Raw genomic sequence first — 44,493 nt, 5'->3', positions numbered from 1 at the left:
CCCGACGTCCAGACCGCCCAAGCCCACCCCGTCCAGCAAGCCGACCAAAGTGGTGTCGCCCAACCCGACGCCGTCCAGCAGCCCGGGCAACGTGATGTGCCCCAGCCCGGCGCCACCGAGCAGGGCGGGCAGCGTGAGGTCACCCAGCCCGACGCCTTCCAACAAGCCGACCAGCGTCAGGTCTCCCAGTCCCAGGTCTTCCATCAGCCCGGCCAGCCCAGCACCGCCCAGGCCCACATCTGCCAGCAGCTCCGACAGTGGCGTGTCACCCACTCCGACATCGTTCAAGAGTTCGGCCAACGTGGTGTCGCCCAGGCCCACGCCACCCAGCAGCCCCGTCAACGTCATATCCCCCATGCCGACGTCGGCCAGCAGGTCGCCCAACATCACGCCGTTCAGGCCCACGCCGCCCAGCAGGCCGCCCAGCGTCAGGCCGCCCAATCCCAGGTCGCCCAGCACGTCGGGCAGCGTCACGTCCCCCAACCCGAAGGTCCCCAGCACCTGATCGAGACCCAGGCCGCCCATTCCGACACCGTCGAGCAGGCCGCCCAGGGTCATGCTGCCGAGCCCGAGGTCACCCAGCAGCCCCGGTAGCGGTGTGGTCAGCACGTGGTCGAGCACTCCGCCCAGGTCGATGTCGTCGCCGCCCAAGGCGTTGAGCACCGTGCCCAGGCCGCCGAGCAGTCCATCGAGCTGGGTCAGCAGTTCTCCGACGGGCAGCTGAGTGTCGAGGGTCTGCGTGGGAACCAGCAACCCGTTGAACGCCGGGATGCTCACGCCCAGCACATCGAGGTTGTCCGAGCCGTTGAGGTAGGCGTTCAGCAAGTGGGCCGGGGCGGTCAGCAGCGCGGTGAGGACGTCCTGCGGATCGGTGGCCGCCTGGATGGTGCCGATGATTCCGTTCAGCTCGTTGAGGGTGGCCACCGTCGGCCCGAGACCGGCGATCAACATGGCCAGCGGCACCGAGAGGTCCACCGATATCGGCGCCGGCAGCGGCAGGATCTGGGCACCGATCACCGGGAGCAGGGTCGCCAGAAGGCTGCTCACCTGCTGCACATTGTTGGAGATGTTCTCCAGCACGCCACCGATCGACTGCGGATCGGCGCTGAGCTGCTCCAGATAGCCCGTCCAGTTGGTGACGATCTGTTGCAGTACCGGAAACGGCTGGGCAAGCCACTGCTGGTTCATGGCCTGCACGTTGGCCAGGGTGTTGGCGTAGAGGTCCTGGTAGGGCCCGATGATGTCTGCCGTGTCCCCGGCCAGCGTCACGGGCCGCGTCTGGACGTCAGATGGCAGCGGCGTGATCGGTGCGACGGTGATGACGCTGGCGCCGAAGAGCACGGCCCCGGTCGTGATGTACGGACGAAGGGCCTGTCGCATGATCCGCTCCTGACGTCGGGGCCGGCCTGGTCGGCGACTCGGATTTCGGCAGCGTATGGCACAGCCGATTCTTAGGTTGATGCTGAATTAGCCATTGTTACTTCTCCGTGATTGATTCGTTATCATTCCGTGATTTTTGCATGAGGCCGGTGTCCAGTCTCTTTACATCGCCAACTCGGCGGGTCACAGAATGCGTGAATTGTAAATTTGGTGGATCATCGGCGCCTTTTGAGACCAGCCGCCGTCTCAACGGCCCCCAGTGCAGGGCCACCAAACCCTGCCTTTTCCAGCGGACATGGCCCGACTTCCCGCGCTGAAGCGGTGGCAACCCCCGCCATGTCGGACAATTGCAATTAGTTCGGTCGTGAATGCAGACAGGCCCGCGTCTGGGCCGAAATTTTTGGCGCCCGAACTGCCGTTGCGCCAATTCAGGCGGGCGATAAGACACTTATCTCCGGGGCCAGGACGAAGGCCGGCGGGCCCGACACTCCCCACCGCGCAACTCGGCTTCGGCACCTTGACACCGTCAGAGACCGGCAGTTTCCACGGCTTTTACACAGATAATTCACACGTGTGGACGGATGGCGGCGCTGCTGGCGGCTTAACCCGGCAGTACCGGGACCGCGCCGCCGACCATGAACGGCCCGATCGGCGACCAGCTCTGCTCGTCCTCGGCCGCTGCCGACGACAGCGCCAGCACGCCACGCGGATCGGCCACATACACCGTCGAGGGATCGGCGACGATGGTGCTCACCGGGGGCTGCAGATTGCCGCTGGGCGCATCGGAGTTCACCCCGTCGATGTTGACGTAGGACACCGGATGTTTGGGATCCGACCGGCTCACCACGATGTCGTCACCGGTGCGCCAGCTCAGCGATACCGCCGAGGAGCCGAGCCCGAAACCCAGTCGACGGGGGTAGTGCAGGGTGAACTGGCCGCCAGGCATCTGCTCCACGCCGGCCAGGATCACCTGGCCGCCGATCACCATGGCCGCCCGGGTGCCGTCCCGGGACAGCTGCAGCTCGCTGATCGGGCCGGGGAATCGCGCCGAAACCGCCCCGGAGTCGACCGGAATCCGGGCCGGCCGGCCGGTTGCCACCTCCTGGATGGCCCGCAGCACGTTGTTGCCGTCGACCACCACCCAGACCGCCTCGTCCAGCGACCAACTCGGCCGCGACAGGGTGTGGCCCTCCGCTGCCTGCACGGCCTCGCCGCCGAGGTCGCCGATCCACAACGTGGACTCCGGATCACCGGGGTGAACCACCACCGATGCGACCTGGCGCCCGTTGCGCGACAGCGCGGACGACTCCTGATCGGGCTCCCGCCCGAACGCCCCGGGCACGCGGTTGGCCTGCTGGCCGTCGAGGACCAGCAGCGATCCGCCCACCAGTGCGTGAATCCCGGCGCCGGCACCGTCGGAGGCACCCGGGTCGGTGGTGGCCACGTCCGAGGTCGTCCACCCGTTGGGAAACCTGTCGTCGAGCGCCGCACCGTCGGCGTCGATCACATAGGGCCCCTTGATGTCGGCCCGGTTGAGCGTCCAGATCAGTTGCGCGGCAAGCAATTTTCTGGTGTTGGGGTCGGTGGTCGACAAGCTGTCCAGGTCGATCTTGGCCCCGCCATAGCCTCGACCCACCCCGCTCTTGCCGCCATCGGCGCGGGTCACCGGCCCGCGTAGCCGAACCGGCGCCGACAACAAGTTGCGCACCCCGGCCATCTCCGGTCGCGGGCCGGCGATCAGCTTGGACACCAGCTCGGTCGCGAGCTGGTCGGGGTCGGAAACCGCGACGTAGCGCGGGTCGGGAACCACGGTCTTACCCGTCGGGTCGACGAAGTAGAGCGTATTGCGCTTGTAGGTGGCCTGGAACTGCTGCCAGTCCAGGAAGACTCCGTTGGGCAGCCGGTCGATGCGCCACCCGTCGGAAGTCTTGAGCAGTTCGATCGGCTCGGGGGTGGGCAGCGCCCCCTCGGCGGTCTCGAACACCCCCATGTCCGACAGGGACCCCAGGATGTCGGCGCGCATGCTGACCGCCACCCGTCCGGCGCTGCGCGTCTCGACGAACACCACGTTGTCGATCAGCAGGGCGCTGCCGGCGTCGTCCCAGGAGTCGGACGCCTCCTGCGTGAGGAACTGCCGCGCCGCGCGGTGCCGGTTGGCCGGATCGGCAGTCGCCTTGAGAAATTCCCTCAGCAGAACGTCGGGATCCATACCCGGGGTGGGTTTGGGCAACACCGACGGCGGCGGCGATTCGACCGTGCCGACAGCCTGCGGCGCCGAATTGCTGGGCACCCCGGCGCACCCCGCGAGCGCGAGGACCACCGCGTTCACGGCCAGCATCAGCACCGCCGTACGGATGCGGCGCATCATCCGATCCTCTCCGCGTGCTCGCGGGCGCGCTGACGGCGCTCACGCCGCTCAGCGGGGCTCACCGGTTTCATCGGCAGCGGGCTGGTGGTCACCTTGTGTCCGCGCACCAGCGGCAGGGTGAGGCGGAAACAGGCCCCCTTGCCCGGTTCGCCCCAGGCCTCCAGTCGGCCCTGATGCAGCCGGGCGTCTTCCACGCTGATCGCCAGTCCCAGCCCGGTCCCGCCGGAGCGCCGCACCCGAGAGGGGTCGGCGCGCCAGAATCGGCTGAACACCAGCTTCTCCTCACCCGGCCGCAACCCCACTCCGTGGTCGCGCACCGTCACCGCCACCGTATCGACGTCGGCGGCCATTCGGATCACCACGGGCTTGCGTTCGGCGTGGTCGACGGCGTTGGCGATCAGGTTGCGCAGGATGCGTTCGACCCGGCGCGGGTCGACCTCAGCGATCACCGGCTCCGCAGGCATGTCCACCTTGAGCGCAACGTCGGCGTCGGCGGCCAGATGCCCCACGTTCTCCAGTGCGCTGTTGACCGTCGACCGCAGGTCCACCGACTCCACGGACAGCTCTGCCACGCCGGCGTCGTGGCGGGAGATCTCGAGCAGATCGTTGAGCAGCGACTCGAAACGGTCCAGCTCGCTGACCAGCAACTCGGTCGAACGCCGCAGCGAGGGTTCGAGATCGTCACTGTGGTCGTGGATCAGGTCGGCGGCCATCCGCACCGTGGTAAGCGGGGTACGCAATTCGTGACTGACGTCGGAGGTGAACCGGCGCTGCAGATTGCCGAACTCCTCAAGCTGGGTGATCTCGCGAGACAGGCTCTCGGCCATGTCGTTGAACGACACCGCCAGCCGGGCCATGTCGTCTTCGCCGCGCACCGGCATCCGCTCAGACAGGTGTCCCTCGGCGAACCGCTCGGCGATCCGGGAGGCGGACCGCACCGGCAGCACCACCTGTCGCGACACCAGCAGGGCGACACCGGCCAGCAGTACCAGCAGCACCAGGCCACCGGTGGCGATGGTGCCGCGCACCATGCTGATCGTGTTGCGTTCGGTGCCCAGCGGATAGATCAGGTACAGCTCCAGGTTGGTGATCCGCGACGTCGTCGGGGTCCCGATCACCAGGGCCGGACCGGAGAAGCCCTCGACGTGGACGGTGGCGTACTGGTAGCTGACCTGGCCGGCCTTGACGAATTCGCGCAGCGCGGGCGGGACCTGGTCCACCGGGCCCGCGGAGGTCGCCGCACGCGGGCCCTCGCCGGGCACCACCAGTACCGCGTCGAATGCGCCGGCGGTTCCGCTGCCGGCAGCCGGGTCGGTCTTGGACATCAGCGTGTTGCGTGCCAGCTGCAGACTCGAGCTCAGCGAGCGGGCCTCCTCACCCCCGACTATCTCGCCGGCGGTGACCCGCGCCCGCCCGATCTGTTCGGTGGCTGCCCGGACCTTGACGTCGAGCACGCGATCGGTGATCTGGCTGGTCAGCACAAAGCCCAGGCCCAAGATCACCACGGCCGACAGCCCGAGCGTCAGCACCACCACCCGCAGCTGCAGGGAACGACGCCAGGCGGCCTGCACCGCGCGGCGCACGGTATTCACACCGAGCAGCAGCGGTCCCGGCCGTCGGGGGCGTCGTCTGGAACTGAAGATCACGTGCGTTTCTCTCCCCCGCAGACGGGAGGTACCCCCACAGCATCACCGGCGCGGCGCCCCGTCGGAGAAGCGAGGATCACCTGCGCTTCTCCCCGGCGGGGATCACGGAGGTCCGGCCTTGTAACCCACTCCTCGGACGGTCAACACCACAGTCGGGTTCTCCGGATCTTGCTCCACCTTCGCCCGCAGGCGCTGGACGTGCACGTTCACCAGTCGGGTGTCCGCCGGATGGCGGTATCCCCAGACCTGTTCGAGAAGCACCTCACGAGTAAACACCTGCCGCGGCTTGCGTGCCAGCGCCACCAGCAGGTCGAACTCCAGGGGGGTCAGCGAGATCTGTTCGCCGGCCCGGCTCACCTTGTGCGCCGGCACGTCAATGTCGATGTCGGCGATCGAGAGCAGCTCCGCCGGCTCGTCGTCGTTGCGGCGCAGCCGGGCGCGGACCCGGGCCACCAACTCCTTGGGCTTGAAGGGCTTCATGATGTAGTCGTCAGCACCCGATTCCAGCCCGAGCACCACGTCAACGGTGTCGGTCTTGGCGGTGAGCATCACGATCGGCACACCAGAGTCCTTACGCAACACCCGGCAGACGTCGATGCCGTTCATTCCGGGCAGCATCAGGTCCAACAACACCAGGTCGGGCCGAAGCTCGTGCACCGCGGTCAGCGCCTGAGTGCCATCACCGACGACCGCGGTGTCGAAACCCTCCCCACGCAACACAATGGTGAGCATCTCGGCCAGCGACGCGTCGTCGTCGACGACAAGGATCCTTTGCCTCATGCCGTACATGGTGTCACCAGATTGAGACAAAACGCGGCTATCACACGGGCGTTTCGCAGAGTTACCCGTGCCTTTCCGCCGTCACAGCAGCCGCCAGAGCGGCCGGATCGACCGTCGGGCCGACTACCTGCCAGCGTCCGCCGAACCCCGCCCCTGCCAAACCGCGGTATACCTCTCCGGTGCGCCGCTGCAGGCCGTCGTCACGCTCGTAGCTGTCCCGGGCGCGTGCGGCGTCGCGATCCTCGCGGTGCCGGGCGCGCTGCGCGGCCAACTCCGCCGGGACGTCGAGGAGCACCTGACAGTCCGGTGTGGGTAGGCCGAGCCGGCCGAACTCCAGCTCTCGCACCCACGCCACCACCTCGCCGGTGGCGTCCTGATGCAGGCGCGCCGCACTGTAGGCGGCGCTGGAGGCGACGTAACGGTCGAGGATCACCACGTCGTTGGCGGCGCGCAGGGACGCAATCCGCTCCTTGGCTCCGGCACGGTCTAAGGCGAAGAGCATCGCCATGGCGTAGACGGAGTCGGCCAGGTCGCCGTGACCGCCCCGCAGCGCCTCGGCGGCCACATCCGCGGTCACCGAGTCGCCGTAGCGCGGGAAGGACAAGGTGGCCACCGTCTGACCGGCGTGTTCGAAGGCTGCGCGCAGCCCCTGCGACAAGGTGTTCTTGCCGGCGCCGTCCACGCCCTCTATCGCGATCAGCACGCGCCGAGCCTAATCCGACGAGCAGACGCAGAATCGCACGCATGGATAACCCATGGTGCGATTCTGCGTCTGCTCGCGCGGAAAGGGATCAGTAACGGTAGTGGTCCGGCTTGTACGGGCCTTCGACGTCGACGCCGATGTACTCGGCCTGCTCCTTGGTGAGCTTGGTCAACGTGCCGCCCAGGGCCTCGACGTGGATGCGGGCCACCTTCTCGTCGAGGTGCTTGGGCAGCCGGTAGACCTCGTTGTCGTACTCGTCGCCCTTGGTCCACAGCTCGATCTGAGCGATCACCTGGTTGGAGAAGCTGTTGCTCATCACGAACGACGGGTGCCCGGTGGCGTTGCCCAGGTTCAGCAGCCGGCCCTCGGACAGCACGATGATCGATTTACCGGTGTCGGGGAAGGTCCACTGGTCGACCTGCGGCTTGATGTTGAGCTTGTGGGCACCCGACTTCTCCAGCGCGGCCATCTGGATCTCGTTGTCGAAGTGGCCGATGTTGCCCAGGATGGCCTGGTCTTTCATCGACTTCATGTGCTCGAGGGTGATGATGTCCTTGTTGCCGGTGGTGGTGACCACGATGTCGGCCTCGGCGATGGCCTGTTCGACCGTCTTGACGTCGAATCCGTCCATCAGGGCCTGCAGTGCGTTGATCGGGTCGATCTCGGTGACGGTCACCCGCGCGCCCTGGCCGGCCAGCGACTCCGCGCTGCCCTTGCCGACGTCGCCGTAGCCGCAGACCAACGCCTTCTTGCCGCCGATGAGCACGTCGGTGCCCCGGTTGATGCCGTCGATCAGCGAGTGCCGGCAGCCGTACTTGTTGTCGAACTTGCTCTTGGTGACCGAGTCGTTGACGTTGATCGCCGGGAACACCAGCTCACCCGCGGCAGCCAGCTGGTACAGGCGCAGCACGCCGGTGGTGGTCTCCTCGGTGACACCCTTGACCGACGCGGCGATCGTGGTCCACTTGTTCTTGTCGTTCTCGTAGCCCTCCCGCAGCCGGTCCAGGAAGACCTTCCACTCTGCGGAGTCGTCCTCCTCTGCGGGCGGGACCACGCCGGCCTTCTCGTACTGGGCGCCGCGCAGCACCATCATGGTGGCGTCACCACCGTCGTCAAGGATCATGTTGGCCGGCTCGCCCTCCCAGGTCAGGGCCTGCTCAGCGCACCACCAGTACTCCTCGAGCGTCTCGCCCTTCCAGGCGAAGACCGGGGTGCCCTTGGGCTCCTCAACGGTGCCGTGCGGCCCGACGACGACCGCGGCGGCGGCGTGGTCCTGGGTGGAGAAGATGTTGCAGGAGGCCCACCGGACCTCGGCACCGAGGTCGACCAGGGTCTCGATGAGCACCGCGGTCTGGATGGTCATGTGCAACGAGCCGGTGACGCGGGCGCCCTTGAGCGGGTTGACCCCGTGGTACTCCTGCCGCAGGGCCATCAGGCCCGGCATCTCGTGCTCGGCCAGACGGATCTCCTTGCGGCCGAACTCGGCCAGCGACAGGTCGGCGACCTTGAAGTCGATTCCGTTACGGCTGTCCGCGGTCAAACTCATCAGTACGCCCCCGTTAAGGATTCGGTGAAATTGGCTCCGCTACAAGCTACCGGCGCAGGCCGCAGACCGCTCGGGCGGGTCATTCGGTGTCGATAACACCGTAAGTCTCGACCGCGGGGGTGAACAATCGGGCCAGGTCAGCAGCGACATCGTGGTCGGCTTCCGGGGGCATCGAGACATAGCTGATGGCCAGCCGCACCACGGCCCGGGACAGAATCCCGGCGTCTTCCTCGGTGGCCTTGACCCAGCTGTGCATGAACGACGACGTGAGACGCTGCGAGCAACGGGTGATGATCGGGCCGCTGTCGGTCGTGATGATCTGCAGCAGATCGGGCTTGGCGACGCCAGTCAGCAGCGAGATCACCAACGGGTCGACGGCCGACTCGGTGAAGAAGGTCCGGAACGCCTCCAACAGCGCCGCGTGCACATCGCCGACATTGCGATAGATGGCGTCCTCGACGGCGTCGACGAGCCGATCGGCCAGCCTGAGCGCGTAGCCCTGCGCCAAGCCCTGGCGGGAACCGAATTCGTTGTAGATGGTCTGGCGACTGACACCGGCCGCCTGCGCCACCGCGGCCAGCGTGATCGACGACCAGTCCCGGCTGGTCAGCAGGTCCCGCATCGCGTCGAGCACCGAGTCGCGCAGCAGCGCCCGGGATGCCTCGGCGTAGGGGATTCGTTTCACGACCGCGAGATTAGCTGGCATCACACCGACGCTGCCGCTCATCGCGCCATCCTGCTCGCCAACGCGCTGCGCGGCGCCGCCGAACCACGCGCGTTCAACACCGTTTCGTGCGGACATCTTCGACTCCCAACGCTCTTGTCCCGCCACATCTCCGCGGATTGGGCGTCCCCTCACACCCACTCCTGTGAGCTGAATCACTGTCAAGGCTGGACACTACAGATGGAAACGTCTGTTGTCTAGACATTCAACATCATTTTGTATATCCCAGGCGGCACGTCACGTTCCGCGGCATCCGTATACCTTGAGAGCACAACGCACTCAGGGATGGGCTCCACCGCGATGACGACTGCAGGTTCGAGCGCAGGCGCGCGGCCACGTACCCCCGTGCGGGTCCGCGACTACGCGGCCGGGCTGGCCTTCGCACACCTGCTCACCAGCGCCGAGGCGATCGCCGTGGTGGTGTCGCTCAACGGGGAGACCCCACTGACCGACTCCACCCTGCTGTCGTGGCCGAATGTGGTGACGGTGGTGGCGCTGGTCTCCCTGGGCACCCTCTCGGTGATCGCTCTGGGAAGCGCAAGCATCGCGCCGTCGGTGCGTTGGTACAGCGCCGGGGTCCAGCCGGATCGCGAACAACGGCGCTTCGCCGGCAACCTCCTGCACCGGCAGTCGGCGATCGTCCTGGGCACCTGGCTGATCGGTGGAATCGTCGGCTTGGCGGCAAGCCGCTCGCAGAATGCGGGGCTGCTCGCTCTGCTGGCCACCATCATCGTGTTCGGCGGCGCCGCGTCGGTGAGCACCAGCATGCTGTTCACCCAGCGGACACTGCGGCCGATCGTGGCCGCCGCCTGGCACGGCTCTCACGTGCGCGCGACCGCCCCCGGCGTGCTGGCCCGACTGGTGACCATGTGGTTCATCACCTGCGCGCTGCCGTCGGCGGCGATCATCGCACTGATCGTCTGCCGGCGGATGGGCTGGATCATCGACCCGGAGTCGTCGGTGGAGATACCCGTACTGGTGCTGTGCGTCGTGGCGGTGCTGCTGGGTGTGCGCGCGATGATTCTGGTGTCGCGCTCGATCTCCGATCCGGTCGGAGAGGTCGTCAACGCGATGGCCCGCGTCGAGCACGGCGAGATGACCACCTCGGTCGGTGTCTACGAGCAGTCCGAGATCGGCCGGTTGCAGACCGGTTTCAATCGCATGGTCGCCGGGCTCGCCGAACGCGACCGGCTCCAGGACCTGTTCGGCCGGCACGTGGGCTCCGATGTCGCCCGGCTTGCGGTGGAACAAGAGCTCGCGCTGTCCGGTTGCGTGCAGGAGGCGGCGATTCTGTTCATCGATCTGGTGGGCTCCACCGAACTGGCCGCCACCCATCCCCCGGACGAGGTCGCCGAGGTGCTGAATGACTTTTTCCGCATCGTGGTGGACGCGGTCGACGCCCAGCGCGGCTCGATCAACAAGTTTCAGGGTGACGCGGCCCTGGCGGTGTTCGGCGCGCCCGTCCCGTCTGACGGGGCGGCCGGGGCCGCGCTTGCCACCGCCCGCACCCTGATCGCCAGGCTTCGCCGGCTGCCACTGGTGGACTTCGGGATCGGCGTCTCGGCGGGGCCGGTGTTCGCCGGAAACATCGGCAGCGAGAACCGTTACGAGTACACCGTGGTCGGCGATGCCGTCAACGAGGCCGCCCGGCTGGCCGACCGCGCCAAGGCCGTCGCGGCCCGGGTGTTGTGCTCGGCGACCGCGCTCGAGCGAGCCGACGAAGCCGAACGTGCGCGCTGGACACACCACGGCTCGGCGACGTTGCGCGGCCGTACGCAGCCCACCGAAATGTCGACACCGGTCCCCGAGCCTGCGGCCGGGGGTGAACGGGCGGGCACGCGCGTGTCAGACTCCGAGGATGGCTTATGAGATCGCCCGTCCTCAGATGGAGGGCAACATCGCCGTCGGAGAGGACCGGCAGCTCGGATTCGCCGAGTTCGGCGCACCGCAGGGCCGGGCAATGTTCTGGCTCCACGGCACGCCCGGCGCCCGGCGGCAGATTCCCGTCGAGGCCCGGCTGTATGCCACCGAAGCCAACATCCGCCTGATCGGAGTGGACCGGCCCGGCATCGGCTCCTCCACTCCCTTCCAGTACGAGACGGTGTCTGAGTTCGCCGATGATCTGCGGACCGTGGCCGACACCCTCGGGATCGACAAGATGGCGATCATCGGCCTGTCCGGGGGCGGGCCCTACACGCTGGCGTGCGCGGCGGCCATGCCCAACCGGGTGGTGGCGGCCGGCATTCTGGGCGGCGTTGCCCCGGCGGTGGGCCCTGAGGCCATCGACAGCAACCTGATGCGGCTGGCCCGGCTCGCCGAACCGGTACTCGACCGCGCCGGACGCCCGATCAGCATGCTGGCCGCCAGCCTGATCCGCATGGTCCGCCCGGTCGCCTCTCCGGCGCTGGAGCTCTACGCCCGGCTGTCCCCCGCCGGTGACCGCGAGATGCTGTCCCGCCCGGAGTTCAAGGCGATGTTCCTCGACGACCTGCTCAACGGTTCCCGCAAGCAACTCGCCGCCCCGATCGCCGACGCCGTCCTGTTCGCCCGCCCGTGGGGCTTTCGCCTCAGCGACGTGCACGTGCCGGTGCACTGGTGGCACGGCGACGCCGACCACATCGTGCCGTTCTCGCACGGCAAACATGCGGTGGCGCTGCTTCCCGATGCGCGGCTCTACCCGATCCCCGGCGAGAGTCATCTGGCCGGACTGGGCCGCGCCGAAGAGATACTGTGCACCCTGCTGCAGGCCTGGGACACCGCGGTCGAACCGACGTGACCGCACCCCAATCGCTCCGGGAGTTGTTCGATCAGCTCGGTCTGCACGAGGTGCCGTCGGCCGACGGCACCCTGACTCTGCAGATGCCGGTCGACGAGCGGGTGGTCAACACCGCAGGCGGCCTACAGGGCGGTTTGATCGCCACCATGGCGGATGTGGCGGCCGGTCAGCTGGCCGCGCGCAGCACCCGGTTCGGCAACGGTATTGCCACCACGGATCTGTTCGTCCGGTACCTGCGACCGATCACGATCGGTCCCGCCCGCGCGGTGGCAACCATCCTGCGCACGGGGCGGCGTTCCGTGGTGGTCCAGGTCGACATCTACCGGGGCAACGACGACCAGCTTGCCGCCACGGCGACGGTGAATTTCGCGGCCATCGAACTGCCCGGCTGAGCACCGGGCGTGGCGACTGCGCCCCGGCCCGGCTTATGCCCTATCGGGCTGCGCCGGCGCGCCGAGCTTCGATGAATTGCGGTAACCGCAACCTGCGCGGCGCATTCACCGCGGCGTCGTCCTGCGGCGCTCCGCCGCTCTGGGCGGCGGCGTAGGCGGCCGCGTCGCCGGTGACGCTCAGCACCTGGCCGTGCCAGGTGATGTCGGCTTCCCGATATGCCTCGAGCAGAGCCCGCTCGAGCAGCATGTCGGCCTCGGCGATCGAGGGCGCCTCCAACTCGACGAACTCGCCGTCGCGCGCGTCGAGTCGCAGCGTGGTGGGGCCCGCCTCCACCAGATCGCAGTTGGCCCGGATGCTCAGTTCGGCGTTGGCGCGTGTCAGCCCGGCCAGCACATAGGCGGCCAACAGCACCCGGCACGCCTCGTCCCCGGCCGGACCGCAGTCGAATCGCAGTTGCCGCAGTGCGGCGAAGCTGAGCACCTGGGTGCGGATGATCCGGCTGCAGCACACGCCGGTGTCGGCCAGGGCACGGGAATCCGCCGGTGCCCCGTCGACGAGCACTCCGATGATCTCGCCGGACAGCACCCCCCGGAAACGGCTCTGCCCCGTGCCGAGAGTGGAGTCGATCGCGCCGAAGGCCAGGCTGCCGGGACTCAACCGCAGCAGGGTACGGGCATTGTCGAGGGTGCTCTCGCGGGCCGCCCGGTAGGCCGGGTGTGTGATCGCAGGCTTGCCGTCGATCGATCCGGCGAGAAAATGCCCGTCGAAAATGCGTTGCGGCAGTTCGAGATCGGTGTACACCAGCCGACCGCCCTCGTAGCTGACCTGGGTGCGCGGCACCCGGCTCAATGTCGGATGCTGGTCGCGAATGCCCTGCAGGATCGCGGCCTCGACGCGCTGCACCTGGCTGTGGTTGTCGTCGATGAGCACCGTCGCCGTCGGCGACCCGTCGATCAATCGGGTCGCAACGGCTGACGCCGAGCGCCCCGAGCCGCGAGCCGGGCGGATCGCGGCGTGACTGCCCCCGGCCGGTGCCAGCTCGGTGGACACGCTCAGGGTGCTCCCCCCGCCGGCCTGGCAGGCGGCGGCGAGCTGCTGGTAGGACAGTTTGGACACGGCGATCAACCTTTCTGCTGCACCGAGTCTGGCACAGGGGTTCGGTCCAGATCGGGCTCGAGATAGATGACCAGCGCCGCCGGGACGGCCGCGCGGATGTTGGCTTCGGCGGCGTCGATGGTGGCCGCCACCCCCGCCAGGTCGAGTTGGGGAACCACCGCGATCTTGGCACCCACCAGCATCTCGTCCGGCCCCAGATACTGGGTGCGGATGTGGATCAGACGGGTGACGTTCTCGGTGTTCTCCAGCGCCGCCCGAATGGCCCGGTCCTCGGCAATGGTGGCGCCCTCGCCGATCAGCAGACTGTGCATCTCGACCATCAGGAACACGGCGACCACGCCGAGCAGCACACCGATCCCGAGGGTTCCCACGCTGTCCCACACCGGGTTGCCGGTCAGCACCGACAGTCCCACGCCGGCCAGCGCGAGCACCAGCCCGATCAGCGCGGCGGTGTCCTCCAGCAGCACCACCGGAAGCTCGGGATTGCGCGAGGCGCGAAGGAAACGCCACCAACTTCCCCGGCCCTTCAGCGGGCGCGACTCGACCACAGCGGTGCGAAAGCTGTAGGACTCCATGCCGATCGCCAACACCAGGATCACGATGGCCACCATCGGCGAACTCAACTCGACCGGGTGGCGCAGCTTCTCGTACCCCTCGAACAGCGCGAACATCGAGCCCAGACTGAACAGCACCAGCGCAACCACGAACGACCAGAAGTACCGGCTGCGGCCATGCCCGAACGGGTGCAGCGCATCCGGCGCCCTGGTGGCGACACGCTGACCCAACAGCAGCAGCGCCTGGTTGGAGGTGTCGGCCACCGAATGCACCGCCTCGGCGAGCATGGCGGCGCTACCGGTGATCAGGTACCCGGTGAATTTCGCCACCGCGATACCGGCGTTGGCCGCAAGGGCCGCGACGATGGCCTTGGTACTGCCCGACGACGACACGCTAGAGGCCTATCGTCGCCCGGAACAGGGCGGCTGGTTGCTGGGCCAGCAGTCGGATCGGCCCGTCATCGCAAGGCACCCAGGCAGACTCGCCGCGGCGCAACGTCAACGTCTTCGATTTGGCGTGCACCGTGATGGAGCCTTCGGTGCACAGCAGGATCTGGGGGCCGTCATGGCGCGCCGGCGCATCCACCTCGTGGCCCAGGTGCGGGCCGTCGAGCGTCAGGCGCGACACCGCGAATTCCTCGGCGGGGGTCTGGTATACCACCTCCAGTCCATCGGTGTAGGTGGCCGGCCGCAGGGCCTCCTCGGTGGTCGGAGTGAAATCCAGTACCCGCAGCAACTCGGGAACGTCGACGTGCTTGGGGGTCAACCCGCCGCGCAACACGTTGTCGGAGTTGGCCATCACCTCAAGACCCACCCCGTGCAGGTAGGTGTGCAGATTTCCGGCCGATACGAAGATGGCCTCTCCCGGCGCCAGGCTGACCCGGTTGAGCAGCAGCGAGGCCAGCACCCCGGCATCCCCGGGATACCGTTCGCCGAGCTCGAGCACCGTCTTGGCCTCCGCGGCGAATTCGCCGGCATCGGAGCTGAGGTAGTGGATGGCCCCTTCGAGCACCGCCGGCACCAGGACATCCAGGTCGGGCTGGGGCGCGGTGATCCACGTGGTGAACAGCGCCCGCAGACCGTCGGCATCGGACTGCACAGCGGCAGGGGCGCTGCCGGGCGGGCCGCCGAGCAGGTCGATGAACGGGTCCAGGTCCGACACCGCCAGCGCCCGCAGCAACTCGATGGTGCGCGCCACCGGCCGGAAACCGGCCAGCGCCTCGAACGGCTGCAACGCCACCAGCAGTTCCGGCTTATGGCTGGTATCGCGGTAGTTGCGAATGGGCGAGGACACCGGCACCCCCAGCCGCTCCTCGCGTTCGTAACCCTCGATCGCCTGCTTGGCACTGGGGTGAGCCTGCAGGGACAGCGGCTCGTCAGCGGCCAGCACCTTGACCAGGAACGGCAACCGGTCACCGAAGCGGGCTTGGGCCAACGGGCCCAGCTGACCCTCCGGGTCGCGGGTCAAGACGCTGAGCAGCGACACCTCGCCGGTGTCGGTCTCCAGGCAGGCCGGATCCCCCGGGTGCGCGCCCAGCCACAGCTCGGCCTCGGGATGCGCCGCCGGAACCGGCCGACCGGTGAACTCGGCGATAGCGGTCCTCGAGCCCCAGGCGTAGGTCCGTATCGCGCCGCGTAGCTGTTCCACTGTTCCCGTCAACCCCGCAAAAGTCGCACGTAGGCGGCCGTCATCTCCAACCGCACGGCCAACACCGCAAGCTCTTGTTCGGCCCGCCCGCTGTGCGACAGGGCCCCCGTCCCCACCGCCGCCTCCTCCACGGCGCCCGGCGCCAGCGGTACGTCCTCGGCCGCCACCAGATCCACATCATGCATGCCGTTGATCCGGGCAGCCACCACCGTACGCTCGGCAGCCAGTGTCAGGGCCAGCACCCGCAGCCGGTCGCCGGCCGGACCGTCGATCTGCTCGTCGTGAAAGATGTCGGCCGCACCGTGGCCGCCGGCGGACCGGGCCCGCACCGCGTTCATGGCATCGGCCAGCCCGGCTGCGGCCACCGTGGTCCGGCCGATCCCCAGCATCGCGGCACTGCCGTGGCGGGCCAGCGCCAGGGTGGCCGCGCAGTCACCGGCCAGCGCAACATCGCGGCCGACGATGCGGTCCGCCAGAATCTTGGCCGGGTTGGTGAACAGCTCGCGCGCCGCACTGTTGCGCAGCGCCTCGGCGTCGAGTTCGTCGGCCAGGGCGGTTCCGGCACGGGCGTCCGCGCCCTCCAGGGCGTCGAGGATGGCCAGCCCGGCGGCCAGGTAGCGCGGGAGGCCGAACTCCGCCGGCACCGCGATCCGCGGCTCCAGCACCGCGACGCGCCCCGCGGTGGCGTCGCGCAACGGGCCCTCGTAGGGCGCGACCACCACCACCTGTACCCCGCGTCGCACCCCGGCCGCGGCAGCGGCGACCAGCGCCGGATCCCCCGGGTCATCGCCGGCGACCACCAGCACATCCAGCGCCCCGATCCAGGCCGGGGTCTCGGCGGCCAGGACCAGCGGTGCGCGGGCCGAGTCGCCCCGGGCTGCGGCCAGCAGGCTGCCGGCGGTTGCGGCGGTGCCGCGGGTGGACAGCCAGATAATCGTGCGGGGCGGATAACTGCGGCTCTGCTCGCGCAGCCCGTCCAGAACGCCCTCGTCGACCGCAGCGGCGGTAGCACGCACCTGGGCCCCGGCCATCGACGCGGCCCAGAGCGCACCGTCGCGGTCAGCGGCCAACAGGGCCTCGGTGTCATCGAGGTCGACGGTGGAGAATGAGCCGGAAAAAGCGGTCACGGCCCCGACTTCTCCGCGGCGGTGACAGCCTCGATCTGCGCGGCGACCTGGGCCACCACTGCGTCCACTGCGGCGGCATCGGGCGCCTCGACGTTGAGCCGCAACAACGGCTCGGTGTTGGAGCTGCGCACGTTGAACCAGCGGCCCCCGCCCAGATCGACGGTCACACCGTCGAGGTGGTCGACAGCGACCTGGTCTCCGAACGAGGAGACCACGGCGTCCACCAGAACGGACGCCTCGACTCCATCAGTAAGGGTGAAGTTGATCTCGCCCGAGGCCGCATAACGCTGGTAGTCGGCCGTCAGCTCCGACAGCGGTCGTTGCTGTTCACCGAGGGCAGCCAGCACGTGCAGAGCGGCCAGCATGCCCGAGTCGGCTCCCCAGAAGTCCCGGAAATAGTAGTGCGCCGAGTGCTCCCCGCCGAAGATGGCCCCGGTCTCGGCCATCAGCGCCTTGATGAAGGAGTGCCCGACCCGCGACCGCAGCGGCGTGCCGCCGCGCTCGGCCACCAGTTCCGGCACGGCACGCGAGGTGATCAGGTTGTGGATCACCGTGGCGCCGGGCTCGCGGGCCAGCTCGCGAGCGGCCACCAGACCGGTCACCGCTGACGGCGACACCGGCTCGCCACGCTCGTCGACCACGAAACACCGGTCGGCGTCGCCGTCGAACGCCAGGCCTATATCAGCGCCGCTTTCGCGCACGAACGCCTGCAGATCGGTGAGGTTGGCCGGGTCCAGCGGATTGGCCTCGTGGTTGGGAAAGTTGCCGTCGAGTTCGAAATACAGCGGCAGCAGCGTGATCGCCCCGACCGATCCGAATACCGCCGGCGCGGTGTGGCCGGCCATGCCGTTGCCGGCGTCGACGGCCACTTTGAGCGGACGCAGACCGGAGATGTCGACCAGGGAGTGCAGGAATGCCGCGTAGTCGGCCAGCACGTCGCGTTCGGTGACGGTGCCGCGCGGCACGGTGCCGTCACCGGCCGTGTCGACACCGGCGATCAGCTCGTCGCGGATCCGGCCCAGACCGGTGTCGGCGCCCACCGGCTTGGCGCCCGCCCGACACAGCTTGATGCCGTTGTAGGCAGCGGGGTTATGACTGGCGGTGAACATCGCCCCCGGACAGTCCAGCGCCCCCGAGGCGAAGTAGAGCTGGTCGGTGGAGGCCAGGCCGATCCGGACCACGTCCAGGCCGCGGGCCAGCACGCCCTCGGCGAAGGCCGCCGACAACGACGGCGAACTGTCCCGCATGTCGTGGCCTATCACCACCTGCCGGGCGCCTTCCTCGGCCATCAGCCGGGCAAAAGAGGACCCGACCTCGGTGACGAGGGTTTCATCGATCTCCGAACCGACCAGGCCACGTACGTCGTACGCCTTGATCACACGGTGGACAGCCGCAGCGGGCCGAGACATGGACAGGGCTCCTGACGAAGTGGACTCTTGACACTCAAGCCTAGCCCGGAACCTTCGATCAGTCCGACGGGTCTGGCAACACGCGCAGGTGGCCGCGGCGACGGCCGTTGGTCTTGCCGGGCGGACCCGGCGGCGCCAGCACGCCGCCCCCAGGCTCCGGGCTGGACGCTCCCCCCGCCGGGGAGTCGCCCGGATTGCTGTGGGGGTACCAACCGCTGGCGGGGGCAGAGCGCCCGGACTCGCGCTCGCGCACCGCCTCGGCGAGCGCGATCAGGTCGTCCTCTTCGGGAGAGACCCAGGGGCCGGGGTGGCGCACCAGCTCCCAGCCGCGCGGCGCCGTGATCCGGCCTGCGTGGCTGAAGCACAGGTCCCAGGAATGCGGCTCGGCGGCAGTCGCCAGCGGGCCGACCACGGCGGTGGAGTCCGAGTAGACGAACGTCAGCGTCGCCACCGCATAGTGCGGACACCCTGGCCGGCAGCAACGGCGGGGAACGTTCACGCCCGTGAGGCTATCGTGGCCGCCCGCCGCCGCGGCGCCGGACACGCGCAAGGGCCCGGCAGCCTATGCACAACCGTTACCATCGTCTGCGTGATCGCCACGCGCCGCCGACGCCGCGGCCGCGAGCCCCGCGGGCCGCTGCTGCCGCCGACCGTGCCGGGCTGGCGCACCCGGGCGGAGCGGTTCGACATGGCCGTGCTGGAGGCCTACGAGCCGATCGAGCAGCGCTGGAAGCAACGGTTGAGCTCCCTGGATGTCGCAGTCGACGAGATCCCGCGGATAGCGCCCAGAGATCCCGACAGCGTGCAGTGGCCGCCCGAAGTCGTCGCCGACGGACCGGTGCCGCTGGCCCGTTTGATCCCCGCCGGGGTGGATGTTCGCGGAAACCCGACACGCGCTCGAGTTCTGTTGTTCCGCAGGCCAATCGAGCAACGGGCTAACGACAGCACCGAACTCGGCGATTTACTGCACGAGATTCTGGTGGCGCTTGTCGCCACCTACTTGGATGTCGAACCCTCGGTCATCGACCCGACGATCGACGACTGACCAGCGCTTGCGCCGCTGCGGGTTCAGATGATGCCGCGCTTGAGGCGCCGGCGCTCCCGCTCGGACAGCCCGCCCCAGATGCCGAACCGCTCGTCGTGCGCCAGGGCGTACTCCAGGCACTCGCTGCGAACCGCGCACCGCTGGCAGATCTTCTTGGCCTCCCGAGTCGAGCCGCCCTTCTCCGGGAAGAACGCCTCGGGGTCGGTCTGCGAGCACAGGGCACGGTCCTGCCACTGCTCGTTGGTGGCCGTTTCGGGGTCGAACGGGTCGAACTCGTCGTAGTCCTCAGGCTCGGGAACCAGACTCAGATGGGGCCGACTGGGCAACGCGTCGAGCCCGGTCGGCAAAGCCATCTCGGCACTGGCTTGCGACGCCACCCCCATCACGCCCCAAAGGTGCTCATAGGACATGCTCCGCCTCCTCACCTGTAGCGCGATCCTGCTTATGTCGGCCGAATATCGAGATATTCACCATGCCATTCGAACATGTGATCGAATCTCGGTCTGCGACACCGAAATCGGCTGGCCAACCGGGAAAATGACACTAGTGTGATTAGACACGGGTTGATCAGCGGGGTCAAGCCGCTCGGCCAAATTCCTTACCATCTCGTGACCGATTTCCCACGTGTCCGAGACCGGCGAGTCCTTGTCATCTACCCCACACCGGACCCTCGGCGTGTCTTACCGCGGGCCCGCCGAAGCCGTGCGATGGCAGTCCGCCGCGGCGGGTGCCGGCCCGCCAACGGTACTGTCGTGCGCTGTGAAGGTCACCGTTCTGGTCGGGGGGGTCGGCGGCGCCCGTTTCCTGCTCGGCGTCCAGAAACTGCTGGGTTTGGGCCAATTCGCCGGAGCCTCAGCCGACAACGGGACCGCTGCGCACGAGTTGACCGCGGTCGTCAACGTCGGTGACGACGCCTGGATGCACGGGGTGCGCATCTGCCCCGACCTGGACACCTGCATGTACACCCTCGGCGGCGGCGTGGACCCCGAACGCGGCTGGGGGCACCGGGACGAAACCTGGCACGCCATGGAGGAGTTGGCGCGCTACGGAATGCAGCCGGACTGGTTCAGCCTCGGCGACCGGGACCTGGCCACCCACCTCGTCCGCACCCAGGCGCTGCGGGCCGGTTATCCGCTCACAGATGTGACGTCTGCGCTGTGTGAGCGCTGGCAACCGGGCGCACGTCTGCTGCCGGTCACCAATGACAGCTGCGAAACCCACGTCGTCATCACCGATCCCGCCGACGGCGACCAGCGGGCGATCCACTTCCAGGAGTGGTGGGTGCGCTACCGCGCCCAGGTTCCCACCCACGGGTTCGGCTTCGTGGGCGCAGAGAAGGCCGCCGCCACACCGGAAGCCGTCGAAGCCATCACCGGCGCCGACATCGTGCTGGTGGCCCCGTCCAACCCGGTGGTGAGCATCGGCGCCATCCTGGCCGTACCGGGGGTCCGCTCGGCGCTGCGCTCCACCGCGGCACCGATCGTCGGCTACTCCCCGATCATCAGCGGAAAGCCCTTACGCGGCATGGCCGATACCTGCTTGAGCGTGATCGGCCTGGAGTCCACCTCGCGGGCGGTCGGCGAACACTACGGCGCACGCAGCTCGACCGGGATTCTGGACTACTGGCTGGTGCACGAGGGCGAGTCCGACGACGCCGACATCCCCGGCATGACTGTTCGCGCCGCCCCCCTGTTGATGACCGACCCGGCGGCGACCGCCGAGATGGTGCGCACCGGAATGGACCTGGCGGGCGTGCGATGAGCGAGCACGGCAGCGCCGCCGCAGTCGAGATTCTGCCGGTCACCGGTCTGGGCGAGTTCCGGCCGGGCGACGATCTGGCTGCCGCCCTGGCCGCCGCCGCCCCGTGGCTGGCCGACGGCGACATCGTCGTCGTCACCAGCAAGGTGGTGTCCAAAAGCGAAGGCCGGATAGTCCCGGCACCGCACGACGCCGAAGCACGCGACGCGCTGCGCCGCCAGCTGGTCGAGGCCGAGGCGGTGCGAGTGCTGGCCCGCAAGGGCCGCACCTGGATCACCGAGAATCGGATCGGCCTGGTGCAGGCCGCCGCCGGCGTGGACGGGTCGAATGTGGGCTCCGACGAACTGGCGCTGCTGCCGGTGGATCCCGACGCCAGCGCGGCGGCGTTGCGCGCGGGACTGGCCGAGCGGCTCGGCGTCGCGGTGGCGGTGCTGATCACCGACACCATGGGCCGGGCCTGGCGCAACGGACAGATCGACGTCGCGATCGGGGCATCCGGTATGACCGTGCTCAACGGCTACGCCGGTGCCGTCGACCGGCACGGCAACGAGCTGGTGGTCACCGAAGTCGCGGTCGCCGACGAACTCGCCGCCGCCGCCGACCTGGTCAAGGGCAAGCTCACCGATGTGCCGGTGGCCGTAGTGCGCGGGGTTTCCAGTCCCGACGACGGCTCCACCGCGGCGGCCCTGGTGCGTTCCGGTTCCGACGACCTGTTCTGGCTGGGCACCGCCGAGGCCATCGAAATGGGACGAACCCAGGCGCAGTTGCTGCGCCGATCGGTGCGCACATTCTCTACCGAATCTGTTCCGGCGCAGCTGATCACCGACGCCATCGCCGAGGCCCTGACGGCCCCGGCGCCACATCACACCCGCCCGGTGCGGTTCGTCTGGCTGCAGACACCCGGGGTGCGCACCCGCCTGCTGGACGCCATGGCGCAGCGCTGGCGAGCCGACCTGACGGCCGATGGAAAAGCTCCCGAAGCCGTCGAGGCGCGCGTGGCGCGCGGCCAAATCCTTTACCAGGCACCCGAAGTCATCATTCCGATGATGGTGCCCGACGGCGCCCACCACTATCCCGATGAACACCGCACCGCCGCTGAGCACACCATGTTCACGGTCGCCGTGGGCGCCGCCGTCCAAGGCCTGCTGGTGGCACTGGCGGTACGCGGCGTCGGCAGCTGCTGGATCGGCTCCACCATCTTCACCCCGGATCTGGTCCGCACCGAACTGGATCTGCCGTCCACCTGGGAACCCCTGGGCGCCATAGCCATCGGATACCCGACCGAGCCGCTTGCGCCCCGCTCCCCGGCCGCCGTCGACGACCTACTGGTGCGTCGATGACGCTGCACGAATCCGCCGTCGCGACCCTGAGCTCTTGGGCCGCACCCGATTCCGCGCAGGACGCTCTGCGGCACTCGGTGCTGGCGTTTCTGGCTGCCCGCCCCGATGCGTGCCGGCGCGAATGCGCTGCCGGCCACATCACCGCGTCCGCGCTGGTGGTGGACCACACCGGCGAGAACACCCTGCTGACGCTGCACCCGCGGGTGGGCCGTTGGCTGCAACTGGGTGGGCACTGCGAGGACTCCGACGACGACATCACCACGGCCGCCCTGCGCGAGGCCACCGAGGAATCCGGGATCGTCGGCCTGCGGCTGGATCCGCGGTTGGCGGCGGTGCACGTGCATCCCGTGACGTGTTCGCTGGGCGTGCCGACCCGGCATCTGGATCTGCAGTTCGTGGCGCACGCGCCGGCAGACGCCCAGATCGGGATCAGCGACGAGTCACTGGCACTGCGCTGGTGGCCGGTGGCGGCGCTGCCACCGGATGCCGACGACGCCTTGGCCTACCTGGTGCGGCGGGCCGTCGCGACCCATCGCGCCTGAGCCCGGCGGCTCACGGGGAGTCCGTCACCCGCGTCCAGGGCTGGCAGTTCTGCGACTCGAAGGCCTTGACCGTGGCGGGAATGCTCGCATACATCGGCCCGACAGAGGTGTTCGCGGCGACCACATGGTCCTTGGCGGCTTCGGGAGTGCTGTAGGTGAACCACGAACACATCGACTCCGGCGTCGGCACGTTGTTGATCCACACACCGAAGGCCGACCCGGAGCCGCCGGTGCGGTAGAGGCCGGGCTCGATATCGGTGCCGACCTGAAAGACCCCGTTACCCGGAATCGGGTCGAGCGGATCTGCGGCGGCCGGCGTCGCCATGGCGACTGCGGCGAGGCAGGTGATGAGGACCCTGGTGAACATGGCTATGACTATCCACCGTTGACACTGCGGCTACGCCGGAAAAATCCGAGAAGGGTGCGCGGTGAGCGCAGAGTCAGCGGGAAAGCCGGCTCAGACGTCGCTGGAGTAACGGATTCCGCAGTCCGGGATCGACACCCCGGGCCACACCCGCGCCCCGCGCAGCAGCTCGCAACGCGCCCCGATGTCGGCGCCGTCACCGATCACCCCGTCGCGGATCAGGGCCCGGGGCCCGATCCGGGCGCCGAACCCGATGATCGAGCGTTCGATCACGCTGCCCGCCTCGACCTTCACGCCGTCGAAGATCACCGCGCCGTCGAGCCGCGCACCCGGGCCGATCTCGGCGCCCCGGCCCACCGCCGTACCACCGATCAGCACCGCTCCCGGGGCCACCGATGCGCCGTCGTGCACCAGCGCCTCGCCGCGCCGGCCGCCCAGCGCCGGTGAGGACGCGATGCCGCGCACCAAATCGGCCGACCCGCGCACGAAGTCCTCGGGTGTGCCCATGTCGCGCCAGTAGCTGGTGTCGACGTAGCCGCAGACCTTGACGCCGTCGGACAGCAGCGCGGGAAACACCTCGCGCTCCACCGAGACGGGGCGCCCCTGCGGGATACGGTCGATGACCTCCCGCGACAGCACGTAGCAACCGGCGTTGATCTGGTCGGTCGGCGGATCTTCGGTCTTCTCCAGGAATGCCGTGACCCGCCCGTCGCTGGTGGGCACGCAGCCGAAGGCGCGCGGATCGCCGACCCGCACCAGATGCAGGGTGGCGTCGGCCTCCTGCTCGCGGTGATAGTCGTGCAAATCGGTCAGGTCCGCCCCCGACAGCACGTCGCCGTTGAACACCATTGCGGTGTCATGGCGCAGCTTGGACGCGACGTTGGCGATTCCGCCGCCGGTGCCCAGCGGCTCCTCCTCGGTCACGTAGTCGATCTGCAGGCCCAGTGTGGCGCCGTCGCCGAACTCCTCGGAGAACACCTCCGGCTTGTAGGACGTGCTCAGGATCACATGCTCGATCCCCGCGGCGGCGATTCGAGACAGGAGATGAGTCAGGAACGGCACGCCCGCGGTGGGCAGCATCGGCTTGGGTGCCGAGAGGGTGAGCGGCCGAAGCCGCGTGCCCTTGCCCCCGACCAGGACGACCGCGTCGACTTGGCTCAGTGTCACGGAAGTCCCTTCGTCATGGTGCGGCGGGCATTGCGCACCGCCAGGTGTGAGCGCACCGCCAGTGCGCCCCGCATGCTCCAGCGCAGCGGGGCCCGCCACCAGCCAGTGTGCCGGTCGGCCAGGTAGGTGTAGGTGCTGCGGTGGTGCGCGGCCAGATTGCGGGCGGGGTCCTTGCCGGTGGCGTGGCCCTTCTGGTGCAGCACCTCGGCGGACGGGACGTAGACGTTGAGCCAGCCGGCCTTGGCCAGCCGGTCGCCCAGGTCGACGTCCTCCATGTAGAGGAAATAGCGTTCGTCGAAGCCGCCGACCGCCTCGAACGCGGCGCGGCGCACCAGCAGGCAGGCCCCGGACAGCCAGCCGACCGGCCGCTCGCTGGGTTCCAGGAGCTCCTGCCGGTAGGCGCGGGTCCAGGGGTTGCCGGGCCACAGCGGACCGACCACGGCGTGCATGCCGCCGCGGATCAGGCTGGGCAGGTGCCGCGCCGAGGGGTATACCGAGCCGTCCGGCTCGCGGATCAGCGGACCCAGGGTCGCCGCCTGAGGCCACCGATCTGCCGCCTCCAACAGCGCCTCGATGCTGCCCGGGCCCCACTGCACGTCCGGGTTGGCCACGATGAGAAATTCGCTGCGCTCGCCGCCCTCGGCGTCCAGCAGTGCCACGGCGGCGTTGACCGCTCCCCCGTAACCCAGGTTGGCCCCGGTATGCAGCAACTCCGCGTTCGGGTACCGCTGCGCGGCTTCCTCGGGAGCACCGTCGGTGGATCCGTTGTCGGCCATCACAACCCGTACCGGACGCTCGGTCGCCAACGACAGCGACGCCAGGAAGCGGTCAAGATGCCAGCCCGGCGAATACGTCACCGTCACCACCGGTAGCGCCTCACTCACGGCGTAGAGGTTATCTGGCCAAGGCGGCGGACAATGCATCGCGCCACCGGCGCAGCGGCGGCAGGCCGGCCCGCGCCGACTCAGCCCCCGACAGCGCGGAGTAGGCGGGCCGGGCCGCCGGACGGGGATGAGCCGCGCTGCCGACCGGACGCACCAGGTCCGGATCGGCGCCGACCGCGGCGTACACCGCACGGGCCTGTTCGTAGCGACTCGCAGCCCCAGCGTTGGCGGCGTGCAGCACCCGCGTGCTCGGCGGCGAGGCGGCCAGGGACAGCAGCGCCTCGACGAGGTCCCCGACGTAGGTCGGGGACCCGGTCTGGTCGTCGACCACCTCCACGCGCGCACCGCTCGACGCCCGTTCCCGCATCACCGCGACGAAGTCCGAACCGCCCGCGGCGCCGGTGTAGACCCAGGCGGTGCGCACCACCAGCGCATCAGCGGATGCCGCGAGCACCGCGTTCTCACCGGCCAGCTTGGTCCGCCCGTAGACCGACAGCGGCCGGGTCGGGTCGCCCGGCTCGTACGGGCGCGGCGCGGCGCCGCCGAAGTCGCCGTCGAAGACGTAGTCGGTGGAGATGTGGATGAGCAGCGCACCGGCGCGCGCACAGGCCTCGGCCAGGTGCCCCGGCCCGGCGGCGTTGACGGCATGCGCACGCTCCGGGTCCGCCTCTGCGGCGTCGACCTGCGTATATGCCGCACAGTTGACCAGCACGTCGCCCGGTCGCAGGCCGATGCCCGCCACGGCGGCGGGATCGGTGATGTCGCACTGCGCCGAGGTCAGGGCCAGCACCTCATGCCCCGCCTGGGCGGCACGGGCCGCCAGGAACGTACCGACCTGGCCGCCGGCGCCGGTGATCACGATCCGCTGGCTCGTCATAGCTGCCGAGCATATTCGGCGGTCCCAGCTTCACCTCTCCTCCGTCGAGCCTCGCTGAACCGCCGGGCTTATGCGGCGGTCCCGCCGGGTCTGGCACGCCGAACTCAGCTACCGCCGTTACAGCCGTGACACAAGTAATCTGAAGTGATGCCTGCGCAACGTGTGATTCGGGTGATCGCCACGGTGGCGGCCGTCACCGTCGTCCTGGGCACCGGTGTGGCCTGGAGCCGCGTCCGGTCCTTCGAGGACGGCATCTTCCACGTGTCCTCGATGGCGCTGGGCAAGGGCGGCTCCGATGGCGCCGTCGACATCCTGCTGGTCGGCATGGACAGCCGCACCGACGCGCACGGCAATCCGCTGACCCCCGAGGAACTCGCGGCGCTGCGCGTGGGCGACGACGACGCCACCAACACCGACACGATCATCTTGGTCCGGATCCCCAACAACGGGAAGTCGGCCACCGCCATCTCGATCCCCCGCGACTCCTACGTCTCGGCGCCCGGACTGGACAAGACCAAGATCAACGGCGTCTACGGAGCCACCCGGCTGGAAACCGCCGACGCACTCGTGGCCACCGGGATGGATCCGGTCCAGGCGCAGGCGCGCGGCACCGAGGCGGGGCGCGAGGCGCTGATCAAGACGGTGGCCGACCTGACCGGGGTCACCGTCGACCACTACGCCGAGGTGGGACTGCTCGGCTTCGCCCTGATCACCGACGCCCTCGGCGGCGTCGACGTCTGCCTCAAGGAGCCGGTGTATGAGGAGCTCTCCGGCGCGGACTTCCCGGCCGGCTGGCAGCGACTCGGGGGCGGCGAGGCGCTGAGCTTCGTGCGGCAGCGCCATGGACTGCCGCACGGCGACCTGGACCGGGTCCGCCGCCAGCAGGCGGTGATGGCCGCGCTGGCGCACAAGGTCATCTCCGGCAAGACGCTGTCCAGTCCTGGCACGCTGTCGCGGCTACAGGCGGCGGTACAGCGTTCGGTGGTGCTCTCCGACGGCTGGGACGTACTGGACTTCATCACCAAGCTGCAGGATCTGGCCGCGGGCAAGGTGGCGTTCGCCACCATCCCGGTGCTGGAGGAGGCCGGCTGGAGCGATGACGGCATGCAGAGCGTGGTGCGCGTCGATCCCGGCCAGGTGGCCGACTGGGTGGACTCACTGCTGCACGAGCAGGACCAGGGCAAGACCGAGCTGTTGGCCTACAACCCGGAGGAGACCACCGCCAGCGTGCTCAACGACACCGACATCAACGGCTTGGCCGCCGCGGTCTCCGAGGTGCTCGGCGCCCGGGGCTATGGGACGGGAACTGTGGGCAACAACGAGGCCGCGCACGTGAGCACCAGCCAGGTGCAGGCCGCCTCGGCCGACGACCCCGGTGCGCAGGCGGTGGCCCGGGACCTGGGCGGGCTACCGGTGGTGTCCAACGACGCCGTCCCGCCCGGCGCGGTGCGCGTTGTGCTGGCCAACGACTACACCGGGCCCGGGTCGGGGCTGGGCACCGGCGACCGGGCCGAGGTGGCCGCCATCGCCCGCGCCGCGGACGAGCAGGCACCCCAGATTCCCGCCGCCGCACCCATTCTGACCGCGGGCGCAGGCGACCCGCAGTGCGTCAACTAACGTCGCCTGACGTGACCAACCTCAGTTCGGCGATCCTTGATCCGATCATGCGCGCCGACCCGGTGGGCCCGCGGATCACCTACTACGACGACGCCATTCACAGCACCGCCACCCCCGAGCGCATCGAGCTGTCCGCGGCGACGCTGGCGAACTGGGCCGCCAAGACCGGCAATCTGCTGCGCGACGAACTCGGTGCCGGAGCGGGCAGCCGTATCGCGGTGTTGCTGCCCGCCCACTGGCAGACGGCTGCGGTGCTGTTCGGCACCTGGTGGATCGGGGCGGAGGTGCTGCTCGGCGCCTCGGGCGACGACGCCGATGTCGCGCTGTGCACCGCCGACCGGCTTGCGCAGGCCGACGGCGCGGTTGCCGCTACGGGCGGCGAGGTAGCGGTGCTGTCGCTGGACCCGTTCGGGCGGCCCGCGCCCGAGGTGCCGGTCGGCGTCACCGACTATGCGACCGCGGTGCGGGTGCACGGCGACCAGATCGCCGCCGAAACCGTCCCCGGCCCGGCCCTGGCCGGCATGTCTGCCGACGCGGTGCTGGCGGCATGCGCCACCAGCGCGGCCACCCGGGGCCTGACCGCGGCGGACCGGGTGTGGTCGGCCCACGACTGGGACACCCCGGGCGCCCTGATCGACAACATGCTGTCGGTGTTCGCCGTGGGCGCGTCGCTGGTGCAGGTCGCCCGGCCCGATCCCGATCTGCAGGAGCGCCGGCGGGCCGGCGAGAAGGTCACCCGGATCCTGAGCTGAGCGGCCCGGCCCTTCCGGCCACCCGGACGATTCATGCATAAATGCTTATATGCTGATACTCTGGCCCGCAGAAACCCAGACACGAGGAGATGACTCATGGCGGTGCAGGGATTGCTGGCAAAAGCGGCGTCGACGGTGTTCACCGGGCTGGTCGGCGTGAGCGCCTACGAGGTGGCACGCCGGGCACTGAACAAGGCCCCGCTGCACCAGGCTGCGGTCACCGCCACCGAATGGGGCCTGCGCGGAACGCGGCGGGCCGAGGAGGTCGCGGAGTCGGCGCGGCTGAAGGTGGCCGATGTGGTCGCCGAGGCCCGCGAACGCATCGGCGAGGAGGCCACCCCGCCGGCGGCAGCCGTCGCGCACGACCACGACCACTGACCGTCCGGACCCGACGATGGGGAGCGCAGCGATGACAGGCAGCGGCGCTGCACGGATCACGCCCGCGGAGTTGACCGTCGTTTCCGACGCCGCGGGCCGCATGCGGGTGCAGGTCCCGTGGGTGCGCGGCGATTCGCGCCGCGCGGTGGCCGCCGAGGAGGCCGCGGGCAGGGTAAACGGGGTGCGGACCGCGCATGCCTATCCGCGCACGGGCGCCGTGGTGGTCTGGTACTCCCCCCAGCGCAGCGACCCCGCGGAGATACTCGCCGCGATCGCGTCGGCGGCCACTGTCGCCGCGGAGCTGATCCCCACCCGCACTCCGCGCTCGGCCGACATCCGCAACACCGATGTGCTGCGCATGGTGATCGGCGGCGCGGCGCTGGCACTGCTGGGGATGCGCCGCTACGTCTTCGCGCGACCGCCCCTGCTGGGCCCCAGCGGCCAGCTCGTCGCTACCGGCGCCACCGTCTTCATGGGTTATCCCTTCCTGCGGGGAGCGCTGCGCTCGATCCGGTCCGGCCGGGCCGGCACCGACGCACTGGTCACCGCCGCGACCGTTGCCAGCCTGGTCCTTCGGGAGAACGTCGTCGCGCTCACCGTGCTGTGGCTGCTCAACATCGGTGAGTACCTGCAGGATCTGACACTGCGCCGCACCCGGCGCGCCATCTCCGATCTGCTACGCGGCAATCAGGACACCGCCTGGATGCGTTTGGGCCAAGGCCCCGACGAATACACCGAGGTTCAGGTGCCGATCGACTCGCTGCAGATCGGCGACGAAATCGTCATCCACGACCACGTGGCGATCCCGGTCGACGGCGAGGTCGTCGACGGCGACGCCATCGTCGACCAGTCCGCGATCACCGGGGAGACCCTGCCGGTCAGCGTGATCACCGGCGCAACCGTGCATGCCGGTTCGGTGGTGGTGCGCGGCCGGCTGGTGGTCCGCGCCACCGCGGTGGGCAGCCAGACCGTGATCGGCCGCATCATCAGCCGGGTCGAGGAAGCGCAGCATGACCGGGCGCCGATCCAGACCGTGGGCGAGAACTTCTCCCGACGCTTCGTTCCGGCCTCGTTCATCCTCTCGGCGGCCACCCTGGTGTTCACCGGTGATGTCCGCCGGGCCATGACCATGCTGCTGATCGCCTGCCCCTGCGCGGTGGGCCTGTCCACGCCGACCGCGATCAGCGCGGCGATCGGCAACGGCGCGCGGCGCGGCATCCTGATCAAGGGCGGTTCTCATCTCGAGCAGGCCGGCCGGGTGGACGCGATCGTGTTCGACAAAACCGGAACCCTGACGGTGGGCCGGCCGGTGGTGACCAATATCGTTGCGATTCACCCCGATTGGCAGCCCGAACAAGTACTCGCCTACGCCGCCAGCTCGGAACTGCACTCCCGGCATCCGTTGGCCGAAGCGGTGATCCGCTCCACCGAGGAACGCCGCATCAGAATCCCGCCGCATGAGGAGTGCGAGGTTCTGGTGGGCCTGGGCATCCGCACGTGGGCCGACGGTCGCACACTGCTGCTGGGCAGTCCCAACCTGCTGCGCGCGGAGAAGGTCCGCATCTCCAAGAAGGCGGCGGCCTGGGTCACCAAACTGCGCGCCCAGGCCGAGACCCCGCTGCTGCTCGCGGTCGACGGCGTGCTGGTCGGGTTGATCAGCTTGCGTGACGAGGTACGCCCCGAGGCCCGCGAGGTGCTCGAAGCGCTGCGCGCCAAAGGTATTCGTCGCATCATCATGCTCACCGGCGACCACCCGGAGACCGCTGCGGCAGTGGCGGACGAACTCGGCATCACCGAATGGCGAGCCGAGGTGCTGCCCGAGGACAAGCTGCAGGTGGTCCGCGAGCTCCAGGACGAGGGTTACGTGGTGAGCATGATCGGCGACGGCGTCAACGACGCACCGGCACTGGCCGCGGCCGACATGGGGATCGCGATGGGCCTGGCCGGCACCGACGTCGCCGTCGAGACCGCCGACGTCGCCCTGGCCAATGACGACCTGCGCCGGCTGCTCGACGTGCGGGACCTGGGCGCACGGGCCGTCGACGTGATCCGGCAGAACTACGGCATGTCGATCGCGGTCAACGCCGCCGGACTGTTGATCGGCGCCGGCGGCGCATTGTCCCCGGTCCTGGCGGCACTGCTGCACAACGCGTCATCGGTGGCCGTCGTCGCCAACAGTTCGCGGTTGATCCGCTACCGGCTGGGCCCGAGCCCGTTGGCATCAGCCCCCGCGGTGCCGTAATCTGTCCGGGTCCCGACTGTTCCTGTCGAGCACCACCACCAGCTCCAGGGCAGTCGGGACTTCACGTTTTCACAGGGCGCAGCTCTCGCGCGTCGCCGTCTCGGCAGCGCTCAGCAGCCACCCCCCTCGCCGCGCCAGGAGCGGAAGCCCTGCCACACCGAAACGCCGGCCACCCCCAGACCGATCAACGGGTCCAGCCACCAGGCCCCGGCCCACTGCGCGGTGAGGGTCAGCCCCACCAGAACCGCGGCCGCCTGGACCGCGCACAGGTAGTTCTGCACTCCCTCACCGACCGTTGCCGCCGAGCCCAGCCGGACGCCGAGCCGTCGCTGGGCACGGCCCAGAATCGGCATCACCAGCGCGGCGGCAGCGGTGATCGCGATACCGATGACACTGCCTTCACTGCGCTGATCACCGAAGAAGTGGTGCACGGATTCGGCGGCGATGTAGGGCGCGTTGATCCAGAACGAGATCGCCACACCGATCTGGGCGCGGCGCTCAGCGGTGTCGGACAGCGTGCGCGCGCCGGTGAAGCGCCAGATCACCACGGCCCCGGCCAGCGCCTCGGGAATGGCGCCCAGCGCCCAGCCCGTCAGGGCGATCGAACCCGCCGCCAGGCCCTGCCACAGGCCCAGCACGCCTTCCACCCCCACCAGGATCAGGCTTACCCAGGCCAGTCGGCGGGCCCAGATCGCAGCGCGGCGCCAACCCGCGTCGTGAACGACGCGAACGCGGTGCTGGTGCCCCGCGTGATCGTGATCGTGGTGCTCAAGGGTCGCCGCCGGAGCGTCGGTCACCGGGTAAGTGATGCCCGCTTCGGGGCCCACGACGCTACCGTCCACGCAAAAAATGCTACCTGGCGGTCCGGTGAGGCAGCCGTCACAGAGACAGTCCGCACGAGCCTCAACGGCCGGCGACCGCCTTGACAACCCTGTCGTTGCCGCGGTCGGCGACATAGACGTGGCCGTGCCGGTCGACGGCGACATCCAGTGGCGCGTTGAGCCCGGTGAAAGGCAGCACCTCGGGGATAGCCGCACCGGCCGCCAGTTTCACCACCCGGTTGCGGTTGTGTTCGGTGACGTAGATGTCGCCGGCATCGTCGACCGCGATGCCCCACGGCGCGACGATCCCGGCGAACGGCAACACCACCTGTTCGTTGGTGCCGGCCGACAGCTTGAGCACCCGATCATTACCGGTGTCAGTCACATAGACGTTGCCGGCGGAGTCCCCCGCCACCCCGCCGGGTCCGTTGAGGCCGACGAACGGCAGCGCGGTCTGAGCGTTGTTGTCGGCGTCGAGTCGCAGAACCACATCACTGCCGCGGTCGGCGACATAGACGTTGCCGGCAGAGTCCACCGCCACCCCGTCGGGATCGTCGAGGCCGACGAACGGCAGCACCGTGTGGGTGTCGGACCCGGCGTCCACTTTGACCACCCGACTGTTGGCATCGGAGAAGTACACGTTGCCGGAGCCGTCGACCACCACGCCGCGCGGTTGGTACAGGTCACTGGAAGGCACCACCGTCGGCGCATGCGAATCCGCGGCCAGGCGCACCACCCGCCCCTGCATGCCGTCACTGGCGACGTAGACGTTGCCGTCACCGTCGAGCGCCACCCCGCCCGGTGCGAGCCGGAAGTCGAGTCCGGTGAAGGGCAGCACATCCTGCGGGGGCGCAGCCACCGGTGTCGCCGACGAGGGCCGGAACAGCAGCTGCCCGACGCCGCCGACCACCATGACCGCGGCAATCGCCGCAGCCGCCAGCAGCACCGGCTTGCGCGGCGGCTGCCAGCGCCGCGACGGGGTGGGTATCACCGGGGCCTGGTCGCTGTGCAGCAGTTGCGCCAGCGGGAACGGTACCGGGGCCGGAGCGCCCAGGCCGGCCTCAACGGCACCACCGAACCCGAGGTCCGGCGGCGTCCCCGGCGCCCGGACCGGTTCGGTGCGGCTGAACCGGGGCTCGGGCTCAAGGCCTGCGGGCAGGTGCAGCGCGGGCTCACCACGCCGCAGGATCCGGGCGACCTGGTGGCGTTCCGGCTCGGTCAGGGCCTGGTAGGCAGCAGCGGCGAACTCCCCGGCGCTGCTGTAGCGCTCCTCGGGTCTGCGGGCCAGCCCGCGCGCCAGCACCGCATCAATGGCCGCCGGAATGCGACCGGGACGCAACATGCTCGGTCGCGGAGGCTCGGCGGTGCGGCGTTCTTCGATCGCTTCGTCAAACGCGCCGGCCGAGAACGGACACGTCCCGGTCAGGGCCTGCGCCAACACCACGGCCAGCGAGTAGATATCGGCCAGGTGGGTGACCGGCTCGCCGGCCAGGCGCTCCGGTGCCATGTAGGTGATGGCGCCGGACGCCGCCTCAGCCCGCACACCCGGTTCGGCGATGGCCGCGGCGACACCGAAGTTCGTCAGAAACGCCAGGTCGTCGGGGGTGAGCAGAATGTTCTCAGGCTTGACGTCACGGTGCACGACGTAGGCATCGTGTGCCGCGTCGAGCGCCGCGGCGATCTGGCGCACCACGGCCACCGCTCGCGGCGCGCTCAGCGGGCCGCCCTCGGCCAAGACGGTGGCCAGGTCGGTGCCGTCGATCAGGCCGGTTTCCAGGTAGAGCACGCCCTCGATCTCGCCGTAGGCGCGGATCGGCACGACATGCGGCTCGGTCAGCTGAGCGGCGGCCTCGGCCTCGTCCTCGAGCCGGCCGCGGAAGGCCGCGTCGGCGGAGAGCGAGTCGCAGATCAACGTGAGCGCCACGGCTTCCTGGTTGCGGGTGTCTTCGGCCCGGTAGACCTCACCCACGACACCGTGGCCCAGCAGCCGGTCCAATTGGTACGGGCCGAATCGCGATCCGCTCCGCGAACCCGGCTCGGGGTTGTTCACCGACGGCGCTCCCTTCGAGCACAGTGCCGCGCACGGCGGCGAAAGATTGGCTACCAGACTAACCGGCACCGGCGCCGCAAACGCCTACGAGATCGCGTTCACCGCCGTCACCAGCCGGGATTTGAGGGGTTCTGGCACGGGAACGAAGCCGTACTGGTCCAGACCCTCCTGTCCAGGACCGATCGCGGCCTGCAGGAACGCCTTGACGGCCATACCGGTGGCGGCGTCAGGGTATTTCGAGCACACGATCTGGTAGATCGCCGACACGATCGGATAGGCGCCGTGGTCAGCGGGCTTGTACAGCGATGCCGACTCGAGCACCAGGTCGTTGTGCGGGTTCGCCTCGGCGACCGATCGTGCCCCGGCGACGGCCTTGGCGACCGACTCGGCTGAAACCGCCACCGGCGCCGCGCCCGCAGAGCTGAGCTGCGCCATCGGCAGCTGCTTGCCGACCGCGAACGACCATTCGCTGTAGGTGATGGAACCGTCGGTGGCCTGCAGCGCCGCCGCGGCGCCGTTGTTGCCGACGACTGCCTCACCGATGCCGCCGTTGAACGTCTCGCCGGCGCCGATCCACCCGCCGTCCGAGGCGACCTCGAGATACCTCTGGAAGGCGGCGGTGCTCGGCGACCGGTCGCCGCGGTACACCACGTGGATGGGCAGCGTAGGCAGCGCCGCACCGGGGTTGAGCGCCTTGATCGCGGGGTTGTCCCAACTGGCGATCGTGCCGCCGAAGATCTTCGCCAGGGTGGGCCCGTCCAGGATCAGGCTGGTGACGCCGGGGATCTGATAGGTGACGGCGATCGGTTCGAACACCAGCGGAAGGTGCCGGGCCGGCGATCCGCACCGCTCCGCGGCCCGCTCCGGCTGCCCCTTGGCGGGATCAAGGGCCGCCTCGGAGCCGGCCAGATCGATGTCGTTGTCGATGAAGTCGTCGACCGCCGCGGATGCGCCGCTGGCGCGGTAATTGAGCGTCCGGCCCGGGCACGCCGCGGTGTAGGCGTAGACGAACTGCTGGATCGCCTTCGCCTGAGCGCTCGGGCCGCCGGCGCGCAGCTCCTGCTTGCCTGCGCAGTCCACGACCGCCGCCGGGGCCTCGGCCGACACCGGCTCGCCCCGGTCTGCACCGCCGCAGGACGAAACCGCCAGTGCGGCAACAGCCAGCAGCGCACTCAGCGATGCCGATCGGCCCCATTTCACAGGACGGAACTGTACCGCGATCCGCCGCGGGCGGGTCCGATACCGCCGGAGCGCCCCTGCCACCACGCCCATCGGACGGGTGCTCAGACGAACTGCCAGGCCGCTCGCGCGATCGCCAGCTCCTCATTGGTGGGGACCACCAGGACGGCGGTGGGCGATCCCGGCGCGGAGATGGTTCGGGCGCCCTTGCCTGCGCGGTTGCGTTCGGGGTCCACCGCGATGCCCAGCCCGTCCAGACCGGCCAACGCGTCTTCGCGCACGCTCGCCGCGTTCTCCCCCACCCCGCCGGTGAAGGCGATGGCGTCGACCCGCCCGAGCACCGCCAGGTACGCGCCGACGTACTTGCGAAGGCGGTGAACATAGACGTCGTAGGCCAGCCCGGCGGCCGCGCCCGCCTCGCCGCCGGCCGCACGCTGCTCCAGCAGTGCCCGGAAGTCGTTGACCCCGCACAGCCCCTTGAGCCCGGAGCGGCGGTTGAGCAACTCGTCGAGTTCGTCGACGCCGAACCCGGCGGTGTGGTGGAGATGGAACAGCACCCCGGCATCGATGTCGCCGCTGCGGGTGCCCATCACCAGACCCTCCAGCGGCGTCAGCCCCATCGACGTCTCGACCGCCACCCCGCCCCGGATCGCCGAGGCCGACGCCCCGTTACCGAGATGCGCGACGATGAGGTTCAGCTCAGCAGGGTCACGGTCCAACATCACCGCGACCTCGCCGGCCACGTACTCGTGCGACGTGCCGTGGAATCCGTAGCGGCGGATGCCGAACCGGGAGGCGACGTCGTGATCTATGGCGTAGGCGGCTGCCGCGGCCGGCAACGAATGAAAGAAGGCGGTGTCGAACACCGCGACGTGCGGAACGCCCGGAAAGTCCTTACGGGCCACTTCGATCCCGATCACATTGGCGGGATTGTGCAGGGGCGCCAGCTCAGCCAGCCGCGCCACTTCGGCCACCACCTCGTCGGTGATCAGGGTCGGGCGCCAGAACAGGTCACCCCCGTGCACCACCCGATGCCCGACAGCGCGGACGGCCGCCAGGTCGATGCCCGAGTCGGTGAGTTTGCGGTGGATCAGCCGGAGGCCGGCGGCGTGGTCTGCCACCGGGCTGTCCGCCTCGCCGATCTGCTCCACCAGTCCGGACAGCAACGCGGTCCCGGCCACCGGGTCGACCAGCTGGTACTTGATCGACGACGAGCCGGAGTTCAGCACCAGCACCAGACCGGGCGCGCCTGCTGTCACTGGGCCGCTCCCTGCGCCTGGATCGCGGTGATGGCCACCGTGTAGACGATGTCGTCGACCAGCGCTCCCCGGGACAGGTCGTTGACGGGTTTGGCCAGGCCCTGCAGCACCGGGCCGATCGCGATGGCACCGGCACTGCGCTGCACCGCCTTGTAGGTGTTGTTGCCGGTGTTGAGGTCGGGGAACACCAGCACGGTGGCCCGGCCGGCGACCGGCGAGTCCGGTCTTTTGGCCGCTGCCACCCCCGCGTCGACGGCGGCGTCGTACTGGATGGGACCGTCGGCGAGCAGGTCCGGGCGACGCTGGTGCACCAATTGCGTTGCCGCACGGACCTTGTCCACGCCGGCACCCGAGCCGGATTCGCCCGTTGAGTACGACAGCAGCGCCACCCGGGGTTCGATGCCGAACGCCGCCGCGGTGGCCGCCGAGGAGATCGCGATGTCGGCCAGCTGCTCGACGGTGGGATCGGGAACCACCGCACAGTCCCCGTAGGCCAGCACCCGGTCCGACAGACACATCAGGAACACACTGGACACCGTCGACACCCCGGGCGCGGTCCGGATGATCTCGAACGCCGGCCTGATCGTGTGCGCGGTGGTGTGCGCGGCGCCCGACACCATCCCGTCGGCAATTCCCTGGTGCACCATCATGGTGCCGAAATAGGAGATGTCGCGCATGATCTCGCGGGCGCGCTCCTCGGTCACACCCTTATGCGACCGCAGCCGGGTGTACTCGGCGCCGAAGACATCCCGCAGCTCGGAGGTCTCCGGGTCGATCACCCGCGCCGCGTCGAGGTCCACCCCCAGCTCGGCGCCGCGGCGGCGCACCGCACCTTCGTCGCCGAGCAACGTCAGATCGACGATGCCGCGCGACAGCAACCGGCCGGCGGCCAGCAGAATCCGGTCATCGGTCGCCTCCGGCAGCACGATGTGCCGACGGTCGGCCCGGGCCCGTTCCAGCAGCCGGTATTCGAACATCTGCGGGGTGATGACGTTCGACGCCGGCACCCGGATCCGCTCGGCCAGCTCGGCGCCGTCGATGTGCTTGGCGATCAGCGCGATTGCGGTGTCGACCTTGCGCAGCGCGTCCACGGTGATCCGCGAACCGGTGTTCGACACCTTTTCGGCGGTGTCGTAGGTGCGGTGGCTGGTGGCGATCAGCGGCAGGGTCGGCCGAAGACCCTTGACCAGCTTGTCGATAGCGGGATGAGGCAACAGCCCGCCGTTGAGAATGATCCCCGCCAGTGACGGAAAGCCCTGCGCTTCATGGGCGTTCACCAAAGCCAGCAGCACGTCGGACCGATCGGCCGGCACGATCACCACCTGACCCTCGGACAACCTGTCCAGAATGTTCTCCGCGGTCATGCCGCCGACCATGACGCTGAGCGCCTCCCGGCGAAGCAGTTCCGGGTCGCCGCTGTAGACGGTGCCGTCCAGGGCCGAGCAGAGTTCGGCCATCGTCGGGGCGGACAACAGCGCCACCTCGGGGACTGCGAACACCGGCACATCGACATCGGCCAGGTGCTGTGTGATCGCCCGGCTGACATCGCCGAGCCGGTCCGGATCGCAGCGGTTGGCGATCACCGCCGCCGGATGGGCGTGTACCGCCGCCACTTCGGCCAGGCAGCGGGCGGTGATCTCGGCGACAGACTGCGCGTCGCGGTTGTAGCCGTTGACCGCAAGCACCAGCGGCGCGCCGAGATTCACCGCGACCCGGGCGTTGAAGCTCAACTCGCTCGGGTTGACGACGTCGGTGTAGTCGCTGCCGACCACCAGCACGGTGTCGCAGTGCCGGGCGACATCGTGGAATCGCGAGACGATCTCGCCCAGCGCCGCCTCCCGGTCGGCGAAGACCTGTTGGTAGGTGACGCCGCGGCAGGAACTGTGGTCCTCGATGGCGGCGGTGGCATGCGCGAGCAGCAGTTCGAGTTGGCCGTCCGGCTCGTCCAGCGACCGCACGACCGGCCGGAACACCCCGACGCGGGCCGAGGAGGCCGCCAACAGGTGCAACAGTCCCAGTGCGAGCACAGACTTGCCGGAGCCGCCCTCGGCAGCGGCGAGGTAGATGCTGGAGGCACCGGCAGACGTTTGCGACATCGGATCAGACCCATTCTCCGGATGCCCGGACGACACCGTAGGCCGCAGAAAGCGACATGTGGTGAAGCCTAATCAGATGCCCCAGCCCGCGCAGCCCACCGACGTGCACGGACAACTCAGGCGATCTGGTCGATCGCGCGAGTCAGCCGCGCCACCGTTCCCTCGATGTCGGCCAGCTTGTCCAGCCCGAACAATCCCACTCGGAAGGTGGAGAACGTCGCCGGCTCGCCGCACTGCAGGGGCACTCCCGCCGCGGTCTGAATCCCCTGGGCCAAAAACTTTCGCCCGGTACGAATCTCGGGGTCGGTGGTGTAGCTGACCACCACACCGGGGGCCTCGAATCCCGGTGCGGCCACGCTGGGGAAGCCACGTTCGGCCAGCAGCGCCCGCACCTTGCGCCCCAGCGTGAACTGCTGCTCTTGCACCGCACCGAAGCCGCGGTCGCGGGTCTGCGCCATCGCGTCGCGCAGTCCGGTGATGACACCGGTCGGCATGGTCGCGTGGTAGGCGTACCCGCCGTTCTCGTAGGCGATCATGATCTCGCGCCACTTCTTCAGGTCGAGCGCGAAACTGGTGCCGGCGGTGCGGTCCATGACATCGACGGCCCGCTCGGACAGACAGACCATGGCGCAGCCCGGCTCGGCGCTCCAGCCCTTCTGAGGTGCGGTGACCAGGACGTCGACCCCCAGCGCCGCCATGTCCACCCAGACCGCACCGGAGGCGATGCAGTCCAGCACGAACAGACCCCCCACTGCCGCGGTCGCCGCGCCGACGCGCGCCAGGTAGTCGTCGGGCAGCAGGATCCCGCTGGCGGTTTCGACGTGCGGGACGCACACCAGCGCGGGCCGGGTCCGCGCTATGGCCTCCTCGACCTCGTCGATGGGCGCGGGCGTCCAGGGCGCCTGGTCGCCGTCGCCGGTCGGGCGGGCGGTGAGAACGGTGATGCGGTCGGTGATACGGCCGGTCTGAAGAATCTGGCTCCACCGGTAGCTGAAGAACCCGTTGCGCACGACCAGTACCTCGGCGTCGTTGGCGAACTGGCGCGCCACCGCCTCCATGCCACACGTGCCGTTGCCGGGCACGATGACTGCCGCGTCGGCGTGGTACACCTCGCGGAGCATGGCCGAGACCTCGTTCATGACGGACTGGAAGCGTCCGGACATGTGGTTGAGGGCCCGGTCGGTGTAGACGACGGAGTACTCGAGCAGACCGTCGGGGTCGACCTCGGGCAGTAGTCCTGGCATGAAGCCTCTCCTAGGTGGGACGGACGGCGCCGAATGCCCCGTGTCGGGCCGGCGCGGGTGGGCGTATCACTGCTGAAGGCGAACGCCTTCGATCTGCACATCTGCTACGTTCCGGCCCCCCAGCCACATCCCCAGCGCCTCCGCGGTGCCGCGGACAACGCGCCCCCGGCCCCGGGGCCGGCCGATCCCGTTGCTGGGCTCGACCCGGTAGCGCAGCAGGGTCGGCTGCAGCTTCTGCACGGTCAGGCTCACACCCTCGGCAAGGATGGCGGCCTCTTCGACGGGCGGGATCGTCCGGGTACGACCCAGGCCCCGCAGCACATCCTGGTGATGCATCGCCACGTCGCCCAGCAGCAGGCCGGCCAGCGCCCGGTCCGGCACCTGCGCCCAGCGGCGGCCGGCGGCGATCAACTCCGCGCGCGTGCGCCGGCGCCCGGAGGCCACCGCCTCGGCGTTGATCCGGTGCAGCCGCCACGGGGCGCGCAGGTAGCGCCCGATCTCCGCCGTACCGATCAGGTGCGCCAGCACATCGCGCGGCGACCAGTCGGCGCACAGGGTGGTGCCGTGGTCGAATTCGGCGTCGGTGAGCCCGTCAACCGTGTCGACGAACGCGTGCCGAGCGTGTCGGGCGATCTCGATTCGGGAGCTCACGATGTCAGCGCAGGAGGTGCCGGCTCATCACGACGCGCTGAATCTGGTTGGTGCCCTCGTAGATCTGGGTGATCTTGGCGTCACGCATCATCCGCTCGACCGGGAAGTCGGTGGTGTAACCCGCGCCGCCGAACAACTGCACCGCGTCGGTGGTGACCTCCATGGCAACGTCGGAGGCAAAACACTTGCTGGCCGCCGAGATGAAACCCAGGCCGGTCTCGCCCCGCTCGGCGCGCGCCGCGGCCGAGTACACCATCAGGCGGGCCGCCTCGAGCTTCATCGCCATGTCGGCCAGCATGAACTGGACACCCTGGAAAGTGCTGATGTTCTTGCCGAACTGCTTGCGGTCCTTGGTGTACTCGATCGCCGCGTCCAGCGCGCCCTGGGCGATACCCACCGCCTGGGCGCCGATCGTCGGACGGGTGTGGTCCAGGGTGCGCAGCGCCGTTTTGAACCCGGTTCCCGGCTCGCCGATGATCCGGTCCCCCGGAATCCGACAGTTCTCGAAATAGAGCTCCGTGGTCGGCGACCCCTTGATGCCGAGCTTGTGCTCCTTGGGCCCGATGGTGAAACCCTCGTCGTCGATGTGCACCATGAACGCCGAAATCCCGTTGGCGTCCAGATCCGGGTCGGTCACGGCCATCACGGTGTACCAGCTGGACTTGCCGCCGTTGGTGATCCAGCACTTCGACCCGTTGAGGATCCAGTCGTCGCCGTCGGCCTTGGCGCGCGTGCGCATCGCCGCGGCGTCACTGCCCGCTTCGCGCTCGGACAGCGCGTAGGAGGCCATCACCTCGCCGGCGGCGAGCCCCGGCAGCACCTGCGCCTTGAGCTCTTCGGAGCCGGCCAGGATCAGCCCCATGGTGCCGAGCTTGTTCACCGCCGGTATCAGCGACGACGAGGCGCATACCCGGGCCACCTCTTCGATCACGATGCAGGCCGCGACCGAGTCCGCGCCCTGCCCGCCGTAGGCCTCCGGCACGTGCACCGCGTTGAAACCCGATGCGTTCAGCGCGGCCAGCGCCTCGTCGGGGAACCGGGCCTGCTCGTCGACCTCTTTGGCGTACGGAGCGATCTCCTTCTCCGCCAGCGCCCGAATCGCCGCCCGTAGTTCGTCATGCTCCTGCGGGAGTTTGAACAGGTCGAACGACGGATCTCCGGCCCACCCAGACATGACAGCCTCCTAAGCTACTCGCCGGTAACTTTACCTTGAAGCATCGCATCCTTCGCAAGCACGCTCTGAGCCAACTGGTCTTGATAATCCACCATTCGCGCCCGCAGCGCCGCGTCGGCCGAGCCCAGAATGCGCACTGCCAGCAAACCTGCGTTGCGCCCGCCACCGATGGACACGGTGGCCACCGGCACACCCGCCGGCATCTGCACGATCGACAGCAAAGAATCCAACCCGTCCAGTCGCGCCAGCGGCACCGGCACCCCGATCACCGGCAGCGGTGTGGCCGATGCCACCATCCCGGGCAGGTGCGCGGCGCCTCCGGCCCCAGCGATGATCGCCTGGATGCCGCGTCCCGCGGCGTCGCGCGCGTAGTCGAACATCCGCTGCGGTGTGCGGTGCGCCGAGACCACCCCGACCTCGAACGGGACGTCGAACTCGGCGAGCGCCATCGCCGCGTCCTCCATCACCGACCAGTCGCTGTCGCTGCCCATGATGACGCCGACCCGGGGACCGGGCTTGTGCTCACTCATGCGGATTCCATCCATCGCTCCATTCCCCGTGCGACAACCAGTGTGCCGCGCTTTCGGCCCGCTCGCGCAGCGTCGCCAAGTCCGTCGTGTCACGCCCGAGCAGGTTGATGTGGCCGATCTTGCGACCGGGCCGTTCGCCCTTGCCGTAGAGGTGGACCCGGGCGTCGGGATACCGCGCGAACAGATGGTGCAGCCGCTCGTCCATCGACATCGACGGGGTTTGCGCGGCGCCCAGCACGTTGGCCATCACGGTCAGCGGGACAATCGGCGTGGTGGCCCCGAGCGGATAGTCAAGCACCGCGCGAAGATGCTGCTCGAACTGGCCGGTGGCCGCCCCGTCCATGGTCCAGTGCCCCGAATTGTGCGGTCGCATCGCCAGCTCGTTGACCAGCAACTGCCCATCGACGGTCTCGAACAGCTCGACGGCCAGCACTCCGACGACCCCCAGCTCATCGGCCAGCCGCAGCGCCAGTTGTTGGGCGGCAGCTGCTTTCTCATCGGAGAGGTCGGGGGCGGGCGCGATCACCGTCACGCAGATCCCGTCTTCCTGCACGGTCTCGACCACCGGCCAGGCCGCGCCCTGGCCGAACGGTGAGCGGGCCACCAGTGCGGAGAGCTCACGGCGCATCACCACGCGCTCCTCGGCCAGCACCGGCACTCCGGCCGCCAGATAGTCGGCGACCACCGCCCGGGCCTGGACCAGGTCGTCGACCAGGGAAACCCCACGGCCGTCATAACCGCCCCGAGCCGCCTTGACCACCATCGGCCCACCGGTCAGCTCCGCGAAACGCTCGAGGTCTTCGATGGTCTCGATTGCGGCGAACCGGGGCACCGGCGCCCCCAGCTCCGCCAGTCTGCGGCGCATCACCAGCTTGTCCTGGGCGTGCCGCAGAGCCGCCGGTGGCGGTGCGACGTTGACCCCTTCGGCGACCAGGCGCTCCAGCAGTTCACCCGGGACGTGCTCGTGGTCGAAGGTGAGCACGGTGGCCCCGTCGGCAGCGCGGCGCAGGTCGTCGAGGTCGGTGTGGGAACCCAGCACCACGTCCGGGGTGACTTGGGCTGCCGGCTCGTCGGGAGCGGCCGCCAGCACCCGCAACCGCTGTCCGAGCGCGATCGCTGCCTGGTGGGTCATCCGCGCCAGCTGACCGCCACCCACCATGGCGACCAGGGGGCTACGGCCACCTGATGGCGGCGGGGTGGTTGCGGCGTTCGGCACGGGCAATATCGTGTCACGCCCGCGCCCGGCGATCGCAAGTGCGGCGCAGCCGCACGCCGCGGGTCGCCGTGTCGGGGGCGCCGCGATCGCAAGTGCGGCGCAGCCGCACGCCGCGGGTCGCCGCGTTGGGCGCGCCGCGATCGCAAGTGCGGCGCAGCCGCACGCCGCGGGTCGCCGCGTTCGGGCACCCCAGGGGCGTTATCCAGTCGTTAGGTGCGAAGGGTGCCGAGTCCGTACACTGGCAACTTGTGTCTTTTACCGACGCCACCATCGCCCGCCTGCCGCGGGTGATCCGCCCGCTGGCCGAACGCCATCACGAGTTGATCAAGTTCGCCATCGTCGGAGCAACCACGTTCGTCATCGACTCCGCGCTGTTCTACACCCTCAAGCTGACGATTCTGGCCCCCAAGCCCGTCACCGCCAAGGTCATCTCCGGGATCGTCGCGGTGATCGCCTCCTACATCCTCAATCGGGAGTGGAGCTTCAAGGACCGGGGCGGCCGGGAACGCCACCATGAGGCTCTGCTGTTCTTCGGAGTCAGCGGCGTCGGTGTGCTGCTGTCCATGGCGCCGCTGTGGTTCTCCAGTTACGTGCTCGGGCTGCGGGCGCCCATGGTGTCGTTGACCGTCGAGAACCTCTCCGACTTCCTCTCGGCCTACATCGTCGGCAACCTGCTGCAGATGGCGTTCCGGTTCTGGGCCTTTCGCCGCTGGGTCTTCCCCGACGAGTTCGCCCGCAGCCCCGATGCCGCGCTGGACGCCACGCTGGGGACCGGCGCGCTCGCCGAGGCGCTCGAGGACTCGCTGGAGGCCAGCGGGGACACCGGCGTGGTGACCTTGTTCAGGCGTCCGGCCCGTCATCGACCGCCGGCGGACGGCCTGTCGAAGACTTCGTGATAGAGCAGGGTGTGCACCTGCTCCACCCGCGGGATGTCATAGAACTCCAACGGCTCCTGTGACGCCGACTCGATGATCAGCGTGCCGGTCCGCAGGATCCGGTCGATGAACCCGTGGACGAACTCCACACTGTTGATCCGCGCGAGCGCGATGTCGATGCCGCTGCGGGTCAGCAAGCCGTGGCGGAACATCACCCGCCGGTCGGTCACGACGAAGTGCGTGGTCTGTCTCTTATACACAT

Annotated in this window: 40 protein-coding genes and 1 pseudogene; 12 read left to right on the top strand and 29 right to left on the bottom strand. The window is 69.3% G+C overall.

The features are described from left to right. From LI92_RS04230 to alkX, 7 genes and pseudogenes are all read right to left on the bottom strand, one after another. Positions 1-1,380 (bottom strand): annotated as a pseudogene (locus LI92_RS04230) (hypothetical protein); the annotation flags it as partial. A 601-nt stretch (positions 1,381-1,981) separates the two neighbouring features. Beyond that, complete coding sequence (gene lpqB, locus LI92_RS04225; protein WP_152665329.1) at positions 1,982-3,718, bottom strand: MtrAB system accessory lipoprotein LpqB; 1,737 nt, start codon at positions 3,716-3,718, stop codon at positions 1,982-1,984. A gap of 26 nt (positions 3,719-3,744) precedes the next feature. After that, the gene (mtrB, locus tag LI92_RS04220) at positions 3,745-5,394 is read right to left on the bottom strand and encodes an MtrAB system histidine kinase MtrB (RefSeq protein WP_046316268.1); all 1,650 of its coding nucleotides are present in this window, start codon (positions 5,392-5,394) and stop codon (positions 3,745-3,747) included. A gap of 102 nt (positions 5,395-5,496) precedes the next feature. Further along, positions 5,497-6,183 carry a two-component system response regulator MtrA gene (mtrA, locus tag LI92_RS04215; RefSeq protein ID WP_046316266.1) on the bottom strand — a complete coding sequence of 229 codons (687 nt, stop codon included), beginning with the start codon at positions 6,181-6,183 and terminating at the stop codon, positions 5,497-5,499. Positions 6,184-6,235: 52 nt separating this feature from the next. After that, positions 6,236-6,877, bottom strand: coding sequence for a dTMP kinase (locus LI92_RS04210; protein WP_046316263.1), 642 nt, complete (start codon positions 6,875-6,877; stop codon positions 6,236-6,238). 88 nt (positions 6,878-6,965) lie between these two features. After that, entirely contained in the window at positions 6,966-8,423 is a 1,458-nt protein-coding gene (gene ahcY, locus LI92_RS04205; RefSeq protein WP_046316261.1) for an adenosylhomocysteinase, read from the bottom strand. Between the two features lie 79 nt (positions 8,424-8,502). Beyond that, on the bottom strand, positions 8,503-9,129 hold the full coding sequence (gene alkX, locus LI92_RS04200) for a TetR family transcriptional regulator AlkX (protein WP_152665325.1): 627 nt from the start codon (positions 9,127-9,129) through the stop codon (positions 8,503-8,505). Between the two features lie 390 nt (positions 9,130-9,519). Here alkX and LI92_RS04195 point away from each other — a divergent pair, with 390 nt between their 5' ends. Genes LI92_RS04195 through LI92_RS04185 form a run of 3 tightly spaced genes read left to right on the top strand, consistent with a single transcriptional unit; the run spans position 9,520 to position 12,315 of the window. Then, a complete protein-coding gene (locus tag LI92_RS04195) occupies positions 9,520-11,016 on the top strand; it encodes an adenylate/guanylate cyclase domain-containing protein (RefSeq protein ID WP_046316282.1) in 1,497 nt (498 codons plus the stop codon). Beyond that, positions 11,006-11,923: an alpha/beta fold hydrolase gene (locus tag LI92_RS04190; protein WP_046316259.1), complete on the top strand. Its 918-nt coding sequence runs from the start codon at positions 11,006-11,008 to the stop codon at positions 11,921-11,923. The genes LI92_RS04195 and LI92_RS04190 overlap by 11 nt, the downstream gene beginning before the upstream one ends. Continuing rightward, on the top strand, positions 11,920-12,315 hold the full coding sequence (locus LI92_RS04185; protein WP_046316257.1) for a PaaI family thioesterase: 396 nt from the start codon (positions 11,920-11,922) through the stop codon (positions 12,313-12,315). The genes LI92_RS04190 and LI92_RS04185 overlap by 4 nt, the downstream gene beginning before the upstream one ends. 40 nt (positions 12,316-12,355) lie before the next feature. Here LI92_RS04185 and LI92_RS04180 read toward each other — a convergent pair whose 3' ends face one another. From LI92_RS04180 to LI92_RS04155, 6 genes are read right to left on the bottom strand one after another with little or no spacing between them, the layout of a single operon-like run. Continuing rightward, positions 12,356-13,432, bottom strand: a complete 1,077-nt coding sequence (locus LI92_RS04180) for a type I-G CRISPR-associated protein Cas7 (RefSeq protein ID WP_046316280.1) — start codon at positions 13,430-13,432, stop codon at positions 12,356-12,358. A 5-nt stretch (positions 13,433-13,437) separates the two neighbouring features. Beyond that, on the bottom strand, positions 13,438-14,379 hold the full coding sequence (locus LI92_RS04175) for a cation diffusion facilitator family transporter (RefSeq protein ID WP_046316254.1): 942 nt from the start codon (positions 14,377-14,379) through the stop codon (positions 13,438-13,440). A 1-nt stretch (position 14,380) separates the two neighbouring features. Next, entirely contained in the window at positions 14,381-15,634 is a 1,254-nt protein-coding gene (gene manA, locus LI92_RS04170; protein ID WP_046316252.1) for a mannose-6-phosphate isomerase, class I, read from the bottom strand. A gap of 8 nt (positions 15,635-15,642) precedes the next feature. Next, on the bottom strand, positions 15,643-16,761 hold the full coding sequence (locus LI92_RS04165; protein WP_046316250.1) for a hypothetical protein: 1,119 nt from the start codon (positions 16,759-16,761) through the stop codon (positions 15,643-15,645). Then, complete coding sequence (locus tag LI92_RS04160; protein WP_046316247.1) at positions 16,758-18,170, bottom strand: phosphomannomutase/phosphoglucomutase; 1,413 nt, start codon at positions 18,168-18,170, stop codon at positions 16,758-16,760. Before LI92_RS04160 ends, LI92_RS04165 begins: the two co-directional genes overlap by 4 nt. A 58-nt stretch (positions 18,171-18,228) precedes the next feature. After that, positions 18,229-18,669 carry a DUF3499 domain-containing protein gene (locus LI92_RS04155; RefSeq protein ID WP_192829973.1) on the bottom strand — a complete coding sequence of 147 codons (441 nt, stop codon included), beginning with the start codon at positions 18,667-18,669 and terminating at the stop codon, positions 18,229-18,231. A 90-nt stretch (positions 18,670-18,759) separates the two neighbouring features. Here LI92_RS04155 and LI92_RS04150 point away from each other — a divergent pair, with 90 nt between their 5' ends. Continuing rightward, complete coding sequence (locus LI92_RS04150) at positions 18,760-19,215, top strand: metallopeptidase family protein (protein ID WP_046316243.1); 456 nt, start codon at positions 18,760-18,762, stop codon at positions 19,213-19,215. Positions 19,216-19,238: 23 nt separating this feature from the next. On the opposite strand, the gene LI92_RS04145 is transcribed toward LI92_RS04150, so the two are convergent. Then, on the bottom strand, positions 19,239-19,625 hold the full coding sequence (locus LI92_RS04145; protein WP_046316278.1) for a WhiB family transcriptional regulator: 387 nt from the start codon (positions 19,623-19,625) through the stop codon (positions 19,239-19,241). A gap of 349 nt (positions 19,626-19,974) precedes the next feature. Between LI92_RS04145 and cofD the strand changes: the two genes are divergently transcribed. Genes cofD through LI92_RS04130 form a run of 3 tightly spaced genes read left to right on the top strand, consistent with a single transcriptional unit; the run spans position 19,975 to position 22,855 of the window. Further along, positions 19,975-20,976, top strand: coding sequence for a 2-phospho-L-lactate transferase (cofD, locus tag LI92_RS04140; protein WP_046316241.1), 1,002 nt, complete (start codon positions 19,975-19,977; stop codon positions 20,974-20,976). Then, entirely contained in the window at positions 20,973-22,313 is a 1,341-nt protein-coding gene (locus LI92_RS04135) for a coenzyme F420-0:L-glutamate ligase (RefSeq protein WP_046316239.1), read from the top strand. Before cofD ends, LI92_RS04135 begins: the two co-directional genes overlap by 4 nt. Continuing rightward, on the top strand, positions 22,310-22,855 hold the full coding sequence (locus tag LI92_RS04130) for an NUDIX hydrolase (protein WP_046316237.1): 546 nt from the start codon (positions 22,310-22,312) through the stop codon (positions 22,853-22,855). Before LI92_RS04135 ends, LI92_RS04130 begins: the two co-directional genes overlap by 4 nt. Before the next feature lie 10 nt (positions 22,856-22,865). Here the strand turns inward: LI92_RS04130 and LI92_RS04125 are convergent, their stop codons facing one another. From LI92_RS04125 to rfbD, 4 genes are all read right to left on the bottom strand, one after another. Beyond that, positions 22,866-23,222: an Rv1352/Rv1906c domain-containing protein gene (locus tag LI92_RS04125; RefSeq protein WP_046316235.1), complete on the bottom strand. Its 357-nt coding sequence runs from the start codon at positions 23,220-23,222 to the stop codon at positions 22,866-22,868. Between the two features lie 90 nt (positions 23,223-23,312). Then, positions 23,313-24,386, bottom strand: coding sequence for a mannose-1-phosphate guanylyltransferase (manB, locus tag LI92_RS04120; protein WP_046316233.1), 1,074 nt, complete (start codon positions 24,384-24,386; stop codon positions 23,313-23,315). Beyond that, a complete protein-coding gene (locus tag LI92_RS04115; RefSeq protein WP_152665328.1) occupies positions 24,383-25,252 on the bottom strand; it encodes a glycosyltransferase family 2 protein in 870 nt (289 codons plus the stop codon). The genes manB and LI92_RS04115 overlap by 4 nt, the downstream gene beginning before the upstream one ends. A gap of 28 nt (positions 25,253-25,280) precedes the next feature. Then, complete coding sequence (rfbD, locus tag LI92_RS04110) at positions 25,281-26,147, bottom strand: dTDP-4-dehydrorhamnose reductase (protein ID WP_046316229.1); 867 nt, start codon at positions 26,145-26,147, stop codon at positions 25,281-25,283. Between the two features lie 147 nt (positions 26,148-26,294). Here rfbD and LI92_RS04105 point away from each other — a divergent pair, with 147 nt between their 5' ends. From LI92_RS04105 to ctpC, 4 genes are all read left to right on the top strand, one after another. After that, a complete protein-coding gene (locus LI92_RS04105; RefSeq protein ID WP_046316227.1) occupies positions 26,295-27,764 on the top strand; it encodes an LCP family protein in 1,470 nt (489 codons plus the stop codon). After that, positions 27,752-28,516: a TIGR03089 family protein gene (locus LI92_RS04100; RefSeq protein ID WP_204368886.1), complete on the top strand. Its 765-nt coding sequence runs from the start codon at positions 27,752-27,754 to the stop codon at positions 28,514-28,516. Before LI92_RS04105 ends, LI92_RS04100 begins: the two co-directional genes overlap by 13 nt. Before the next feature lie 96 nt (positions 28,517-28,612). Further along, positions 28,613-28,894: a DUF1490 family protein gene (locus tag LI92_RS04095; RefSeq protein WP_046316225.1), complete on the top strand. Its 282-nt coding sequence runs from the start codon at positions 28,613-28,615 to the stop codon at positions 28,892-28,894. 31 nt (positions 28,895-28,925) lie between these two features. After that, positions 28,926-31,136 carry a manganese-exporting P-type ATPase CtpC gene (ctpC, locus tag LI92_RS04090; protein WP_152665324.1) on the top strand — a complete coding sequence of 737 codons (2,211 nt, stop codon included), beginning with the start codon at positions 28,926-28,928 and terminating at the stop codon, positions 31,134-31,136. Between the two features lie 110 nt (positions 31,137-31,246). Here ctpC and LI92_RS04085 read toward each other — a convergent pair whose 3' ends face one another. From LI92_RS04085 to LI92_RS04040, 10 genes are all read right to left on the bottom strand, one after another. Beyond that, the gene (locus tag LI92_RS04085; RefSeq protein WP_152665327.1) at positions 31,247-31,933 is read right to left on the bottom strand and encodes a cation diffusion facilitator family transporter; all 687 of its coding nucleotides are present in this window, start codon (positions 31,931-31,933) and stop codon (positions 31,247-31,249) included. A 106-nt stretch (positions 31,934-32,039) separates the two neighbouring features. Beyond that, on the bottom strand, positions 32,040-34,007 hold the full coding sequence (locus tag LI92_RS04080; protein ID WP_046316222.1) for a serine/threonine-protein kinase PknD: 1,968 nt from the start codon (positions 34,005-34,007) through the stop codon (positions 32,040-32,042). Positions 34,008-34,091: 84 nt separating this feature from the next. Further along, positions 34,092-35,207: a phosphate ABC transporter substrate-binding protein PstS gene (pstS, locus tag LI92_RS04075; protein WP_046316273.1), complete on the bottom strand. Its 1,116-nt coding sequence runs from the start codon at positions 35,205-35,207 to the stop codon at positions 34,092-34,094. 83 nt (positions 35,208-35,290) lie between these two features. Then, positions 35,291-36,445, bottom strand: a complete 1,155-nt coding sequence (locus tag LI92_RS04070; protein WP_046316220.1) for an acetate kinase — start codon at positions 36,443-36,445, stop codon at positions 35,291-35,293. Next, positions 36,442-38,541: a phosphate acetyltransferase gene (pta, locus tag LI92_RS04065; RefSeq protein ID WP_046316219.1), complete on the bottom strand. Its 2,100-nt coding sequence runs from the start codon at positions 38,539-38,541 to the stop codon at positions 36,442-36,444. The genes LI92_RS04070 and pta overlap by 4 nt, the downstream gene beginning before the upstream one ends. Positions 38,542-38,657: 116 nt before the next feature. Further along, positions 38,658-39,785: an aminotransferase class V-fold PLP-dependent enzyme gene (locus tag LI92_RS04060; RefSeq protein WP_046316218.1), complete on the bottom strand. Its 1,128-nt coding sequence runs from the start codon at positions 39,783-39,785 to the stop codon at positions 38,658-38,660. A 66-nt stretch (positions 39,786-39,851) separates the two neighbouring features. Next, positions 39,852-40,436: a maleylpyruvate isomerase family mycothiol-dependent enzyme gene (locus tag LI92_RS04055; protein ID WP_052740694.1), complete on the bottom strand. Its 585-nt coding sequence runs from the start codon at positions 40,434-40,436 to the stop codon at positions 39,852-39,854. 4 nt (positions 40,437-40,440) lie between these two features. Continuing rightward, positions 40,441-41,610, bottom strand: a complete 1,170-nt coding sequence (locus LI92_RS04050; RefSeq protein WP_046316215.1) for an acyl-CoA dehydrogenase — start codon at positions 41,608-41,610, stop codon at positions 40,441-40,443. A gap of 14 nt (positions 41,611-41,624) precedes the next feature. Further along, entirely contained in the window at positions 41,625-42,140 is a 516-nt protein-coding gene (gene purE, locus LI92_RS04045; protein ID WP_046316212.1) for a 5-(carboxyamino)imidazole ribonucleotide mutase, read from the bottom strand. Further along, positions 42,133-43,299 (bottom strand): 5-(carboxyamino)imidazole ribonucleotide synthase, encoded by a 1,167-nt coding sequence (locus tag LI92_RS04040; protein WP_046316210.1) that lies wholly within the window; start codon positions 43,297-43,299, stop codon positions 42,133-42,135. Before LI92_RS04040 ends, purE begins: the two co-directional genes overlap by 8 nt. A gap of 305 nt (positions 43,300-43,604) precedes the next feature. On the opposite strand from LI92_RS04040, the gene LI92_RS04035 reads away from it, so the two are divergent. Continuing rightward, positions 43,605-44,252 carry a GtrA family protein gene (locus LI92_RS04035; protein ID WP_046316209.1) on the top strand — a complete coding sequence of 216 codons (648 nt, stop codon included), beginning with the start codon at positions 43,605-43,607 and terminating at the stop codon, positions 44,250-44,252. On the opposite strand, the gene LI92_RS04030 is transcribed toward LI92_RS04035, so the two are convergent. Beyond that, positions 44,213-44,493, bottom strand: a 281-nt coding sequence (locus LI92_RS04030) for a PH domain-containing protein (RefSeq protein WP_046316207.1), incomplete at its 5' end; no start/stop codon positions are given. The genes LI92_RS04035 and LI92_RS04030 overlap by 40 nt on opposite strands.

This window comes from Mycobacterium sp. UM_Kg1 (assembly GCF_000972925.1).
GTDB classification, from domain to species: Bacteria; Actinomycetota; Actinomycetes; order Mycobacteriales; family Mycobacteriaceae; genus Mycobacterium; species Mycobacterium hiberniae.
Note: the sequence above shows the minus strand (reverse complement) of the source record. Positions and strands in the feature narration are given on the sequence as shown.

What these genes read in the sequence shown, in the direction of transcription:
- lpqB (WP_152665329.1), bottom strand. Translation starts at nt 3,718, where the DNA reads ATGCTGGCCGTGAACGCGGTGGTCCTCGCGCTCGCGGGGTGCGCCGGG.
- mtrA (WP_046316266.1), bottom strand. Translation starts at nt 6,183, where the DNA reads ATGTACGGCATGAGGCAAAGGATCCTTGTCGTCGACGACGACGCGTCG.
- ahcY (WP_046316261.1), bottom strand. Translation starts at nt 8,423, where the DNA reads ATGAGTTTGACCGCGGACAGCCGTAACGGAATCGACTTCAAGGTCGCC.
- alkX (WP_152665325.1), bottom strand. Translation starts at nt 9,129, where the DNA reads ATGCCAGCTAATCTCGCGGTCGTGAAACGAATCCCCTACGCCGAGGCA.
- LI92_RS04190 (WP_046316259.1), top strand. Translation starts at nt 11,006, where the DNA reads ATGGCTTATGAGATCGCCCGTCCTCAGATGGAGGGCAACATCGCCGTC.
- LI92_RS04160 (WP_046316247.1), bottom strand. Translation starts at nt 18,170, where the DNA reads ATGTCTCGGCCCGCTGCGGCTGTCCACCGTGTGATCAAGGCGTACGAC.
- LI92_RS04145 (WP_046316278.1), bottom strand. Translation starts at nt 19,625, where the DNA reads ATGTCCTATGAGCACCTTTGGGGCGTGATGGGGGTGGCGTCGCAAGCC.
- LI92_RS04135 (WP_046316239.1), top strand. Translation starts at nt 20,973, where the DNA reads ATGAGCGAGCACGGCAGCGCCGCCGCAGTCGAGATTCTGCCGGTCACC.
- LI92_RS04130 (WP_046316237.1), top strand. Translation starts at nt 22,310, where the DNA reads ATGACGCTGCACGAATCCGCCGTCGCGACCCTGAGCTCTTGGGCCGCA.
- LI92_RS04125 (WP_046316235.1), bottom strand. Translation starts at nt 23,222, where the DNA reads ATGTTCACCAGGGTCCTCATCACCTGCCTCGCCGCAGTCGCCATGGCG.
- rfbD (WP_046316229.1), bottom strand. Translation starts at nt 26,147, where the DNA reads ATGACGAGCCAGCGGATCGTGATCACCGGCGCCGGCGGCCAGGTCGGT.
- LI92_RS04105 (WP_046316227.1), top strand. Translation starts at nt 26,295, where the DNA reads ATGCCTGCGCAACGTGTGATTCGGGTGATCGCCACGGTGGCGGCCGTC.
- LI92_RS04095 (WP_046316225.1), top strand. Translation starts at nt 28,613, where the DNA reads ATGGCGGTGCAGGGATTGCTGGCAAAAGCGGCGTCGACGGTGTTCACC.
- ctpC (WP_152665324.1), top strand. Translation starts at nt 28,926, where the DNA reads ATGACAGGCAGCGGCGCTGCACGGATCACGCCCGCGGAGTTGACCGTC.
- pta (WP_046316219.1), bottom strand. Translation starts at nt 38,541, where the DNA reads ATGTCGCAAACGTCTGCCGGTGCCTCCAGCATCTACCTCGCCGCTGCC.
- LI92_RS04060 (WP_046316218.1), bottom strand. Translation starts at nt 39,785, where the DNA reads ATGCCAGGACTACTGCCCGAGGTCGACCCCGACGGTCTGCTCGAGTAC.
- LI92_RS04050 (WP_046316215.1), bottom strand. Translation starts at nt 41,610, where the DNA reads ATGTCTGGGTGGGCCGGAGATCCGTCGTTCGACCTGTTCAAACTCCCG.
- purE (WP_046316212.1), bottom strand. Translation starts at nt 42,140, where the DNA reads ATGAGTGAGCACAAGCCCGGTCCCCGGGTCGGCGTCATCATGGGCAGC.
- LI92_RS04040 (WP_046316210.1), bottom strand. Translation starts at nt 43,299, where the DNA reads ATGGTGGGTGGCGGTCAGCTGGCGCGGATGACCCACCAGGCAGCGATC.